The 57,671-nt window shown below is 72.3% G+C and carries 44 protein-coding genes, 1 tRNA gene and 1 riboswitch (2 of these 46 cut by a window edge); of the genes, 23 read left to right on the top strand and 22 right to left on the bottom strand.

The window, feature by feature from the left end; genetic code table 11:
* The 14 genes from dxs to ACFU9E_RS27695 form a co-directional block, all read right to left on the bottom strand.
* Positions 1-58: the beginning of a 1-deoxy-D-xylulose-5-phosphate synthase gene (dxs, locus tag ACFU9E_RS27760; protein WP_380687070.1), read on the bottom strand. It extends 1,880 nt beyond the left edge of the window; only the first 58 of its 1,938 coding nucleotides appear in the window; the start codon lies at positions 56-58; its stop codon lies beyond the left edge, outside the window.
* A gap of 136 nt (positions 59-194) precedes the next feature.
* On the bottom strand, positions 195-1,220 hold the full coding sequence (gene hpnH, locus ACFU9E_RS27755) for an adenosyl-hopene transferase HpnH (RefSeq protein WP_355373792.1): 1,026 nt from the start codon (positions 1,218-1,220) through the stop codon (positions 195-197).
* Positions 1,221-1,222: 2 nt separating this feature from the next.
* Positions 1,223-1,918, bottom strand: coding sequence for a 1-hydroxy-2-methyl-2-butenyl 4-diphosphate reductase (locus ACFU9E_RS27750; RefSeq protein WP_380686102.1), 696 nt, complete (start codon positions 1,916-1,918; stop codon positions 1,223-1,225).
* Positions 1,915-4,008 carry a squalene--hopene cyclase gene (gene shc / locus ACFU9E_RS27745; protein ID WP_380686104.1) on the bottom strand — a complete coding sequence of 698 codons (2,094 nt, stop codon included), beginning with the start codon at positions 4,006-4,008 and terminating at the stop codon, positions 1,915-1,917. The genes ACFU9E_RS27750 and shc overlap by 4 nt, the downstream gene beginning before the upstream one ends.
* Positions 4,009-4,015: 7 nt before the next feature.
* Positions 4,016-5,104 (bottom strand): polyprenyl synthetase family protein, encoded by a 1,089-nt coding sequence (locus ACFU9E_RS27740; RefSeq protein WP_380686106.1) that lies wholly within the window; start codon positions 5,102-5,104, stop codon positions 4,016-4,018.
* Positions 5,105-5,274: 170 nt separating this feature from the next.
* Positions 5,275-6,711, bottom strand: a complete 1,437-nt coding sequence (gene hpnE, locus ACFU9E_RS27735; protein ID WP_380686108.1) for a hydroxysqualene dehydroxylase HpnE — start codon at positions 6,709-6,711, stop codon at positions 5,275-5,277.
* Positions 6,712-6,877: 166 nt separating this feature from the next.
* Positions 6,878-7,735 carry a presqualene diphosphate synthase HpnD gene (gene hpnD / locus ACFU9E_RS27730; protein WP_355373810.1) on the bottom strand — a complete coding sequence of 286 codons (858 nt, stop codon included), beginning with the start codon at positions 7,733-7,735 and terminating at the stop codon, positions 6,878-6,880.
* A gap of 41 nt (positions 7,736-7,776) precedes the next feature.
* The gene (gene hpnC, locus ACFU9E_RS27725; protein WP_380686110.1) at positions 7,777-8,784 is read right to left on the bottom strand and encodes a squalene synthase HpnC; all 1,008 of its coding nucleotides are present in this window, start codon (positions 8,782-8,784) and stop codon (positions 7,777-7,779) included.
* A gap of 286 nt (positions 8,785-9,070) precedes the next feature.
* The gene (locus ACFU9E_RS27720) at positions 9,071-9,847 is read right to left on the bottom strand and encodes an ABC transporter ATP-binding protein (protein WP_380680913.1); all 777 of its coding nucleotides are present in this window, start codon (positions 9,845-9,847) and stop codon (positions 9,071-9,073) included.
* A 64-nt stretch (positions 9,848-9,911) separates the two neighbouring features.
* Complete coding sequence (locus tag ACFU9E_RS27715; protein ID WP_380680848.1) at positions 9,912-10,847, bottom strand: ABC transporter permease; 936 nt, start codon at positions 10,845-10,847, stop codon at positions 9,912-9,914.
* A 152-nt stretch (positions 10,848-10,999) separates the two neighbouring features.
* On the bottom strand, positions 11,000-11,845 hold the full coding sequence (locus tag ACFU9E_RS27710) for a glycosyltransferase family 2 protein (protein WP_380680916.1): 846 nt from the start codon (positions 11,843-11,845) through the stop codon (positions 11,000-11,002).
* 122 nt (positions 11,846-11,967) lie between these two features.
* Positions 11,968-12,705 (bottom strand): CDP-alcohol phosphatidyltransferase family protein, encoded by a 738-nt coding sequence (locus ACFU9E_RS27705; protein ID WP_380680919.1) that lies wholly within the window; start codon positions 12,703-12,705, stop codon positions 11,968-11,970.
* Positions 12,706-12,796: 91 nt separating this feature from the next.
* Positions 12,797-13,870 carry an iron-containing alcohol dehydrogenase family protein gene (locus ACFU9E_RS27700; protein ID WP_380680851.1) on the bottom strand — a complete coding sequence of 358 codons (1,074 nt, stop codon included), beginning with the start codon at positions 13,868-13,870 and terminating at the stop codon, positions 12,797-12,799.
* Positions 13,858-14,613, bottom strand: coding sequence for a sugar phosphate nucleotidyltransferase (locus ACFU9E_RS27695; protein WP_380680854.1), 756 nt, complete (start codon positions 14,611-14,613; stop codon positions 13,858-13,860). The genes ACFU9E_RS27700 and ACFU9E_RS27695 overlap by 13 nt, the downstream gene beginning before the upstream one ends.
* A 363-nt stretch (positions 14,614-14,976) precedes the next feature.
* Between ACFU9E_RS27695 and idi the strand changes: the two genes are divergently transcribed.
* On the top strand, positions 14,977-15,690 hold the full coding sequence (gene idi / locus ACFU9E_RS27690; protein ID WP_380680857.1) for an isopentenyl-diphosphate Delta-isomerase: 714 nt from the start codon (positions 14,977-14,979) through the stop codon (positions 15,688-15,690).
* A gap of 14 nt (positions 15,691-15,704) precedes the next feature.
* On the opposite strand, the gene ACFU9E_RS27685 is transcribed toward idi, so the two are convergent.
* Positions 15,705-16,217 (bottom strand): ATP-binding protein, encoded by a 513-nt coding sequence (locus ACFU9E_RS27685; RefSeq protein ID WP_380680860.1) that lies wholly within the window; start codon positions 16,215-16,217, stop codon positions 15,705-15,707.
* 281 nt (positions 16,218-16,498) lie between these two features.
* Here ACFU9E_RS27685 and ACFU9E_RS27680 point away from each other — a divergent pair.
* From ACFU9E_RS27680 to ACFU9E_RS27660, 5 genes are all read left to right on the top strand, one after another.
* Positions 16,499-16,586, top strand: a tRNA-Leu gene (locus ACFU9E_RS27680).
* Positions 16,587-16,832: 246 nt separating this feature from the next.
* Complete coding sequence (locus tag ACFU9E_RS27675; protein WP_380680863.1) at positions 16,833-18,494, top strand: APC family permease; 1,662 nt, start codon at positions 16,833-16,835, stop codon at positions 18,492-18,494.
* Between the two features lie 133 nt (positions 18,495-18,627).
* Positions 18,628-19,023: a very short patch repair endonuclease gene (locus ACFU9E_RS27670; RefSeq protein ID WP_380680922.1), complete on the top strand. Its 396-nt coding sequence runs from the start codon at positions 18,628-18,630 to the stop codon at positions 19,021-19,023.
* A gap of 82 nt (positions 19,024-19,105) precedes the next feature.
* Entirely contained in the window at positions 19,106-20,065 is a 960-nt protein-coding gene (locus tag ACFU9E_RS27665) for a DNA cytosine methyltransferase (protein ID WP_380680866.1), read from the top strand.
* Positions 20,066-20,075: 10 nt separating this feature from the next.
* On the top strand, positions 20,076-21,242 hold the full coding sequence (locus ACFU9E_RS27660) for a DNA cytosine methyltransferase (protein ID WP_380680869.1): 1,167 nt from the start codon (positions 20,076-20,078) through the stop codon (positions 21,240-21,242).
* A 56-nt stretch (positions 21,243-21,298) separates the two neighbouring features.
* Here ACFU9E_RS27660 and ACFU9E_RS27655 read toward each other — a convergent pair whose 3' ends face one another.
* The 3 genes from ACFU9E_RS27655 to ACFU9E_RS27645 are packed head-to-tail and all read right to left on the bottom strand — an operon-like array spanning position 21,299 to position 25,274.
* Positions 21,299-22,210 carry a DUF6339 family protein gene (locus ACFU9E_RS27655; RefSeq protein ID WP_380680872.1) on the bottom strand — a complete coding sequence of 304 codons (912 nt, stop codon included), beginning with the start codon at positions 22,208-22,210 and terminating at the stop codon, positions 21,299-21,301.
* Positions 22,207-23,184, bottom strand: a complete 978-nt coding sequence (locus ACFU9E_RS27650) for a hypothetical protein (protein WP_380680875.1) — start codon at positions 23,182-23,184, stop codon at positions 22,207-22,209. The genes ACFU9E_RS27655 and ACFU9E_RS27650 overlap by 4 nt, the downstream gene beginning before the upstream one ends.
* Positions 23,181-25,274: a helix-turn-helix transcriptional regulator gene (locus ACFU9E_RS27645; RefSeq protein ID WP_380680878.1), complete on the bottom strand. Its 2,094-nt coding sequence runs from the start codon at positions 25,272-25,274 to the stop codon at positions 23,181-23,183. The genes ACFU9E_RS27650 and ACFU9E_RS27645 overlap by 4 nt, the downstream gene beginning before the upstream one ends.
* A 311-nt stretch (positions 25,275-25,585) precedes the next feature.
* Here ACFU9E_RS27645 and ACFU9E_RS27640 point away from each other — a divergent pair, with 311 nt between their 5' ends.
* The 10 genes from ACFU9E_RS27640 (at position 25,586) to ACFU9E_RS27595 (ending at position 43,293) form a co-directional block, all read left to right on the top strand.
* Positions 25,586-25,882, top strand: coding sequence for a hypothetical protein (locus ACFU9E_RS27640; RefSeq protein ID WP_380680881.1), 297 nt, complete (start codon positions 25,586-25,588; stop codon positions 25,880-25,882).
* Positions 25,883-25,997: 115 nt separating this feature from the next.
* Positions 25,998-30,788, top strand: coding sequence for a DEAD/DEAH box helicase family protein (locus tag ACFU9E_RS27635; protein ID WP_380680884.1), 4,791 nt, complete (start codon positions 25,998-26,000; stop codon positions 30,786-30,788).
* Positions 30,788-32,719: a UvrD-helicase domain-containing protein gene (locus ACFU9E_RS27630; protein WP_380680887.1), complete on the top strand. Its 1,932-nt coding sequence runs from the start codon at positions 30,788-30,790 to the stop codon at positions 32,717-32,719. Before ACFU9E_RS27635 ends, ACFU9E_RS27630 begins: the two co-directional genes overlap by 1 nt.
* Positions 32,716-35,946, top strand: coding sequence for a helicase-related protein (locus tag ACFU9E_RS27625; protein WP_380680890.1), 3,231 nt, complete (start codon positions 32,716-32,718; stop codon positions 35,944-35,946). Before ACFU9E_RS27630 ends, ACFU9E_RS27625 begins: the two co-directional genes overlap by 4 nt.
* Positions 35,947-35,950: 4 nt before the next feature.
* On the top strand, positions 35,951-37,807 hold the full coding sequence (drmB, locus tag ACFU9E_RS27620; protein WP_380680892.1) for a DrmB family protein: 1,857 nt from the start codon (positions 35,951-35,953) through the stop codon (positions 37,805-37,807).
* A gap of 177 nt (positions 37,808-37,984) precedes the next feature.
* Entirely contained in the window at positions 37,985-38,881 is an 897-nt protein-coding gene (locus tag ACFU9E_RS27615; protein ID WP_380680895.1) for an ABC transporter substrate-binding protein, read from the top strand.
* Positions 38,878-39,870 carry an amino acid ABC transporter permease gene (locus ACFU9E_RS27610; RefSeq protein WP_380680898.1) on the top strand — a complete coding sequence of 331 codons (993 nt, stop codon included), beginning with the start codon at positions 38,878-38,880 and terminating at the stop codon, positions 39,868-39,870. The genes ACFU9E_RS27615 and ACFU9E_RS27610 overlap by 4 nt, the downstream gene beginning before the upstream one ends.
* A 20-nt stretch (positions 39,871-39,890) precedes the next feature.
* Positions 39,891-40,649: an amino acid ABC transporter ATP-binding protein gene (locus ACFU9E_RS27605; RefSeq protein ID WP_380680925.1), complete on the top strand. Its 759-nt coding sequence runs from the start codon at positions 39,891-39,893 to the stop codon at positions 40,647-40,649.
* Positions 40,649-42,337: an amidohydrolase family protein gene (locus ACFU9E_RS27600; RefSeq protein ID WP_380680901.1), complete on the top strand. Its 1,689-nt coding sequence runs from the start codon at positions 40,649-40,651 to the stop codon at positions 42,335-42,337. The genes ACFU9E_RS27605 and ACFU9E_RS27600 overlap by 1 nt, the downstream gene beginning before the upstream one ends.
* The gene (locus ACFU9E_RS27595) at positions 42,334-43,293 is read left to right on the top strand and encodes a serine hydrolase (protein WP_380680904.1); all 960 of its coding nucleotides are present in this window, start codon (positions 42,334-42,336) and stop codon (positions 43,291-43,293) included. Before ACFU9E_RS27600 ends, ACFU9E_RS27595 begins: the two co-directional genes overlap by 4 nt.
* A 39-nt stretch (positions 43,294-43,332) precedes the next feature.
* On the opposite strand, the gene ACFU9E_RS27590 is transcribed toward ACFU9E_RS27595, so the two are convergent.
* The 3 genes from ACFU9E_RS27590 to ACFU9E_RS27580 form a co-directional block, all read right to left on the bottom strand.
* On the bottom strand, positions 43,333-44,268 hold the full coding sequence (locus tag ACFU9E_RS27590) for a LysR family transcriptional regulator (protein WP_380680907.1): 936 nt from the start codon (positions 44,266-44,268) through the stop codon (positions 43,333-43,335).
* A 134-nt stretch (positions 44,269-44,402) separates the two neighbouring features.
* On the bottom strand, positions 44,403-45,815 hold the full coding sequence (gene lysA / locus ACFU9E_RS27585; protein ID WP_380680910.1) for a diaminopimelate decarboxylase: 1,413 nt from the start codon (positions 45,813-45,815) through the stop codon (positions 44,403-44,405).
* A 216-nt stretch (positions 45,816-46,031) separates the two neighbouring features.
* Positions 46,032-47,030: a class I SAM-dependent methyltransferase gene (locus ACFU9E_RS27580; RefSeq protein ID WP_380715436.1), complete on the bottom strand. Its 999-nt coding sequence runs from the start codon at positions 47,028-47,030 to the stop codon at positions 46,032-46,034.
* 408 nt (positions 47,031-47,438) lie between these two features.
* Here ACFU9E_RS27580 and ACFU9E_RS27575 point away from each other — a divergent pair, with 408 nt between their 5' ends.
* The 5 genes from ACFU9E_RS27575 (at position 47,439) to ACFU9E_RS27555 (ending at position 53,370) form a co-directional block, all read left to right on the top strand.
* Positions 47,439-48,887 carry an aldehyde dehydrogenase family protein gene (locus ACFU9E_RS27575; RefSeq protein ID WP_380689731.1) on the top strand — a complete coding sequence of 483 codons (1,449 nt, stop codon included), beginning with the start codon at positions 47,439-47,441 and terminating at the stop codon, positions 48,885-48,887.
* A gap of 148 nt (positions 48,888-49,035) precedes the next feature.
* On the top strand, positions 49,036-49,560 hold the full coding sequence (locus ACFU9E_RS27570; RefSeq protein WP_380715434.1) for a Pycsar system effector family protein: 525 nt from the start codon (positions 49,036-49,038) through the stop codon (positions 49,558-49,560).
* 106 nt (positions 49,561-49,666) lie between these two features.
* Positions 49,667-50,320: a Crp/Fnr family transcriptional regulator gene (locus tag ACFU9E_RS27565; RefSeq protein WP_380685986.1), complete on the top strand. Its 654-nt coding sequence runs from the start codon at positions 49,667-49,669 to the stop codon at positions 50,318-50,320.
* Between the two features lie 147 nt (positions 50,321-50,467).
* Complete coding sequence (locus ACFU9E_RS27560) at positions 50,468-51,232, top strand: hypothetical protein (RefSeq protein ID WP_380685988.1); 765 nt, start codon at positions 50,468-50,470, stop codon at positions 51,230-51,232.
* Positions 51,229-53,370, top strand: a complete 2,142-nt coding sequence (locus ACFU9E_RS27555) for a hypothetical protein (protein WP_380685989.1) — start codon at positions 51,229-51,231, stop codon at positions 53,368-53,370. Before ACFU9E_RS27560 ends, ACFU9E_RS27555 begins: the two co-directional genes overlap by 4 nt.
* A gap of 40 nt (positions 53,371-53,410) precedes the next feature.
* On the opposite strand, the gene ACFU9E_RS27550 is transcribed toward ACFU9E_RS27555, so the two are convergent.
* Positions 53,411-54,868, bottom strand: coding sequence for a glycine hydroxymethyltransferase (locus tag ACFU9E_RS27550; protein WP_380685991.1), 1,458 nt, complete (start codon positions 54,866-54,868; stop codon positions 53,411-53,413).
* A gap of 21 nt (positions 54,869-54,889) precedes the next feature.
* Positions 54,890-54,986: riboswitch (ZMP/ZTP riboswitch) on the bottom strand.
* A gap of 318 nt (positions 54,987-55,304) precedes the next feature.
* Here ACFU9E_RS27550 and ACFU9E_RS27545 point away from each other — a divergent pair.
* Both ACFU9E_RS27545 and ACFU9E_RS27540 read left to right on the top strand, forming a co-directional pair.
* Positions 55,305-56,285, top strand: coding sequence for an ABC transporter permease (locus ACFU9E_RS27545; protein WP_380685993.1), 981 nt, complete (start codon positions 55,305-55,307; stop codon positions 56,283-56,285).
* A gap of 89 nt (positions 56,286-56,374) precedes the next feature.
* On the top strand, positions 56,375-57,671 hold the 5' portion of the coding sequence (locus ACFU9E_RS27540; RefSeq protein ID WP_380685995.1) for an ABC transporter substrate-binding protein. The gene runs 455 nt beyond the window's last position; only the first 1,297 of its 1,752 coding nucleotides appear in the window; its start codon is at positions 56,375-56,377; its stop codon lies beyond the right edge, outside the window.

The raw sequence follows: 57,671 nt of genomic DNA, 5'->3' as shown, positions 1-57,671 counted from the left end.
CGGCGGCCGGGAGGGTTCGCAGGTCCGCCGGGGACGTGACGCCGGAGAGCAGTGACATGGCTTTCACCTCACGACTCGATAGCGGTGCGCTGGTGCCCCGCCGTGGCCGTGCCGCGCGGGGTGGCCCGGCCCGGGTCGGCGGCCCGGGCCGGACGGGGCGGCCGGCGGGGTGCGCCGGCCGCCGACGGGTGCGCTCAGCGGCTCCGGGTGGAGCCGACGGTCTCGGTGATCGCCCGCAGGGACTCCTTGAGGGAGCCCATGGTGGCGAGGACGGCGGTCGGCTCGTAGCCGCAGTGCGCCATGCAGTTGGCGCAGCGGGCGTCCTTGCCGCGGCCGTACTTGTCCCAGTCGGTCTTCTCGATCAGCTCGCGGTAGGTCGGCACGTAGCCGTCGGCCATCAGGTAGCAGGGCCGCTGCCAGCCGAACAGCGAGTAGTTGGGGATGCCCCAGGCGGTGCACTCGAAGTCGACCCGGCCCTCCAGGAAGTCCAGGAAGAGCGGGCTGTGGTTGAGCCGCCAGCGCCGCCGCCGGCCGCCGGCGAAGGTCTTGCGGAACAGCTCGCGGGTCTGCTCGACGCCGAGGAAGTGTTCCTGGTCGGGCGCCTTCTCGTAGGCGAACGCCGGGGAGATCATCATCTCGTCGACCTTGAGCTCGTCGTTGAGGTAGTCGAGCACGTCGATGATGGTCTGCGGGGTGTCGGTGTTGAAGAAGGTGGAGTTGGTGGTCACCCGGAAGCCGCGCCGCTTGGCCTCCTTGATCGCCGCCACCGCCTCGTCGAAGGTGCCCTCCTTGGCCACCGAGGCGTCGTGCCGCTCGCGCAGCCCGTCGATGTGCACGGTGAAGGTGAAGTAGGGCGAGGGCTTGAACTTGTCGAGCTTCTTGCGCAGCAGCAGCGCGTTGGTGCAGAGGAACACGTACTTGCGGCGCTCGACCAGCTGCCGGACGATCTCGTCGATCTGCGGGTGCATCAGCGGCTCGCCGCCGGCGATCGAGACCATCGGGGCGCCGGACTCCAGGACCGCCCCGACCGCCTGGGCGACCGGCATCCGCTGCTTCAGCACCCCGGCCGGGTGCTGGATCTTGCCGCACCCCTCGCAGGCCAGGTTGCAGGCGAAGAGCGGTTCCAGTTCGACGATCAGCGGGAATTTGTCGCGCCGCTTGAGCTTCTGCTGCATGAGGTAGGTGCCGACCCGCACGGTCTGGCGCAGCGGCATGGCCATGGCTAGCTCGCCTCCTGGGGGAGCGTCGAGGATGTGGGGTGGTTCAGGGCGGCGGGCGCGGGGCGGCCGCGCGGCGGCCGGTCGTCGCGCAGGTGCCAGTCGACCAGGGCGGGCACCGTGGAGCGCAGGGTGCGCCAGGCGCGGACCCCGGCCGGCAGGGTTCCCGGGCGCAGCAACTCGCGCTCGGGCGTGTCGACGACCACCCGCAGCACGGCCGCGGGCAGGCCGGGGCGCATTTCGCGCAGGGCCGCCAGTACGGCGGCGGCCTCCATGTCGACGGCGAGCGCCCCCTGCAGGTGCAGGGCGCGCCGCTCCAGGCCGCGCACCACGTGGTCGGCGGTGTGGTGCACGCCGGTGTGCGCGGTCAGGCCGCGCACGGTCAGGGCCCGGGTGAGCGCCGGGCCGGAATCGACGGCGAAGTGGTTCCCCTCGGCATCGCGCACCCCGTCGGCAACGATCACCTCGCCGGGCGCTATTCCCGGCGCGACGGCGGCGCCGAAGCCGGCCACCACGATGGCGCCGTAGCCGCCCGGGGCGGCGGTGAGCAGCCTTCTGACGGTGAGTGAGGCCCGGCGGCGGCCGACCCCGGTCCGCACCACGACGGGCGGGCCGCCCGCCGCACCGCGCCAGTCCCCGCCGCGCAGGGCCCACACCTCGGGGCCGAGCGCGCACAGGACCAGCAGCGGGGAAGCGGTCACCGGGACGCCCCGATCCCGGCGGGGCCCCCGGCCGGGCGGCCGACCGCGGGGTTGCCGTGCAGGTAGCGGCCGAGCGCGGTGACCGGGAACACCAGCCGGTACAGGTGGTAGTTGATGGAGAAGTCCCACGGGAAGCCGGTACCGGTGAACTGGGGCTCGTCCCAGGTGCCTTCGGGCAGCTGGGTGCGCACCAGCCAGTCGACGCCGCGCTCCACCGCCGCGTTGGCCCGGCCGTCCGGTCCCTCGCCGGCCGCGAGCAGCGCCATCAGCGCCCACGCGGTCTGCGAGGCGGTGGACTCGCCCCGCCCGGCCCAGCGCGCCGGGTCGTCGTAGGAGCGCATGTCCTCGCCCCAGCCGCCGTCGGCGTTCTGGCGGTCCTCCAGCCAGCGCACCGCCCGGCGGATCGCCGGGTGCTCGGCGGGGACGCCGGTCGCGACCAGGGCGGGCAGCACCGAGCCGGTGCCGTAGATGTAGTTGGTGCCCCAGCGGCCGAACCAGGAGCCGTCCGCCTCCTGGTTGCGCAGCAGCCACTCGACGCCGCGCCGGGTGCGCGGGTCGTGCGCCCGGCCGACCGCGGCGAGCATCTCCACGACGTGGGCGGTGACGTCCGCGGACGGCGGGTCGACGACCTCGCCGAAGTCGCAGAACGGCAGCTTGTTCGGCAGCGTGCTGGTGTTGTCGACGTCGAAGGCGCCCCAGGCGCCGTTCTTGGACTGCATGCCGAGGTTCCACCGCACGCCCCGGTCGACGGAGGCGGCGACCTTGGCGGGGTCGGGGTGGGCGACCCGGCGCAGCGCGAGCACCACCTCGGCGGTGTCGTCGATGTCCGGGTAGGTGTCGTTCTCGAACTCGAAGGCCCAGCCGCCGGGGGCGAGCGAGGGCCGCTGGACGGACCAGTCGCCGGCCTTGGTGATCTCCTCACCGAGCATCCAGTCGACGGCGGAGACCAGCGCCGGGTGGTCGGCCGGTACGCCGGCGTCGACCAGGGCGACGGTGGCCAGGCAGGTGTCCCAGACCGGGGACTGGCAGGCCTCCAGCCAGCGGCGGCCGTCGGGGGTGTGCACGGTGAAGCGGTCGAAGGAGGCGAGGCCGGCCCGCATCACCGGGTGGTCGAGCTCGTAGCCCTCCAGGTGCAGGGCGATCAGCGAGTAGACGGCGGGCGGCTGGATGCCTCCCCAGCAGCCGTCGGCCTCCTGGCGCTCGACGATCCAGCGGCAGGCCTGGGAGAGCGCGAGCCTGCGCAGCGGGCGCAGCGCGCGCCGGTGGTAGGCGTGCAGGACCTTGTCGAGGCGTTCGAACAGGCCGTCCCAGCTGGTGGCCGGGGCCATCGGCCGGGCGGGGTAGGGGTCGTCCGGGTCGGTGTGCAGCTCGGTGAGCGGGAAGGGCGCCGGGCGCACCGGGCGGTGGGCGGAGACGATGGTCAGCGGGACGATGGTCTGCCGGGCCCAGCAGCCGAAGGCGTAGATGTTCAGCGGGAGCCACTTGGGCAGGAACATGATCTCCGGCGGCATCTCGGGCAGCCGTTCCCAGGGCCACCAGCCGAAGAGCGCGAGCCAGATCCGGGTGAACACGCGGGCCGCGGCGATGCCTCCGGCGGAGCGGATCCAGCGGGCGGCGGCCAGCATGTGCGGGGCGTTCGGGTCGTCGCCGGCGAGCTTCAGGGCGACGTACGCCTCGACGGTGGTGGAGAGCTCGGCCGGGCCGCCGTGGAAGGTGGACCAGGTGCCGTCCTCGCGCTGCTGGGAACGGATCCACTCGGCGGTGGCCTTGGTCTGCTCCTCGGTGAGGATCCCGAGGAACTGCCGGAGCAGTAAGTCCTCGGCGTCCATGGTGACGTTGGTCTCCAGATCGCCCTTCCACCACCCCTCGGAGCTCTGCAGGGAGAGCAGGTGGGTGGTGGCACGGGCCAGTGCCTCCTCGGCGGAGGCGGCCCCGTCCTGCTGCTGATCGGTCCGGCCGGCCGGGGCGTCCGGGGCGGATCCCTCGGGCTGCCACCGCCCGGCGCTCAGCAGCGCCGGGGGGAGGCCGCCCACCGCGACCGGCTCGGAATCGTACTCAGGGTCGAGCCGGCCGTCCGCGGTTGCTGTCAACGTAACGTCACCTCTCTCGTACCACCACGAATTCGGCGAGTGCGACGAAGTGCTCGCGCACCACATCGGGCATGGGCACCTCGTCCAGCGCGGCGAGGGCAGTCGTGTGCTGGCGGCGGGCCTCCTCCTGGGTCCAGGCGCGACCGCCGGCCTTCTCGATCAGCAGCGCGCGGGCGGCCAGCTCGGTCTCGCTCTCCTCGCCGCGCCCCTTGGGGTCGGCGAGCTGTTCGGCCAGTTCGCGGGAGGCCTCGCCGCCCTCGGCGAGGGCGGCGGCGACCGGCAGGGACTTCTTGCGCTGGCGCAGGTCGCCCCAGTGCGGCTTGCCGGTGACCTCGGTGGCCCCCCAGATGCCGAGCAGGTCGTCGACCGCCTGGAAGGCCAGGCCCAGGTGCTCGCCGAAGCGCTGGAGGGAGTCCGAGACCCGGTCGTCGGCGCCGGCCAGGACGGCGCCCAGCGCCGAGGCGGCGGAGAGCAGGGCGGCGGTCTTGCCGCCCTCCATCTCCAGGCACTCGGCGACCGTGACGGTGTCCCGCTGCTCGAAGGCGACGTCCATCGCCTGGCCGTCGATCAGCCGGCGGCTGGCGGTGTTGAGCAGCCGGACGGCGCGCGCGGCATCGGTGGGGCTCGCGCCACCCGTGGTCGCGGCGTCGAGCAGCACCTCCGTACCGAGCGTCGCCAGGGCGTCACCGACCAGGATCGCCTGGGACGGGCCGAAGACCGTCCAGGCGGTGGCCCGGTGGCGCCGGGTCTCGTCACCGTCCATCAGATCATCATGGAGCAGGGAGAAGTTGTGCACCAGTTCAACAGCGACCCCGCCGGGCACACCGGCCTCCGCCGGGGCGCCGGCGGCCTGGGCCGAGAGCAGGGCCAGGGCCGGGCGGACGGCCTTGCCGCCGTCCCCCGCGACCGGCGTGCCGTCCCGGTCGATCCAGCCGAAGTGGTACGCCGCGACGGTGTTCATGGGTTCCGCCAGACGGGCGACGGCGGCCCTCAGCGGCGGGGTGCAGAGCGCGCGGGTGCGGTTGAGCAGCTCCGGCACCGAGACCGGTTCGGCATGTGCCGTGCCTCCGACGGCCGTGCCGATGCGTGACTCCACGTACGTTCCCTCTCCCTGGTGGTGCCTGGCCGCGTGGGACGGCCGGACGCTGGCGGTGGTGGTGCGGCCGTTGGGGCCACGGCCGGCACGGGGGGTCGCGCCCCCGGGACCCGAGCGGTGGGCGCCGGCTCTGGCGGGCTCGCCGCGGTCCCCGGTGCGCTGGGCGCCGGTCACCGCGGCCACCTCCCGTCGCCGCGGTCCGAGGGCCGGCGCCGGCCCTCGGCGGCGAGGGCCGCGTCGGCGGCGGCGTGGCCGCTGCGCACCGCCCCCTCCATCGTGGCGGGCCAGCCGGTGGCCGTCCACGCGCCGGCCAGCAGCAGGCCGGGGACGGCGGTGCGCGGGCCGGGCCGCAGCGCCGCCGTGCCCGGGGCCGGGTCGAAGGTGGCGGTGCGCTCCCTGGTGACGAAGAAGTCCAGCACCTCGGCGCCGCCGGCGGCGGGCAGCAGCCGGGCCAGCTCCGGCAGGTAGCGTCGGCGCAGCTCGGCGACCGGCAGGTCGATCTCGTCCTGCACCGCGGACTGCGACAGCGCCAGGTACTGGGCGTCCGGGTGGGCCGCGCCGAGCCCGGTGCCGGCCAGGCCGGAGTGCCGGGTGCGGTCGAAGACCCACTGGACGGGCGAGCCGAGCGCGGCGAAGAACGGCCTGCGCAGGACGCGCCGGTCGTAGATCACGTGCACGTTCAGGATCGGCGCGGTGCCGAAGTCGGCCAGCCGCTCCTGCCCGGGGACCGCGTCCGGCGGCAGCAGGGCCGCCGCGGTGTCCTGGGCGCCGGCCAGCACCACGGTGTCGGCGGCGAGCGGCTCGTCGACGCCCTCCAGCCGGACGGCGTGCTGCGGGACGGCCGGCTTGAGCTCGCTCACCCGGGCGCGCAGCAGCACCTTCACACCGGCGCGTTCCAGCTCGGCGAGCGCCCGGTCGTGGTGGATCACGCCGAGCGGGACGCTGGGCGTGCCGATGTCGGAGGCCCCGGGGTCGGACAGCAGCCCGGTCTTGAACACCATGGCGGCCAGCGCCAGCGACACCTGGTCGGCGCGGGCGTTCAGGGTCGCCACGCCCACGAGGTCCCACAGCGCGGCCAGGGTGCGATCGTTCTGGCCGTGGGACCGCAGCCAGTCGGCGAAGGAGACCTCGTCCAGCGCCGGGTCGGCGAGGTCGAGGCGGCGCAGGGCCAGGGCGCCGCGCACCACCCGGGCCCGGTCGGCCGGGCTCAGGTGCGGGTAGCCGGCCAGGCTGCCGGCCAGGTGCAGCGGCACCGGCAGTGCGGCGCGCTCCAGCTTGCCCAAGGTGCGCACCGGTGCGCCGGCGGGCCCGGAGACGCCCAGCACGGGCACCTGGAGGCGGTCCTGGAGGTGCACCAGTCGGCCCGCGCCCAGCCGCTCCAGCAGGCCGCGGTAGGCGGTGCAGCAGCGCAGGTAGACGTGCTGGCCGTTGTCGACGGTCAGCTCGCCGCGCCGGAACGAGAAGGCCAGGCCGCCCAGCCGGGGACGGCCCTCGGCGAGGGTGACCCGGTGGCCGGCCTCGGCCAGCCGCAGAGCGGCGGTGATGCCCGCGAGGCCGCCGCCGACCACGACGGCGGCCGGGCGCGCGGAGTCGGCTCGCCCGGTCATCGGACCTCCCCCTCGCGTCCCGCGCCCGGTCCGGTCACGGCCGGAGCGCCCGTGGTCAATGCGGTCGGACCCGGGACCGGTGCGGTCGGATCCGGCACAGCCGTCAACAGGGCTCTACCCAAAAGTGATTCCCCGCTGACACAGCGTGACAGAACTGTGGCAAGAATCAAGAACGCCCCCCGGCGAGCCCGGAAAGCGCGACGTACGCCTTCTCCCAGCCCGGCAGCGACACCCGGCCGCGCAGCACCGACTCCGGGTCGGCGGCGATCCGGCCGAGCAGCCGGTGGTAGATGCCCGCCATCGCGGCGGTGCAGGCCCGGCTGCGGCGGTCGAGCATCGGCAGCAGCCGCAGGCCCTCCTCGAAGGCCGCCTGGGCGCGGGCCGCCTCGAAGGCGATCAGGCCGGTGAAGTCCGCGCCGACCGGCGGCCGGGACTGCGCGAAGCCCTCCTGGCAGCCGAACCGGACGAGGTCCTCGGTCGGCAGGTAGGTGCGACCGTTCAGGGCGTCCTCGCGCAGGTCGCGCAGGATGTTGGTGAGCTGGAGCGCCAGGCCGAGGGTGTCGGCGTACCGGGCGCCGCGCTCGGGGTCGTCGCAGCCGTACACGCCGAGCGAGAGCCGCCCGATCGCCCCGGCCACGCACCGGCAGTAGACCTTGAGCTCCTCGTACGTCTGGTACTCGGCGCCCTTGAGGTCCATCTCGACCCCGTCGATCAGCTCGTCGAAGCCGCCGAGCGGGATCGGGAACCGCCGGGCCGCGTCCGCCAGCGCGACCTTGATCGGGTCGGTGTCGTCCTCCGCGACCGAGCCGGCCCGGATCTCGTCGAGCAGCTCGCGGGTGCGCAGCAGGGCCTCGGCCTTGCGGTCGTCCGGGAGGTCGCCGTCGCCGATGTCGTCCACCCGGCGGGCGAGCGCGTACAGGGCCGACATGGCCAGCCGCTTCGGCTCCGGCAGCAACCTGATGCCGTAGCTGAAGTTGCGGGCCTGCAGCCCGGTCACTGCCTCGCAGTACCGGTACGCCGCCATGACCGGCGCCGACGCCAGTGGTGATGCCGCCACTCGGGCGTTCACCTTCCCTTCGCGAAGATGGCCGCCGCCTTCGCTGCGAGGCGGCGCTTGTCCGGCTTCGCCTGCTGGGCGAGCACGTCGTACCCGGCGTCCTCGACGGCCGCCAGGGCCGCGTAGCCACCTGCGGTGAATCCCGCCAGGAGCAGTCGAAGCCTCCCCCGAACCGTACCTACCAATGGCGCACCGCGGTCGAGCAGGGTGCGGGCCCGGTCCACCTGGAAGGAGATCAGCCGCCGCACGGCGGGGCTCGCGCCCGGCGCGGCGAGGTCCTCCTCGGTGACCCCGAACCGTTCCAGGTCCTCGGCGGGCAGGTAGATCCGGCCGCGGGCGAGGTCCTCGGCGACGTCCTGGAGGTGCTCGACGATCTGCAGGGCGGTGCAGACGGCGTCGGACATCGCCACCCGCTCGGGGGTGGAGACGCCGGCGATGGCGAGCACCAGGCGGCCGACCGGGTCGGCGGAGAGCGTGCAGTACTCCAGGAGGTCGTCGTAGCGGGGGTAGCGGTCGGCGGTCTGGTCGACCCGGTTGGCCTGGATCAGCCGGCGGAACGGCTCCGGGGTGAGGCCGTGCCGGTCGACCAGCGGGACCAGCGGGCGCATCAGCGGGTGGCGGGGGGCCTCGGCGGCCGAGGACGGGGCGAGGGCCGTCTCGAAGACCCGGTCGAGGTCGCGCTCCAGGCCGTCCAGCAGGGCGAGCCGGAAGGCGGTCTCCTCGGGGCCGGGCCGGTGCGGGCCGGCGGCGGGCCCGGCCGCGGGGGCGGGCGCCGCGGGCGGGGCGGGCACGCCGAGCAGTGCGGCGGTGCCGGCCGGGTCGGCGAGGTCGCCGTCACCGGCGTCGTCGACCAGCCGGGCGAAGCCGTAGACCGTCATCAGGTCGTCGCGCCACGCGGCGGGCAGGAAGAACGGGGCGACCGGGAAGTTCTCCGCGCTCGCCTTGGCGAGGGTCGCCGCTCCCGCGGCACCCTCCGCGGGCGGGGAATCACTGTTGGGCTGGGCCGAAGCCGACACTGCTGTCACTCCCCCGTTCTACACCGCTCCGGTGACCGGCCCGAGTCGGACACGCGTCCGATCACGGGAGTCACGTCCGGCACACCACCCCCGCGCCTACAGCCTGACACCAACGGCCGCGCCGGAGAAGGGCGCCTCGCCCGGCGCACGGGGCGCTCACCCGGGCGGCGGCGGGCCACCCGGGGCACGACGGGGCGGGACGGGGCGCACGAACGACGGCGGGGCCGGTCCCGGATCTCCTCCGGGACCGGCCCCTGCGCGGGGTCCTGCGCGGTCCGGTCCGCCGTCAGGGGCGCTCGCCGCGCTCGTAGCGGCGGACGACCTCCTCGGTCGGCCCGTCCATGATGAGCTCGCCGGCCTCGATCCAGATGGTCCGCTCGCAGGTCTCGCGGATCGACGCGTTGTCGTGGCTGACCAGGAAGACCGTACCGGCCTGCTCGCGCAGCTCCTCGATCCGCTTCTTGCTGCGGGCCTGGAAGGCCTGGTCACCGGTGGCCAGCGCCTCGTCGATGAGCAGCACGTCGTGGGTCTTGGCCGCGGCGATGGCGAAGCGCAGGCGGGCGCCCATGCCGGAGGAGTAGGTGCGCATCGGCAGCGAGATGAAGTCGCCCTTCTCGTTGATGCCCGAGAAGTCGACGATCTCCTGGTAGCGGCGCTTCACGTCGGCCGGCGACATGCCCATGGCGAGGCAGCCGAGGACGACGTTGCGCTCACCGGTCAGCTCGTTCATCAGCGCGGCGTTGACGCCGAGCAGCGAGGGCTGGCCGTTGGTGTAGATGCCGCCCTTCTCGGTCGGCAGCAGGCCGGCGATGGCCGCCAGCATGGTGGACTTGCCGGAGCCGTTGGAGCCGATCAGGCCGATCGCCTCACCCTTGTACGCGGTGAAGCTGACGCCCTTGACCGCGTGCACCTCGCGCACGCCGGAGCCGCGCTTGCGGCTGATGATCCGGCTCAGCGCCGAGGTGGCGCTGCCCTTGCCGGAGCCGGCGCCGTGCACCCGGTAGACGATGTGCACGTCGTCGACGACGACGGTGGGGTCGCGGGCCACGTCGGCGTCGAACACCTTGCGGCGCGGACGGGCGTCCTTGAGGTCCTTGCGCAGGTCGTCGGTCCCGCGCACGTCGGTGTCAGCCACGGCCGTACTCCTCCTCAGCCTTCCAGAAGAAGACGTATCCGATGACCAGCATGCCCACACCCCAGGCGATCCCGTACTTCCACTGGTGCGCCGGGAACTCCAGGAAGACCTTCTCGTGCTTGTTGTAGATGATCGGCGCGAGCGCGTGGCGGACCAGGTCGATGTAGACCGAGGCCGGGTTGAGCTCCATCACCTTCTGCCAGAACGGCGGCCACTCCTTGATCTTGTCCGAGATGCTGTACATGACACCGGACAGGAACAGCCAGGCGCGCATCGCGAACGGGATCAGCTGGGAGATGTCGCTGGTCTTGGCGCCTATCCGGGCGAAGATCAGGGCGACGCCGGTGTTGAACATCGACTGCAGCACCAGCGCGGGCACGACCAGGATCCAGGTGCGGCCGGGTTCGATGCCGTTCATCAGGACCACGGCGAACAGCACGACCATCGAGATCAGCAGCTGCTGGAGCTGGATCACGGTGAACGCGACCGGCAGCGAGGCGCGCGGGAAGTGCAGCGCCCGGATCAGCCCGAGGTTGTCCGAGATCGCCCGGGTGCCGGACTGCACGGCGTTCTGGGTGAACTGGAAGATGAAGACGCCGATGCAGAGCCAGGCGACGTAGTACGGGTTGTCGTCCTTGTTCTTCAGGATCTCGCCGAAGACCAGGTAGAACACCGCGCAGTTCAGCAGCGGCGTCACGACCTGCCAGATCTGGCCGAGCTTGGCGTCGGTGTACTGGGCCACCAGGCGCGCGGTGGCGAAGGCCCAGATGAAGTGACGGCGGGCCCAGAGCTGCTTGGTGTAGGCGAACAGGCCGGGCCGTCTGCCGCTCACCGTCAGACCGTACTTGTCCGCAAGCTGCTTGGGGGTCAGGCCCGCGTCCGCCCCCCTCGGGGCGGAGAGGCTGACGGGTTCACTCACTGTCGACACATTCGTCCTTCGCGCGGGATCGTCGGGGCGGGCCGGTCGGCGGGGGTCCGCCGGCCTGCCCCGAGGAGGATCCACTCGGATATCGGGGGGAGTGCGGCCGGTCTGTGGTCACCGGCCATGACGACCGTCCTACCGTACGGTCGTCGGACGGATCAGATGACCGGCGGCCGGCCCAGCCGGGTCAGGCGCCACACGGTACGCCATCGCATGGGCCGCCGCGCACCGCAGGGTTCGCGCCAGCCCGCCTTGAACCCGCCCAGCCAGGCCTTGAGGGCCTCCGGGGAGGGCCGACGGGCCAGCGTGAGCAGGAACCAGGTTCCCAGGTATAGAGGCACCAACAGGCCCGGAAGGTTCCGCCTCGCGAGCCAGACCCTGTTCCGGGCCACGTTGTGGAAGTACGTGGCGTGCCGGGCGGGCGAGGTGGTGGGGTGGTGCAGCACCACGTCGGCGCGGTAGTCGATGGCCCAGCCGGCGTCCAGCGCGCGCCAGGCGAGGTCGGTCTCCTCGTGCGCGTAGAAGAACTCGCCGGGCAGCTGGCCGGCGTTCTCGAAGACGGCGCACCGCACCGCGCTCGCGCCGCCCAGGAAGGTGGTCACCCGGGAGGAGCGCAGCGGGTCGCTGGCGCGCAGCCGGGGCACGTGCCGGCGCTGGGTGACACCGGTGTCCGGGTCGGCGATCCGGAAGCTCACGATGCCGAGCTCCGGGTCGGCGGTGAAGGCCTCGCGCAGCAGGCGGGCCGCGTCGGTGCCGGGCAGCCGGCCGTCGTCGTCCAGGAACAGCACCGCGTCGACCTCACGGCCGTTGCGGCCGAACAGCTCGATGCCGACGTTGCGCCCGCCCGGGATGCCGAGGTTCTCGGGCAGCTCGACGGCGCGCACGCCCTCCGGGAGCGGGGGCATCGGGGCGCCGTTGGCGACCACGGCCAGCTCGACGGCCGGGCCCTGCTGGGCGCGGACGGAATCGATCAGGGCGATCAGCTCGTCCGGGCGGTTGCCCATGGTGATGATCACCGCGCCGAGCCGGAAGGCGTCGGCGCCGGCCGTGCCGCCCGGCGCGGTGCTCCCGGTCGTTCCGGTGGCCGTCACGTCGCTCCCCTTCACGTCGTTCCCCTTCACGTCGGTCACCGGAGCCTGCTCGACAGGACGATGCTCAGCAGGTGCAGCACGGTCTGCAGCATGGCGATCGCGGCCAGCACGACCACCGCGACCCGGGTGAAGAACAGGCCTCCGTGGAGGACGTCGGCGACGCCCGCGGCCAGGATGAACAGCGAGGCCTCGACCGCGCCGACCAGCCGGTGGAACTTGAGGAACGAGGCGGCCCGGCGGGCCCGGGCGACGCCGGCCGAGCGCGGCACCGAGGCGCTGTCCTCGACCGCGGTCAGGCCGCTGCGGGCGCGGGCGACGTCGACCAGGTCGGTCTCCGACTTGATCAGGATCGCGCCGAGCGCGGCCAGGGTGCCGAGGAAGGCCCACTCCCAGTGCGCGGCGGCGCCCTCGCGGTGCAGCAGGTCGGTGCCGCGCAGGCCGAGGCCGGTCAGCAGCGCCGCCTCGGACATGTAGTGGCCGACCCGGTCCAGGTAGACGCCGGTGAGCGAGGTCTGCCGGCGCCAGCGGGCCACCTCGCCGTCCACGCAGTCCAGCAGCAGGTACACCTGGATCAGCAGGGCCGCCAGCACCGCGCCGGCGATGCCCGGGACGACCAGCGCGGCGCCCGCCAGGATGCCGGTGACCATCATCAGGTACGTCAGGCCGTTGGGCGTGATCGCCGTCACGGTGGACAGCACCCGGGTGATCCGCAGCGAGATCCGCCGCATGTAGAGCCGTCCGGCCCAGTGCTCGGCGCTCCGGCGCTGGAGCATGCCCTCCGGGTGGATCACCGCGCGCAGCTCCTCGATCGAGGGCCGGCGGGTCAGGTCCACCGGCGGTGGCGCGGCCCCCGCGGCGGAGCGGTCAGCTGTTGACGGCTTGGACATAGTCGGCGTACGCGTCCCTGATTGCGGAGGGGGAGAGGTCGAGGTGCTCAAGAATGGTGAAGCGGCCCGGCCGGGTGTTCGGAGCGTAGTGCACCGCCTCGGTGAACTCCGCCTCGGTGAAGCCGATCTGAGCGGCGGTCACCGGCAGTCCGTGGTGCGCCAGGCGCTCCACGATCAGGCCGGTCAGCTCGCGCTCGCCCCGCAGGAAGCTGGCGAAGGCGGCCCCGAGGCCGACCTGCTCGCCGTGCTGGGCGGACCGCTTGGGGTACAGCACGTCCAGGGCATGCGAGATCTCGTGGCAGGCGCCCGACGAGGGCCGGGTGCTGCCGGCGATGTTCATCGCGATGCCGGAGAGTACCAGTGCCTCCGCGAGGGCCGTCAGGAAGCCCCGGTCCTGGAGGTTGCCCGGGTGCCGCAGCAGGTTCTCGCCCGCCGAGCGGGCCATCGCGACGGCCAGTCCGTCCACCGGTTCGCCGGTCTCGGCGTGCGACAGCTCCCAGTCGGCGCAGGCCGAGATGTTGGAGACGATGTCGCCGATGCCGGCCGCGACGAAGCGCGGCGGGGCGCCCAGGATCACGTCCAGGTCGATCACGATGCCGATCGGGCTGGGCACCCCGTAGGAGCCGCGTCCGCCCACGTTGTCCAGGGTGGAGACCGGCGAGCAGATGCCGTCGTGGGCCAGGTTGGTCGGGACGGAGACCAGCGGCAGGCCGATCCGCGCGGCGGCGTACTTGGCGACGTCGATGATCTTGCCGCCGCCCAGGGCGACGACGGTGTCGTAGTGGCCGCCGTGCACGCCGCCGCGGATCTCGTCCGCCAGCCGGACCGCGCTGTCGAGGCTGCCGTCCTCGACGCTGTACCAGTCGGCGCCGGGCAGCGCCGGCTCCAGCCGGGCGCGCAGCACCGAGCCCGAGCCGTTGCTGATCGCCACCGCGATCCGGCCCGAGGCGGACAGCCGCTGGTCGGCGAGGATGCCGCCGAGCGCGTCCAGGGCGCCCGGGCGGATCTCGACGAAGACCGGCGACGGCACCAGCCGGGTCAGTACTGGCACGCGATCTCCCGCGCCTTCGCCAGGTCGTCGTGGTTGTCGACCTCGACCCAGGAGACCTCGCCGATCGGCTGGACGTCGATCCGCAGGCCGCGGTCGACCATCTCCTGGTAGCCGTCCTCGTAGTACAGCTGCGGGTCGCGCTCGTAGGTGGCGCGCAGCGCGTCGGCGAGGTCGGCGGCGGCGGACGGGTTGATCACGGTGACGCCGATGTACTCGCCGGTGGCCTCGGCCGGGTCCATCAGCTTGGTGATGCGGCGCATGCCGGCGGTCGGGTGGACGACCACCTTCATCTCCTCGTCGGCGAGCCGCTTCACCGTGTCGAGGGCGAGCAGGATGCCGGCCTCGCGCCCCTCGGCGGCCAGCCGGGCGTTGCCCTCCAGCATGGTGCGCTGGACGGAGACCGGGTGGACGGTGTCGCCGTTGGCGAGCAGCAGGCCCTCGGTGAAGAGGTCGCGGGCACACCAGAGCGAGTAGGCGTTGTTCCACTCCTCGGCCTTGTCGTTCTCGACCAGGGTGAGCTTGACGCCGTACTTCCGCTCCAGGGCGTCCTTGCGCTCCTCCACCGCCTCCTTGCGGTAGCCGACGACGATCGCCGCCTCACGCAGGCCGACCTCGGCGAAGTTGCCGAGGGTGAGGTCCAGAACGGTCCGCTCCCCGTCGACCGGCACCAGCGCCTTGGGCAGCGTGTCGGTGTACGGGCGCAGTCGGCGGCCGGCGCCGGCTGCCAGAACGAGGCCGATCATGCGAGGTCTCCTGATCCGTCGTGCGGTGCGCGGCCGCGCGCGGCTACCGGGAGTCTCCGGGTGACCGGCGATGGCGCGCCGCGGCCGCCGAGATGCGGCCGCGGTGTCCTATGTGATGGTAGGCGACCACGGCGACCAGCCCGAACGCGGCCGGAGCGTCGAACACAGATCGAACACATTCCGAACAACTCTGCTATTGCGGCGCCACTCCCCGGCCACCGGGCGCCCCCTTCCCGCCCGGTTGTGCGTCGGACCTCGGCGCGGTGCCACCCGTACGGCAGACTGGGGCGCGACGCCACCGGTGCGAGCCGTGGTTGCTCCCCGTGCTCCCGAAGTGCTCCCGAAGCTGCCGAAAGAGGCCTCATGCCCCAGAGCCTGCCGACCGACCGCCCGACCCACCTCGACCCGCGGACCGGCCCCGGCTCCGACGCCGACACCGACGCCGGGGGGTCGCTCGACTCCGGCGTGGACACCGGCCTCGACACCGGTCTCGACGTCGAGACGGACGTGGACAGCGGCGCGCGGCCCTCCGGCGCCCAGCAGGAGATCCTGCTGGAGCTGGTCGACGACGAGGGCGTGACGATCGGCACCGCGGAGAAGCTCTGGGCCCACCAGCAGCCCGGCCGGCTGCACCGGGCCTTCTCGGTGTTCCTCTTCGACCGGCAGGGCCGGATGCTGCTCCAGCGCCGGGCGCTCGGCAAGTACCACTCCCCCGGCGTCTGGTCGAACACCTGCTGCGGCCACCCCTACCCCGACGAGCAGCCCTTCGTGGCCGCCGCCCGGCGGACCGCGGAGGAGCTGGGCGTCGCCCCGGCGCTGCTGTGCGAGGCGGGCACGGTCCGCTACGACCTGCCGGACGAGGCGTCCGGGCTGATCGAGCGGGAGTGGAACCACCTGTTCGTGGGCCTGGTCACCGGGCCGGTGCGGCCGGCGCCCGAGGAGGTGGACGACTACGCCTTCGTGACCGCCGAGGAGCTGCGCGCACTGGAGGCGGAGCGGCCGTTCTCGGTATGGTTCCGGACCGTGTTCGAGGCCGCCCTGCCGGGGATCCGCGAGATCGCCGGGAACGCCTGGTAGACCTGCTCCGACCGTCAGCTCCGGGGGAGCGGCAGCGAGGCCCAGATGACCTTGCCGCCCTCCCCCGCCTTCTCCACGTCGCAGACCCCGCCGGCCTGCAGCGTGACGCTCTTCACCAGCAGCAGCCCCCGCCCGCCGGTGCGCCCGGTGTCGGCCGCCAGGGCCTTCGGCCGGTACGGGTCGCCGTCCTCGACGGAGACCCGTACCCAGCCGTCGCGCACCGCCAGCTCGGTGGTCACCTCCGGCGACAGCTCGGCGGCGTGCGTCACCGCGTTGCCGACCAGCTCCGAGACGATCAGCAGCAGGTCGTCCACCAGCTCCTGGTAGCGGATCTCCGCCAGGCCCTGGGCCAGCAGCCGGTCGCGCACCGCGTGCCGGGTGCGCGGCACCGAGGCCTGCTCGGCGGGCACGGTGAACCGCCACACCCCCTCGGCGGGCCCGCCCCGCGCCGCCGCCTCTTCCTCGCTGATCCGCTCCACGTCCAGCCGTCCTTCGTCCGCGACCCGGGAATCAGGCGTTCCGCTCATGGCGCCCTCGGTCCACAGAGGCTAGGAGAGCCGCCCCGGCGGCCGGGGCACCGTCGACAAGTTGCCCGTGTCGGACCACCCCTGCCCGTTCCCGACCGTTCACCGTCCGCAACTCGACCGTTTACCGCCGACGAACCACCGCTTCGCGCACACCTGCGACCCATCCCACGGCCCCCCACCATCCCGACCGGGGAAACGCAGGTGAGAAGCACTCCGAAACCCTGGTAATGTTCTCTCTGTCGCCGAGGGGGCGAGCAGAAATCCCCCGAAGCACACACCCCGTCCGGGTGGCGGAATGGCAGACGCGCTAGCTTGAGGTGCTAGTGCCCTTTATCGGGCGTGGGGGTTCAAGTCCCCCCTCGGACACCATGGATTCCCCGTGGGAACTCGAAAGAGATCCCACGGGGATTTTATTTTTTCACCCTTTCGGACCGCCTGTCGCCGGCCCTTCCGCGGCCCGCCTCCACGGCACGATGGTTCGGACACGAGATGACAACGATCGGGTGTTTTGTGTCGCATTTGAGGATTGTCTGAGGTTTCGCCCGATTTGGCCGCTTAGGCTGTCTCCGTTTGTCCGGAAAACCGAATGACATGATGAGACAGAGGACCGATACGGTGAGTGACCCCGAGTCGACAACGGCATCCCATCAGCACTACCGCCGTTCGCTCGGCACCATCAGCCTCACCGCCGTGGGCCTGGGGTCGATCATCGGATCCGGCTGGCTCTTCGGGGCCGAGCGGGCGGCGCGGCTGGCCGGGCCGGCGTCGATCGTCGCCTGGGTGATCGGGGCGGCCGTCGCCCTGACCATCGCGCTCACCTACAGCGAGCTGGGGTCGATGTTCCCCAAGGCCGGCGGCATGGTCCGGTACGGGCAGTACTCGCACGGCTCGCTGGCCGGGTACCTGGCCGCCTGGGCCAACTGGATCGCCATCGTCTCGGTCATCCCCGGTGAGGCGACCGCCTCGGTGCAGTACATGAGCTCCTGGGACTTCGGCTGGGCCAAGGGCCTGTACGACGGGCAGGAGCTGTCGGTCAGCGGTGTGGCGCTGGCGAGCGTGCTGCTGCTGGTGTACTTCGCGCTGAACTGGTTCGCGATCACGCTGTTCGCCAAGACCAACACCGCGATCACGGTGTTCAAGATCGTCGTCCCGACGGTCACCGCCGGCGCGCTGCTGCTCGCGCACTTCGACACCAAGCACTTCACCGACCACGGCGGCTTCGCCCCGAACGGCTGGAGCGCGGTGTTCACCGCGGTGGCCGTGTCCGGCATCGTCTGGGCGTTCAACGGCTTCCAGTCCCCGCTCAACCTGGCCGGCGAGGCCCGCAACCCCGGCAAGTCGCTGCCCAAGGCGGTGATCGGCTCGATCCTGATCGCCCTGGTGATCTACGTCGCGCTGCAGATCGCCTTCCTCGGCGCCGTGCCGACCGCCGACCTGAGCAACGGCTGGAGCGGCCTCGGCTACACCTCGCCGCTCGCCGACCTGGCCGTCGCCTGGGGCCTGAACTGGCTCGCGCTGCTGCTGTACGCGGACGCCTTCGTCTCCCCCAGCGGCACCGGCATGATCTACGCCGCCACCACCTCCCGGATGATCCACGGCGTCCAGGAGAACGGCCACCTGCCGTCCGTCTTCGGCAGGGTCGACCGCCGGACCGGCATCCCGCGCCCGGCGCTGGTGCTCAACCTGGTCGTCGCCTTCGGCTTCCTCGCGGTCTTCCGCGGCTGGGGCTCGCTCGCCGAGATCGTCTCGGTGGCCACCGTGATCTCGTACATCACCGGCCCGGTCGCCGTGATGGCGCTGCGCCGCCTGGCGCCCGAGCTGCCGCGCCCGGTCCGGCTGCGCGCGATGCCGGTGATCGCCCCGGTCGCCATGATCTTCGGCTCGCTGGTGCTCTACTGGGCCCGCTGGCCGCTCACCGGCAAGGTCATCCTGCTGATGGCCGCCGGCCTGCCGATCTGGGCCTGGTACGAGCTGCGCAAGCCGTTCGCCGAGCTCAAGCCGCACCTCAAGGCGGGCGCCTGGATGATCGCCTACCTGTTCGTGATGGCCGGCGTCTCCTGGGCCGGCTCCGCCGACTTCGGCGGCCACGGCTACCTGCCGGAGGGCTGGGACCTCCTGGTCGTCGCCGCCATCGCCCTGGTCTTCTACGCCTGGGGCGTGCGCAGCGCCTGGGCCAACCCCTCGCTGGCCGCCGTCAAGCGCGAGCTGACGGAAACCGAAGGCGCCGCCGACCAGGCACCCCGCGCCCCGGAAACCGGCACGGCCTCCCGGGTCTGAGGCCCGCCGCAGTCGTCCGCAGGGGTGTCGTTCCGGGATCTTCCGGGACGACACCCCTGCGGCGTTGTCAGGGCCGTACGGAATACTGGATCACATGTCGCCCGCTGCGTCCTCCCCTTCCGTCGCGGCCCGTATGAGCCGGCAGGCCTCCCGTGACACCGCTCAGGAAGTGGCCGTCCGACAGCTCCTCTTCCGATGGGGGCTCCGTTACCGCGTGAACGCCAAGGTCCCGGGAATGCCCCGTCGGACCGCCGACATCCTGTTCCTCGGGCCGAAGGTCGCGGTGTTCCTCGACGGCTGCTTCTGGCACGGCTGCCCCGAGCACGCGACCAGCCCCAAGGCCAACGCCGAGTGGTGGCGCACCAAGCTGGACCGGAACGTCGCCCGCGACCGGGAGACCACGCAGCACCTCGTCGACACCGGCTGGACCGTCCTGCGCTTCTGGGAGCACGAAGCCGCCGGCGAGATAGCCAGAACGGTCTACGCCCGTCTGCGGCCGGACGGCCCCGCCCCGGTCGACAACCCCTGACCCACCCACCCGATCGGGCCGCCGGCCCCGCTGTCGGCACCGACATCTAGTCTTGGGCCGAACGGCTCACGGAGGTGGTGTGTTGAGGTCCCACAGGTTCACGTCGCTGGAGATCTGCTCCGGGGTCGGCGCGCAGGCTCTCGGACTGGAGCGGGCGGGATTCGACCCCGTGATGCTGATCGACAACGAGGACAACGCGTGCAGGACGGTCCGGCTGAACCGGCCGCTCTGGGACGTGCGGTGCGAGGACGTCGTCGACTTCGATCCGGCCGACCACACCCAGACCTACGACGTGGACCTCCTCAGCGGCGGCCTGCCTCGGGTCAGGTCGGCCGCGGCCGTCCGACGAACGGGGAACGACGCCGAGCGCAGGATTCTGCGTGCGGCGGTGTTGCTGACGACCGCCGTCCGACCGAAGGCGCTGATGCTGGAGAATCTCCCGGATCTCGTCGAGAAGGACACCTTCGCCGAGGACCGGAGCTGGATCGAGGAGGAACTCGCCCACGCCGGCTACCGGTGGCACTGGGAGGTCCTGAACGCCGTGCACTTCGGTGTTCCCCAGAAACGCAGGAGCGGCTTTCTCGTCGCGTTCGCCGAACGGGGCGGGGCCGACTTCGTCTGGCCCAGGCGGACCGACGGTCCGCCGCCCACCGTAGGACAGGCTCTCCGTGCCTCGATGGCGGCCGGCGGCTGGGCCGGCGCGGAGCGGTGGGCCCAACGCGCCGACAGCCCGGCACCGGCCCTCGTCGGCGGGTCCGGAAACCACGGCGGCCCGGACCTCGGTCCGACCGGCACCAAGCGGGCCTGGGCATCGCTGGGCGTCGAAGGGAAGAGTCTCAGCGACGGCCCCCCGAACGCCGACTTTCCCCTCGACGGCATTCCGAGGATCAGCCTCCGTCAGGCGGCGACGATCCAGGCCATCCCGGAGGACTGGGTCGTCCACGGTCCCAAGACGCCCGCGTACCGCCAGATCGGGCACGCCATGCCTCCCCCGCTGGCCGAGGCCGTCGGCCGTTCGATCGCCACGGTGCTGGCGGGCTAGGATCGACACCATGTCTTCGCCCGAAACCACCCCTGAATTCAAGATCGTTGATCTCTTCGCCGGTCCCGGCGGCCTGGACATGGCCGCGCACGTACTGGGTGTTCCGGCAACGGGTGTGGAGTGGGACGACAACGCGTGCCGAACCCGTGCCGCGGCCGGCCTGGCCACAGTGCAGGGCGATGTCCGTGCGCTGGATCCCGGCCACTTCGACGCCAACGTGCTCGCCGGTGGCCCCCCGTGCCAGACCTTCACGGTCGCGGGCAAGGGCGCGGGCCGGCAGGCACTGGACCAGGTGCTCGACTTCGCCCGGCGGATGGCCAAGGGCGAGGACGTGCGGGGCGAGCTCGACGCCCTCGAGGACGAACGGACCGGCCTCGTCCTGGAACCGCTGCGGTGGGCGCTCGACGCGCTCGACAACGACCGGGGCTACACCACGATCGTGCTGGAGCAGGTGCCGGCCGTGCTTCCGGTCTGGCAGGAGTACAAGCGCATCCTGGAGGCGCGCGGCTACAGCGCCGAATGCGACGTCCTGCACACCGAGGAGTTCGGTGTACCCCAGACCCGGCGACGCGCCATCCTGATCGCGCGCAAGCGTCCGGAGGATTCGGTCCTGGGCGACGTGGTGGAGTTCCCGCGGCCCACTCATCGACGATTCCACAAGAGCACGGCGAAGAAGGCTCACGGCACCGGCCTGCAGCGCTGGGTCACCATGGGGGAAACGCTCAAGAACGTCCCGACGCCCTACGAGGTGGTGTCGAACTACGGCACCGGCGGCGACCCTGCGGCCCGCGGTCGCCGCAGTCACGATGAACCGGCCTTCACCGTCACCGGCAAGGTCTCCCGGAACTGGCTGGAGCGCCCCGGCGTTCCGGTCCCCGTCCCGAAGGAGCGCGAGCGCTTCACGCTGCCCGAGTCCGGCGCCCTCCAGACCTTTCCGGCGAACTATCCGTGGTCCGGCAAGGACCAGGCTCAGCAGATCGGCAACGCCATTCCGCCCCGCCTCGGTGTCCACGTCCTGGCCGCGGCCCTCCGTCGCGGGCCGGAGGACATCCAGATGGCGCTGAAGAAGCTCGACGTCTGGGGACCTTCGACCGATGGGCCCGCGATGTACTCCGTGGACGAGTGGAAGCAGAAGGTCGCTTCCGAGCAGCAGGAAGCAGCGGCCGTCCTGGTCTGAGTCGGTGCTCCGGGGTGGGGCGGTTCCTTCGCGGAAGGAGCCGCCCCACCCGTCGGTCACGGTGTCGCCTCGGCCTCGTGCTTGCGCCCGCGGTCCCGCAGTGGCGCATGCTCGGAGAACTGCTGGAACATCCGGGCCAGGTGGTCCACCGCGTCGCGCCGCACCGATTCCTCGGGCGGACCGTCGGGGAGCCGGTCCCACGGAACCGCAGGGTCCGTGTCCGCATCGTCGATCCAGCCGGCCAGGGCGTCCGGATCGGGCAGGTCGTCGTGGGCGATCACGTCGTACATCAACGTGCTTCCGGCCGCGTTCACCGCGGTGCAGAGGGCGTTGACCCGGTCGCCGAGCCGATTGGCGCCCGACTCGGCAAGCCCCTTCAGGACCCGGACCATGGCCAGGGCGGTGGGACGGTGGTCGATCGCGTCCAGACGCATCGCGGTGTTGAGCATGTCCTGGTTGCGGCAGGCGATCTCGACCGGACGGTAGTCGCCGCCGTCACGGAACAACTCCGCCGCCCACCACAGGCGGGCGAAGGCCTGCGTGTAGTGGATGCCGGTGAATCGAGGAGCGCTGACCGTTCGTGGCTCACCGTCCTTCGACTCCCCTCGCGGGAGGTGACGCCACAGGACGTAATCGGGTGCGACGACCAGGGCGAGGAAGTTCCACAGGCCCGGCCCGGCCGCCTCGGCCCGCGTCATGCGGAGCGTCGCGTGCAGCCGGGGAGCCAGCCAGGCGTCGGCATCGGTGGACGAGTCGTCGAAACGGCGGACCGCCTCGTCGAGCAACTCCCGGACCGGGGCCGTGTCCCAGCGGCCGGAGCCGTCGTCGATCGCCTCGCTCGCGCGCATCAGCGCGACCTGGGGCAGCTGCTCCCGACCGGCCCGGACCCCGATCGTCAGGTACTTGGCGGCGACGGTCGGGGACAACAGGGCGAGCCGCTCGGGCGTGTGACTTCCGGGGCGGTTCAACGGCTTGCACCTTCCTGGTTGCGCGTGACGGTGCGGACGGCCGTGGTCAGCTGTTTGGGGACCTGGGCCCGGCGGGCGGCCGCGAACTGGATCCGGGACTGGAGCTCGGCCCAGCCGTGCCCCTCACACCGCCGCGTGTGCGCCTCGGCCAGGGCCTCGGCGGGAGGTCGACCTGGGAGGACGTCCGGCAGCATGGCGCGCAGCGCGGCCTCCCGCCAGCCGTCGGGGAATCGCGGGACACCGTCCTCGTCCGACTCGACGTCACCGAGCGCGGCATGGAACATGGCCGTCCACGCCTCCCCCGCGACCTGGGCCGCCACCAGGCCGGCGGTGGCCTTCTCCAGCGGGCCGCGTGGGGTGTTGAGCAGTTCGGTCAGACCCTCGAAGGACGTGTTGAGGAACACCACCGGCAGGTCGCCCGTGGTCTCGACCAACCACGGAGCGTCCCTGTACTGATGGAGCCACTCGTGCGGGCCGTCCCGGAAGTCCTCCTGACGGATCTCGATCTCGCGGCGACGGAGCGGGGTCCGGGCGAGGAGGTCGACGTACCACGGCTCGTCGGCGGTCCCGATGACCCGGCCGTCGATGCCGTCGTAGCTGCCGACCAGGCTGACCTGCAGGGTCGCACGCGCCACGTGCGAGCTCCGGCGGACCACCACTTCGCCGCGCCACCGGCGGTCGGTGCGGCTGCGTTCGAGTCGTGTGACGCTTCGGGCGTTGGTGGCCCCCTCGGTCAGGACGGCGACACAGGTCACCGCCGCCCACGGCCCGTCGGCCAGCTCGTCGCCGGGCGCGGCGACCTCGAGTTCGAGCACCCCCTCGCGCCAGTCGTTCCGGTCCACCTGGTGCAGGGCGACGACGTGCTCACGTTCGGAGACGTAGGAGAAGGGCAGTTCCCTGCCGTCGATGCTCGCCCGACGGATCGAGACGTCGATCCTGCCGAGCAGGGTCGGGTAGGGGTAGACGGTGCTCACTGGGTGACCTCCCGGGCCTGCTGAACCTCCACGATCACACCGGCGAGGGCCGCGGCGACCGGATGACTGCCGATGGCGGTGATGCCCGCGAACCTGGCCGTGCGGGCCTCCGGATCCACGAGGATCCGGCCGTCGACGATCCGGCAGTTCTCGACGGCCGACAGTTCCGCCCACTTGAGCGACGGACGCCCACCGGACCGGACGTCGAACTTGGCGACCGGCGTCAACTGCCACGGGTCCTCCCGCGGCGGGAGTTTCAGCACCACGTCCAGCGTCCAGGCGCCGGAGGCGTCGACCCGCCCGCGGGTCCGCTCCACCACGGGGTGCCCCTCCACCCGGCGCGCGGCGGCGGCCGGCAGGTCGAGGCGCAGCAGGTTGCGGAGCACCTCCGGTCCGGCGGACTCCTGTCGGTCCACCCGGCGGCCCACGATCGAACGCAGGGCCGCGTCCATCGCCGTGTTGAAGTCGGTGAGCTTCCTCGGCGCGTTGGCATAGGTGGCCGTCAGGTCCTCGGTCGTACCCCAACGGTCGTGCTCGGGCGGTTCCGCCGCACGCAGGAAGGCCTCGCCGGCGTGCACCGCCGCGTCGTCCTCCCCCGTGGCGTAGCCCGCCAGAAGCACGGCCTGGAACGGGTCCGCCCCCAGACCGAGGTTGCGCGGCCGTCGGGAGGTGACGGTCATCCGGGTACCGCGCATGCACACGATCCGGCTGTGTTCCTCGTCGGAGTCGTCGGCCGGGGTGACGAGGAGGACCGCCTCGTGGGTGAACCCCTTGGCCCGGCGCCCGTCGGATCGCAGTGCCGGGACGTCCAGGGCCACCCGCACCGCGGCGACCTGGTCGGCGGCGGTGAGCTCCTCCACCGTGTCGCCGTCGAGGTAGGCCCGTAGGGCATGGGTGAGCGCGGGTCGGTGCTCACGGGGGTCGACCGATCGTTCCGGCAGGACGGCCTCCCCGTTGTGGAGGACCCGGACCGAGGCCTCCAGGAGGGCGGGGGTCGAGCGGCCCGCCGTCATGGCAGCCCAGAAGTTGTCGGCGAGGGCGGTGACCAGCGCGGTCTGCATCTCCTGCAACGTGGTGCAGTTACCTGCGGCGTCGTGCGCCCCGACGATGAGGAAGGATGTCCCGGGGTCCTCCCCGTCGCGATCGAGGTGGAGGTCGGCCACGGTCCTCTCGTCCGCCCACCAGGACCGTGAGACCCCCTCGTGCTCCTTCTCCGTATCGGGTTCGCCGAGCCATGCGGGCCCCGCGTACGCGACATCGTCGACAGTCCGCCACGGCAGGTCGAGCCTGCCGACCACGCGCCGGGCGGTGCGCCCCTCGTGCGCTGCCGACAGGGTGCTGTTGATCAGCACCAGCCCCAACCGGCTCGCCGCCCACAGCGTGGCCTTGCCGAGACCGTACGACCCGCCCGCCCGGTCGCTGCTCTTGTGGCTGTCGAGCTGGCGGCGGACCACGGCGGCGAATCGCCCGTCGCCGTACTCGGGGCCGGTCAGCCCGGACGCGTTGTAGTCGTCGATCCGCAGCAGGAGCAGCGACGGTTCCTCGTCACCGAGGCCGCGAAGGCCGCGCAGCCCCTCGGCCACCACCCGGCCGACCTTCTGGCGGGACCGCGCGGCCGCGTCGTAGTGCGGCTCGATGGCGTCCCAGTGCAGCGCCCGGAGGAAGGAGTGGAGGTGCTCTCCGGTCAGCTCGTGCAGGGTGAACCGGATCCTGACCGGCCGGGTCGCGTCGAGCCGCTCGTCGAGACTGTTCTGGGTCGCCTCGCGCGCCAGGACTGCGAGGTTGGCGTCGAAGGCGAACGCGGCGGCGTTGCCGTACTCCCGACCGCCGTCCTGGTGGGCGAGGCGGTGGTGCCACCGGACCGGCCCGGTCGTTCCCGCGTCGGTGTCCCGAGTGACCAGGGTGGCGACGTCCGTGCCCAGCAGCTCGGCGATCCTGGGCATGAGGTCGGGCCGGGGCCGTGCCCGCCCGGTGACCCATGCCGACACCGCTGCCCTGGTGAGTCCCAGCTGTTCGGCGAACTCGGCCTGCGACATCCCGGCGCGGCGGAGCTGGCGCCCCAGCCACGCACCGAAGTGTTCGTCCTCCATCGACCCCTCTCCCGACCGCATTCGGTGGCCGTCCGCCCCGTGCGGGCGGATCTTGAGCCATCAGAGTATCACTTCGATTGACAGTGACGAGCTTGTCAAATGCGCTTTGACACTGCATGATCGTCGCAGCGCCAGCAGTCGCCGGTCGAGAAGTTTTGGATCTCGCCGGAAGGGGCTCGACAGCGCGACCGTCGACCGAGTAGGTTCATCGGCCACGGGGGTTTCAACTTCCCCTTCAGCCACAGCTGTTCAGGGGTGAAGTGTGTCTCGCGGGAGGGGCTCCCGCATCATCGTCGGAGGGGAAAACCGTCATGTCGTCGTACAACCGCTGGATCGCCCGTCGCATCGAGGAGCACGATGCGCTCACCACTGCCCACGAGCAGGCGGCCTTCCTCGCCCGGCGCGGCCTGACCGCCGCCGAGCTGGAGTACTGGCGGCAGTGTCTCCTCATGCCTCGCGCCTCGGCCGAGGATCCCTCCGCCGTACACGCGTATCTCATGCCTCACCCGGTCGAGCGGGACACCCGGGTGCAGGTCCGCATGCGCCGTTCGCCCGACCGGCGCTCCCGCACCGTCCGCATGACCATCACGATCCACTTCCGGGGCTGATCAACCCCGTCCCTCCGTCGTACCACCGCACCACTCGCACCACCCGGGGTGCCGGCCACTGCCGGCACCCCCGCCCATCGTGATCGTTCGGACATACCCCCGGAACAGGTGCTCCATGAGTGACCGGCAGTTCGCCGACCCCTCCTCCCCCGTCATCGCCACCGTGCTTCGGCAGTCGTCCGTGGTGCTCCAGACCTACAAGGTCGACCCCGGTCTCGTGCAGGAGCACGCGAACAGCGAGTTGCGCATCACCCAGGGCGGCTACGGCGACCGCCAGCTGTTCGAACTCGTGCAGAACGGGGCCGACGAGATCGCGGCGGCACCCGGCGGCAAATTGCACGTCGTCCTGACGGACACTCACCTCTACTGTGCCAACGAGGGAAATCCGGTCACGCCCGAGGGGGCCGAGACGATCCTCCGGATGAGCGTCTCGCGCAAGCGGGGCGGCCAGATCGGCCGCTTCGGTGTCGGTGTCAAGTCGGTGCTCTCCGTCAGCGACACGCCCCAGTTCTTCAGCACCAGCGGCTGCTTCGGCTTCGACCGGGACTGGTCCGCCGGGGAGATCGCGGCCGCGCTCGGGAAGTCGGGCCCGCTCGACATGGACACACCGGTGCTGCGCATGGCCCGGCCGCTCGACATCGACCGGGAGAAGGGCGACGACACCGTCCTCGAGAGCCTCGTCAAGTGGGCAAGCACGGTCGTCCGACTTCCCCTCCTGGAGGGCGCCGCCGAACGCCTGGGCCACGACATCAACGGCCACAAGTACCCCGACGGACGGAGGACCGAGCCGTTCCCCGCCCGGTTCCAGTTGTTCTCGCCGCACGTCGGCCAGGTGCTGCTGGTCGACCACCGCACCATGCCCCCCGTCCGGCGGGAGATCTCGGTCGAGAACAACGGCGTCCGCCGCAGGCTCAGGGAGGTCGCCCGAGGGACGAAGCCGACCGTCGAGGACTGGAAGGTCTTCTCCGTGGCGCACTCGCCCACGGAGAACGTCCGCGACAGCGCGGGCGAGCTCCAGTACCGGCCGGTCCTCGACATCTCCTGGGCCGTACCCGAGTACACCGTGAAGAACGGCCTCCACACCGTCCCGACCGGAAAGGGCGAGTTCTGGGCCTTCTTCCCGACCAAGTACGAGGTCTCGCTCAGCGGCATTCTCAACGCCCCGTGGAAGACCAACGAGGACCGCCAGCATCTCCTGGACGGCAACGCGTTCAACCTCGAACTGCTCCGGGCCGCAGCCGAGTTGGTCGTTGGCACGATCCCCTCCCTGGTCCCCGCGGAGGATCCTGCCGCCTACCTCCCGCTGCTCCCCGGCCGTACCAAGGAGTCCTTGAACTGGGCCGACGACTACCTGCTGCGGCAGGTCTGGGCGCTGGCGGCCCGGATGCCCTCGTTGCCCGATCAGGACGGGAAGCTGCGGGTCCCGGCCGAGCTGCACATCACGCCGGCGAACCTCGAGAAGGACTGGGTGCGGATCTGGTCCGAGTACCCCGGCCGTCCCAAGGACTGGATCCACTCCTCGGTCGACGCCGCCGACAACGCACTGCGCCGCGGCAAGATGAACCACATCCTGGAGGAGACGGGGCGCAAGCCCGAGAGCGTCACGACCTGGTTGGAAGCCCTGGTCGCCGACGGGACCGCAGAGGCGTCCTGCCATGCCATCGAGATCCTCTCCTCGATGGTGCTCACCGACCAGTCCCGTCGGCTGCGTGGCGACTCCGACATCACCGCGGCGGCACGCAAGGCCCGGATCGTGCTCACCGAGGAGCACGGCATGGTCGCCCCGGTGGCCGGTGAGATCTTCCACCGGACCTCGGAGGACGCCCTGCGCGACGACATGGTCTACGTCGATCCGCGGATCTCGGGCCGCAACGACATGGCCCGTCACCTGCACAACATCGGCATCCGGGTCGCCGACGCCCAGGGCCGGTTCGAGGGCGTCCTCGACCAAGGCTTCGACCACTACGACGCCCAGGGCTGGAGCAACTTCTGGGTGCTGCTGCGCAGCGCCGGCGGCAACGCGCAGGTCGATCGCATCCGGGCGAAGGTGGCGAAGCCGCTGGAGACCCTGCAGGTACGGACCGTCGACGGTCGGTTCCGCCCCATGCGCGACTGCCTCCTGCCCGGTCCGGTGGTGCCGGCCGACGGCAGCCGGGACCGGTCGATCGCCGTCGACCTCGACTTCCACGGCAGCGACCGGCCGATCTTCCGCGACCTCGGGCTCTCCGACCGGCCCACCCCGAGTCACCGGCCGGACCACGAGCCGTGGTTCGAGAGGTACCGGGAGGTCGTGCACGAGCACCATCTGCGGGCCCTGCCCGCGAACGCCCCCCGGCCGAGCCTCTCCCGGTTGACCCTCGAAGGCGCACCGACGGCAGGACCGCTGCACCTTCTGGAGACGCTCTCGGAGAAGGGACGCGCCGGGTTCGTGGCAACCCTTCCGGAGATGGGCATCGTGCGGCAGTGGACCAGCCAGTACGGCGCCCAGACGTCGACCCGCAAGGCCGTGCTCTCTCCGCTGCGCTGGATGATCAACAAGTACGGGCGGGTCGAGACATCGATGGGCCTGACCCGGGTCTCCGAGGCCGTCGGCCCGCAGCTCAAGGAGTACGCCGGGGTGCTGCCGGTCGCCGTCGTCGGAGCGGAGATCGCCCAGCGGCTCGAGATGCCCACCACCGCCGAAGCCGTGCCCCCCGGCCGGTGGGGCAAGCTGCTCGATCGCGTGCTGAAAAGCGAGGACGACGCCTTCATCGGCCGCGCCTACGCCCTCCTGCTGCGGGTCGGCTTCGACTTCCCCGAGGGCGTGCTGACGCGCTGCCGGATCGGGAACACGTGGGACACCCGCGCCGACGGCAAGATCGCCGTGGCGACCACCGAGAGCGACTTCAAGGAGCTGGTCCGCGAACAGCTGCCCGCCGTCCTGGTGGCCGACCGGTCCGACGCGGCCACCGCCAGGGCGATGGTCGAGGAATGGGGCATGCTCAAGGTCTCGGACGTCATCACCAAGGAGCTCCGGGTCGTCAAGAGCGGGCCCGCGGTCTCCCTGCTCGACGAGTACACCACCGTGCGCGCCCGGATCGGCAACGCCGGGAACAACCTGAAGATCCAGCGTTGCTCCGAGCTCGAGCAGGTCGTCCGCACCGAGAAGGGCGCCGAGCCCACACCGCTCAGGTCCGCGCGCAAGGGCAGCACCCTGCTGGTACTGGACGCCCTCGACCGGCTGCAGGTCCTGGAGGCGGCCGACACCGAGTTCAAGTGGGGGTTCGGCACGGACGGCTGCCGGCAGGCCCTCGAACTCCAGGACCGCCAGGAGCAGGACCAGCAGCTCCAGGCCCGCCTGCGCGCCGTGCGGGAGGCCGAGAGCATCATCGACAAGATCGCGCTGCTGATCGGCGCCGAGGCACTCGCCCGGGGCCTGCCACCCGGCCTGATGGAGAGCGAGCTCGAGGAGCGCGGTGAGGAGCCGGACGCGCGCCGCGTCGCGGAGATGGCGTTCAACTCGCACGGCGAGTCGATCCTCGCCGAACACGTCCGCGACCTCTCCCTGGAGTTCCCGACCCGGGCCCCGAGCTCCTTCACCGGGAACGACAAGGCACACCGGTTCGTCGCCGATCTCGGTTTCCCGGACTCCTTCGCGGGTGCCCGGGTGCCTTCGCTCGACGCACGGCTGGAGGTCGACGGACCGTCGGAGTTCCCGGCACTGCACGCGTACCAGGAGCAGCTGGCCCAGGCGCTGTTCCGGCTCCTGGAGAGCCCCACACCGCAGCGCGGCATGCTGAGTCTGCCCACCGGTGCCGGCAAGACCCGTGTGACGGCCGAGGGAGTGATCCGCTGGATCCGGGACGTCGAGTCCCGGCCCGGACCCGTGCTCTGGATCGCGCAGACCGAGGAGCTGTGCGAGCAGGCCGTACAGAGCTGGCGGTTCGTCTGGTCGAAGGTCGGGCCCGAGCAGCCACTGGTGATCAACCGCCTGTGGTCCTCCAACTCGGCCACCCCGGTCGACGGACGCATCCACCTGGTCGTGGCCACCGACGCCAAGCTCGCCGAGTGTCTGGACACCGACGACTACGCCTGGCTGCGCGACAATGCCTCGCTCGTCGTGGTCGACGAGGCCCACACCGCGATCTCACCCCGCTACACCCGGCTGCTGGAACTGCTCGATCTCACCCAGTACCGCACCGGCCGGCATCTGGTCGGGCTCACCGCCACGCCCTACCGGAACAACGAGGAGCTGACCCGGCGTCTGGTCCAGCGGTTCGGCGAGCGCCTCGACACCGGGGTGTTCGACGGCGACCTCGCCGATGCGATCAAGCAGCTGCAGCACATCGGGGTCCTGGCCGAGGTCCGTCACCGGGAACTGGCCGGTGGGACGATCTCCCTCAACCCCGACGAGCTGAAGCGCTCCGCGACGTTCGCGACCCTGCCCAAGGGTGCCGAGCAGCGGCTGGCCGACGACCACGAGCGCAACCAGCGCATCATCGACGAGATCGCCGACATGCCCTCCGACTGGCCGATCCTGGTCTTCGCCACCTCCGTGGCGCATGCCAAGTTCCTCGCCGCGAAGCTCGGTGACCGGGGGATCACCGCCACCGCCATCGACTCGACCACGTCGGTCGGAGAGCGGCGCAAGCGGATCGACGCCTTCCGGCAGGGGAGGATCCAGGTGATCACCAACTACGGAGTGCTCACCCAGGGCTTCGACGCGCCCGCCACGCGGGCCGTGGTCGTGGCCCGTCCGACCTACAGCCAGCACGTCTACCAACAGATGATCGGCCGCGGGTTGCGCGGGCCCAAGAACGGCGGCAAGGACACCTGCCTGATCCTCAACGTCCGCGACAACGTCACCAACTTCGGTGAACGGCTCGCCTTCACCGACTTCGAGTACCTCTGGGGGACGGAGAAGTGATGCCGCCGATCCTCGAGGACCACCCGCTCACCGCGGAGCAGCGGGCCGTCGTCGATCAGCCGTGGGACGCACGTGTCCTGGTGACCGCGGGCGCCGGCGCGGGCAAGACCCACACCCTCGTCCGCCGTCTCGACGCCCTCGTGGAGCGCGAGGAACTGGAGGCCTCGGAGATCCTGGTGCTCAGCTTCTCCCGGGCCGCGGTCCGCGAGCTCGCCGAGCGGATCGGACGCCATGCCTCGGCCGCGCGACGGGTACGGGCTCAGACCTTCGACGCCTGGGCCGCGGGCCTGTTGAACCGGGCCTACCCGGACACCGATTGGAACGGCCTTCCGTTCGACCGTCGGATCGAGGCGGCGACCGAGGCCATCGACCGCGGTGCCGTCGAGGTCGGCGATCACGGCGTACCCGCGCATGTCGTCGTCGACGAGGTGCAGGACCTCGTCGGCGTCCGGCGGGAAATGGTGGAGGCACTGCTCGACCGGTTCCACGACAACTGCGGCTTCACCGTGGTCGGCGACTCCGCCCAGGCGGTGTACGGCTTCCAGGTCTCCGATCCGGACCTGCGTGCCGAGGAGACCGGCCGCTTCCTGGACTGGGTCCGGGCGAGTTTCGGCGAGGACCTGGTCGAGCTCTCCCTGGGCGACAACTTCCGGGCGCGCACCGAGGAGGTCCGGGTGGCCCTGCCGTTCGGCCCGCAGCTCCAGCGGCTGCCACGCGATCCCGCGTCCGCCTCCGCCGAGGCCGAACGGATCCACGGCGATCTGCGTGCCGGGCTGCTCATGGCACCGAATTTCGGCAGCCTCGACTCGGAGTTCGTCCGGGCCGCGCTCCGCGACTACCCCGGGACCACGGCGATCCTCTGCCGTGACAACGGCGAGGCCCTGACGATCTCCGGGTGCCTGGGGAACGCCGGGGTACCGCACGCCGTCCAGCGCTCCGCCCGGGAGCGCTCGGCCCCGGCGTGGATCACCGGGCTGCTGGCCTCGACCGGCGCGTCCACGCTGCCGCAGGGCCGGTTCACGGAGCTGCTCGAGAGCCTCGAACTCCCGCCCGGCAGCAGCCCCTCGATGCTGTGGCAGTCCGTGCGCAAGGTGGCGAGGGGTGCCCGGGGCATGCTCGACGTCGCAGCACTCCACCGTGCACTCGCCGAGCGGCGGCTCCCGGACGAGCTCACCGCCCCGGTGCCGTCACCGCTGGTCGTCTCGACCGTGCACCGCGCGAAGGGCCTGGAGTTCGACCGGGTGCTGGTGGTCGAACCACGCGTGCTGAAGGAACCGCGGCGCGTCGCCAAGAAGAAGTACGACTACGATCCCGCGGCCGAGGCCCGGCTCCTCTATGTCGCGATGACCCGGGCCAGGGACAACCTCTACGTCCTGGACGCTCCCCCCACGTGGCAGGTCCGCAAGGACGGGCGGCTCGACCGCTGGTACCTGGGCGGCCGCAGCACCTGGGCGCGCAACGGCATCGAACTCCTCGGCGACGACGTGTCCCACGAACTGCCGCCCGGCGCGGAGGAGCTGAACGACGATCCGGGCGGGCTGTTCGAGCACCTGCGGAGCCGGGTTTCCCCGGGAGACCCCGCCGAGTTGGTGCTGCTGCACGGCATCCCGGTCGCCGCGGACCAGTCGCCGCCGTACGCGGTGACCGTGGGCGGGCGTCGCATCGCCGTGGTGTCGCGACGGTTCCGGAGCGACCTGCGACAGATGCTCCGGCGCAACTCTCACTCCGAGGCCGAGAACTGGCCGCCACTGATCACCGGCCTGCGGGTCGACTGCGTCGAGAGCGTCGCCGGCGACGGCACCGCGAGCGAGCGGGCGGGCCTCGACAACCGGGGAGTGTGGTTGGCCCCCCGTCTCTGCGGCATGGGGCGGTTCCACTGGTACGACGAACAGAGCCCGACGAACGACGACACCGAGGGACGATCGGCATGAGCGACTCGTACGAGGCCCATTACGAGATGTGCGACTCCCTGCTCGACGCGCTGCGCTCCGACCTGCTCGGGCCGGCGGGCGGCGAGGAGGAGATCCTCACGGACGACGCGCCGATCACCATGTACCCGATCGGCGTGCTCTTCCCCCGCACGCGGCCCGACGAGGTCCGTCCCGAGATCTCCGAGCTGGAGGCCTCGCGCGACGGACTGGACAGCGCACCGCTCCAGGCCCGGCGCGACGTCGAGGACGCGGCCGCGAACCTGGAGGTGGCGCTCGCCAATGTGCGGATGCCCTCCTCGATCGGCCTCACCTTCGCCGTCGACCCGAATGTCGCACCCCGGATCCGCTTCACCGTCCGGGCCGGCGTGTACGTCCCGCAGGACTCGGAGGGCAGGCCGGTGCCGGCCCGACGTACCGAGGCACGGACGACGGAGGCCCAGCAGGAGAACTGGCGCCGTGTCCCGTTGAGTCCGGAGGCGGTGGAGGTCGACGTCACCCGTCCCGGGAGCCTGCCTGCGGTGGCCCTGCACAAGGGGCTCGAGCTCCGTGTCCTGGTCCGCCCGGCCGCCGAGCCGGACGGCACCGTGACAGTGACCGCGACGGTGGTGAACAGTCTGAGGATCGGCCAGTACGACCTGCGTGACGCGCACTGCTTCTACCAACCCGTACTGGAGGTCACCGGTGTGCGGGAGGGATCCCTCCCGTTCGTCGAGCGACCGGCCGCGCTCGGGGCGGTCGACCCCGAGCAGGCCCTCGGCCGACTGCTCCACCGCCATGCGCCGAGCTTCGCCACCGGCCACGGTTGCGCCGCCGATTGGCACTGGTCGCCCCCATCGGTCGGGGCCCCGTCCGCGGGCCGCGCGACCGTCGGGGCGGTGCGGACCGAGTTCGTGCCCTCCCACCAGGTGCTGCTGACGGAGTCGAATCCGCGGATCGACACCGAGGCACTCACCATGCACGGTCTTGGCACCGCCGGCGCCGACTCCGTGGTCGAGGCGCTGCACCGCGTGGTCGACGGCTACGAGCGGTGGGTGGACGGCCAGGAGGCGCTGGCGCGGTCCGCGGCTCTCGCGGAGCACCACGCGCCCGCCATCGAGCAGATCGACCGTTGCCGGCAGGCCCTGCGACGCATGCGTGGCGGAGTCGCCCTGCTGGCCGACCCCGAACGGCCCGAGGTCCTCCGGGCCTTCCGCCTGGCGAACCTCGCCATGGCCGAACAGCGGGCACGGACCGATTGGGTCAAGAAGGGCCGGCAGGGCACTCCGGACACCCGGAGCGGCCGATGGCGACCGTTCCAGATCTCCTTCGTCCTGCTGTGCCTGGCCGGCATCGTCGACCCCGAGCACGAGGACCGGGGCGTCGCCGATCTGCTGTGGTTCCCCACCGGTGGTGGCAAGACCGAGGCATACCTCGGGCTGATCGCCTTCACGACCTTCCTCCGCCGACTCCGGGACGGCGAGGACGGCGCGGGTGTCACGGTGCTGATGCGGTACACCCTGCGACTGCTGACCCTGCAACAGTTCGAGCGGGCGGCAGCACTGATCTGCGCCATGGAGCGTCTGCGAGCGGCCGACCAGGAGGCCCTGGGCGGTCAGGAGATCTCCATCGGCATGTGGGTCGGCCGGTCCGCCACGCCCAATACGCTGGCGGTCGCCTCGGAGAGGCTCGCCGAGCTGGTCGCCAACCCCCTCCGATCGGTGCAGACCGAGAACCCCGTGCAGCTGCGGAACTGCCCCTGGTGCGGTGAATCGCTGTCCGCCGGCGACTACGCCGTGGACGAGGAGAGGGAACGGATGAACATCCACTGTCCCTCGGCGACCTGCGACTTCCGGTCCGGATTGCCGGTACACCTGGTGGACCAGGCGGTCTACCGCAACCGGCCGACCCTGGTGATCGCGACCGTCGACAAGTTCGCCTCCATGCCCTGGCGGGAAGGGTCGGCGGCACTGTTCAACCGGGACCGCCCCGGCCGCACCCGGCCCCCCGAGCTCATCGTCCAGGACGAGCTGCACCTGATCTCCGGGCCGCTCGGCACTCTGACCGGTTTGTACGAGACCGCTGTCGACGCCTTGGCGGACCGTCCGAAGATCATCGCCTCGACCGCCACGATCCGGCGGGCGGACGAGCAGGGGGCGCGTCTGTTCGCCCGCCGGGTGGAGCAGTTCCCGCCGTCCGGCCTGGACGCCCGTGACTCCTGGTTCGCCGTGGAGACTCCGGCCGACCGGAAGGCCGCCCGTCGCTACGTCGGGCTGCTGACCTCCAGCACCAGTCAGTCCACGCTGTTGATCCGTGCCTACGCCGCGCTGCTGCACCGCGCCGCGGCGCACGACGCACCCCCGGAGGTGAAGGACGCGTACTGGACGCTCGTCGGCTACTTCAACAGCCTCCGGCTGCTTTCCGCCGCCGAACTGCAGGTCCTGGACGACGTGCAGGACCGACTGGAGTACGTCGCCGCACGCGAGGGTGCGAAGCCCCGCACCGTCAACAGCATCACCGAGCTGAGCAGTCGGGCGAACGCGAGCGACATCTCCGGGCGACTGAAGGAGGTCGAACGGGCGCTCCCCCGGAACGACGTGCTGGACGTGCTGCTCGCCACCAACATGATCTCGGTGGGCGTGGACGTCGACCGCCTGGGGCTGATGGCCGTCATGGGACAGCCACAGACCACCGCCGAGTACATCCAGGCCACCAGCCGGGTCGGCCGCCGTCACCCGGGATTCGTCACCGTGATGCTCAACTCGGCGCGTTCCAGGGACCGTTCGCACTACGAGAACTTCCGCCACTTCCACTCCGCGCTGTACCGGGAGGTGGAGTCCAGCAGCGTCACGCCGTTCTCCGCCCGGGCGCGCGACCGCGGTCTGCACGCGGTCGTCGTGGCGCTGACCCGGTTGATGCTGCCCGCCGCGCGGGCCAACGACCGGGCCGCCCGGATCGAGGAGTTCCTCCCCGAACTGCAAGAACTCGTCCGCCCTGCCGTACTCGACCGCGTCGCCGAGGTCGATCCGCAGGAGCTCGAGGCCACGACCCTCGCCTTCGACCACTTCGTCGAATGGTGGCGCGACGAGGCCCACATCAGGCCGACCCTTGTCTACGAGGCACCGCGCGGCACGCGGACACCGGCCCTGCTGAGCGGCTTCGACGACGAGAGCCCACGGGCGACCGGTTGGCCCACGCTGTGGAGCCTGCGCGACGTCGACGCCTCGTCCCCCTTCTTCGAGGAGCGCTGAACCGATGAGCCCCCTGCCGCCCCGTACCCGTCGTCGCGGGCCCCTGTCGGCACCCGTACGCGCCGCCCGCCGCCTGGGCGAGATCCGCCGGGCACAACTCGTCACCACCTACGGTGTGGGCGCCATGATCGCGGTCGAGAACGAGTCCTTCCTGGTCCGCGGCACCGACTCCTGGGACATGTCCGAGGCAGTGACCGTGTGGGAACCGCGCCTCGCCCGGCAGTTGGGCGTGAACTCGTTCCGGCTGCCACCGGCCCCCGATGCCGAGCGGGCCAAGGACGGTGTGCGTGCCACGCGCTTCCCCCGGATGTACTCCTGTCCGGGGTGCGGCTCGCTGGCCCCTTTCCAGAAGTTCAACTCGCCCGCCGGCAAGGCGGAGTGCTCGCTCTGCCTGGAGGACCTCGTACCGTCCCGATTCGTCGTCGCCTGCGAGAACGGTCATCTGGACGACTTCCCCTATTGGCGCTGGGTCCATCGCGGCGCCGGACGGACGATCGGGCCCTGCGGGGGCACCTTGTCCCTGCGGGCGCAGGGGTCCACCGCCTCGCTCCGCGGCGTGGTCGTCAGCTGCAGCTGCGGCGTCGCCCCCGTGTCCATGGAGGGCGCCTTCCGCCGGAAGACCATCGAGGAGCTGGGGCTCCGCTGCACCGGCCGACTCCCCTGGTTGAAGGACGCGCCCGACGAGACCTGCGGCCTGTGGCCGCGCACCCTCCAGCGCGGTTCGTCGTCCGTCTGGTTCCCCGTGATGCACTCGGCGCTGTCGATCCCGCCGTGGAGCGAGGGACTTGCCAAGCTCGTGTCCCGCTACTACGACGAGCTCAAGAACCTCCCCCGGGAGGACATCCCCGGCTTCCTCCTGGGCGCGAAGGTTCTGAACAAGCACCCGGAGTTCTCACCCGACGAGGTCGTCGAGCTGGTCGACCAGTGGAGCCGGGCCGAGGAGGCGGCCGAGGACGCCGAGAAGGATCCGCCGCAGACTCTGCGGGCGAAGATCTACCGCGACGAGTACGACACGCTCCGTCGCACGTATCCGGAGCGGGCCGACGCCGAACACCAGGACTTCGTCTGCGAGCCGCCCACCTCGTCCGTCCTCCCGCTCACACGCTCGTACGGCATCGAACAGATCATGCTCGTGGAGCGGCTGCGCGAAGTACGGGCGCTGGAGTCGTTCACCCGGGTGGAAGAGCCCGGCGCGGTGGAGACCACTGCGCGGCGGGCGCGGATCTCACGTACACCGCAGAACTGGCTTCCCGCCATGGAGGTCTCCGGCGAGGGCGTGTTCGTCCGGCTCGACGAGGACCGGCTGCGGGAGTGGGAGCAGCGCGCCGAGCCGGCCGCCCGCGCCCGAAGGCTGCGCGAGAACCATCAGCGCCTCCTCGCTGAACGCACCTCGAGCGCCGCGGGGCCCGTGCCCGGTTCCCCCGCGACTCCGCGGTTCCTGTTGCTCCACTCGCTGGCCCACGTCCTGATCAACGAGTGGAGCCTGGACGGCGGCTACCCGGCGGCCGCCCTGCGCGAGCGGCTCTACGTCGACAAGGACATGGCGGGAATCCTGATCTACACGGCCACCAGTGACTCGGCGGGGAGCCTCGGCGGCATCGTCTCCCAGGGCGAGCCCGACCGGCTCGCCGGCGGATTGCGTGCCGCCCTGCACCGCGCGAATTGGTGCTCGAACGACCCGCTGTGCATGGAGGCCGAGGCAAGCGGTGCCGACGGCCTCAACCTGGCCGCCTGCCACGCCTGTCTCCTGCTGCCGGAGACGAGTTGCGAGAACAACAACATCCTGCTGGACCGTGCGGCCCTGGTGGGGACGCCCGACGGACTCGCGAGCGGGTTCTTCGGGCTTCCGGCGGAACTCTGAGGAAGGCGGCCCGAAAGCGCCGACCGGGCGGTGTCCGGTCGGCGCTTTCGCAGGTTCGGGGCAGGGGGGGCAGGCGTACGTATTTCGTTGGTCAGGGGGCAATAGTTTCATCATCTTCCATTCAGTTGGGGGCGGCTGCCAGCATCGGCGGACCGTCACCGCCCGAGGGAGATGCCGATGAACCGCCCCCGTCCCCTGCGTTGTCTGGCCGCGCTGGCGCTGGTGGCCCTGGCCGCCACCGCCTGCGGGCGTTCCGATCAGGGTTCCGCCGCCGCGCCCGGTGCGGGCGGCGGGGCCGCCGACACCGCCGGGAAGAGCTCCGCCGAGCTGCTGCCCGGCAAGTTCAAGCAGGCCGGCGTGCTCAGAGTGGCGACCGCCGTGGGCTACCCGCCGATGGAGATGTACAAGCCGGGCACCACCGAGCTGACCGGGGTCGACCCGGACCTCGCCGCGGCGCTCGCGGCGAAGCTCGGGCTGAAGCTGGAGATGACCAACGCCTCGTTCGACGGGCTGATCCCGGGCCTCCAGGCCGGCCGGTTCGACCTGGTGATGTCCTCGATGACCGACAGCGAGCAGCGCCGCCAGGCCGTCGACTTCGTCGACTACTTCCGCACCGGCGGGGTGGTCATGACCGCCAAGGACAACCCCCAGGGCATCAAGTCCCTGGAGGACCTCTGCGGCAAGCAGGTGGTGCTGGCCAAGGGCAGCTCCAACCTGGAGATCGGCGAGCAGCAGAACACCAAGTGCGCGCAGAAGATGACCATCTCGCAGAGCGAGGACGCGCCCACCGGGCTGCTGCAGCTGGACAGCGGGCGGGCCGTCGCCACCATCGTGGACTACCCGGTCGCGCAGATGTTCGCGCAGAAGAACACCGCCTACCAGGTGCTGCCCGAGCAGTACGGGACGGCGCCCTGGGGCATCGCGGTGGCGAAGAAGGAGAGCGGGCTGCGCGACGCGGTGCAGCGGGCGCTCCAGGAGCTGATCGACTCCGGTGAGTACCGCACGGTGCTCGACAAGTACGAGGTCGGCGGCAGCGCCGTCACCAAGGCCACCCTCAACACGGTCGGGCAGTGAGTGCGGTGACGGGCGAGGGCACAAGAGGCGCCACGGCGACCGCCCCGGCGGCGAAGGCGATCGAGGACGACGACCTGGAGCTGCGGGTCACCGGGCGGCCCAGGCCCGGGCGGTGGGTGGCCGTGCTGGCGGCGGCGTTCGCCGCGGTCTGGCTGGCGTACACGATCATCGTCAATCCCAACCTGCACTGGGACGTCATCGCGAAGTACCAGTTCGACGGGGTGATCCTGGACGGCCTGTGGGTCACCGTCCAGCTGACCCTCATCTCGCAGGTGGCCGGCATCGTGATCGGTGTGCTGGCGGCGGTGATGCAGCTCTCGGACAGCCCGGTGCTGCGGACCACGGCCGGCGCGTACACCTGGTTCTTCCGCGGGACGCCGCTGCTGGTGCAGCTGATCTTCTGGTTCAACCTCGCGCTGCTGTTCCCGGAGATCAGCATCGGGATCCCGTTCGACGGGCCGAAGCTGGTCAGCTGGCAGACGAACGCGCTGATCACCGGGTTCGTCGCGGCGCTGCTGGGCCTGTCGATCAACGAGGGCGCCTACATGTCGGAGATCGTCCGGGCCGGCATCCAGAGCGTCGACCCCGGGCAGCGGGAGGCCGCGGCGGCGCTGGGCATGTCCAACCGGCAGATCCTGGTCCGGGTGGTGCTGCCGCAGGCCATGCGGGTGATCATCCCGCCGTTCGGGAACCAGTTCATCTCGATGCTGAAGACCACGTCGCTGGTCTCGGTCATCGCGGGAGCCGACCTGATGACGGTCTCCCAGCACCTGTACCTGGCGAACTTCGAGGTCATCGCGCTGCTGGTGGTGGCGTCGATCTGGTACCTGGTGCTGACCACCATCGCGAGCGTCGCGCAGCACGCCGTGGAGCGGAAGTTCAGTCCCGGCGCGCAGACGGCGCGCCCGGGGCTGGGGCAGCGGGTGCTGCGCAATCTGCGGCCCGGTGCGAGGAAGACCGACGTCAAGAAGAAGGGGGCGGCGAAGTGACGGTGGCGACGGACGAGGTGATCCTCTCGGCGCGCGGGGTGCGCAAGCGGTTCGGCGAGCTGGAGGTGCTGCGCGGGATCGACCTGGAGGTGCGGTCCGGGGAGGTGCTCTGCGTGATCGGGCCCTCCGGCTCCGGCAAGTCCACCCTGCTGCGCTGCTTCAACCACCTGGAGAAGATCGACGCCGGGCGGATCGCCGTCAACGGCGAGCTGATCGGCTACGAGCCGGCCGGCTCCGGCGGCGTCCTGCGCGAGCGGCGGCCCAAGGACATCCAGCGCCAGCGCGAGCGGATCGGCATGGTGTTCCAGCGCTTCCACCTCTTCCCGCACCGCACGGCGGTGCAGAACGTGATGGAGGGACCGGTCGCCGTCCAGGGACGCGGCCGGGCCGAGGCCGAGCGGCAGGCCCGTGAGCTGCTGCGCCGGGTCGGCCTCGACGACCGCGCCGACCACTACCCCGGCCAGCTCTCCGGCGGCCAGCAGCAGCGGGTCGCCATCGCCCGGGCGCTGGCCATGGAGCCGACCCTGATGCTCTTCGACGAGCCGACCTCCGCGCTCGACCCCGAACTCGTCGGGGAGGTGCTGGGCGTGATGCGCGATCTGGCCCGCAGCGGCATGACGATGATCGTCGTCACGCATGAGATGGGGTTCGCCCGCGAGGTCGCCGACCGGGTCGTCTTCATGGACCAGGGCGCGGTCGTCGAGGCCGGGCACCCCGCCGAGGTGTTCACCGCCCCGCGCCACGAGCGCACCCGGGCCTTCCTGGCGACGGTGCTGTGATGGCGGCCGTGGAACTGCTGGTGCGCGGCGGACTGCTGGTGGACGGCACCGGGGCACCCGCGCGGCCGGCCGACCTCGCAGTGGCGGGCGGGCGGGTCACCGTGCTGGCGCCCGGGGCGGACGCGGGCGCGGCGGGTGACACCGGCGGCCGTCCGGTGCCGGTCGTCGACGCCACCGGGCGGGTCGTCACCCCCGGGTTCATCGACGTGCACACCCACTCCGACGCGCTGGCCGCCGTCGGCGGGCCGGGCGTGGACGCGGGGACGGGGACGCACGGCGCGCGGGCGGACGGCGCGGACACCGCGTGGGACGCGCTGGAGGAGCTGCGGCTCGCCCCGCTGCTCCAGGGCGTGACCACCGAGATCAGCGGCAACTGCGGCAGCAGCCTGTTCCCCTGCCTGCCCGAGCGGCTGCCGGAGCTGGCCGAGCACCTGCGGGTCACCTTCGGCCTCGGCCCGGTCCGCCCCGCCGAGGACTTCGCCGCCTTCGCCGCCGCCCAGCGGCCCGACCTGCGCCGCAACCACCTCGCCTCGCTGGTCGGCCACGGCACCCTGCGGGCCGGGGTGATGGGCTTCACCGACCGGCCGCCCCGGCCGGAGGAGCTGGCCGCGATGTGCGAACTGCTCGACCGCGCCCTCACCCAGGGCGCGGCCGGGCTCTCCACCGGCCTGATCTACCCGCCCGGCACCTACGCCGACACGGCGGAGATCGTCGCGCTCGCCCGTGTCGCGGCCCGCCACGGCAAGCCGTACGTCACCCATCTGCGGGACGAGATGTCGCAGGTGGAGAAGGCCCTGGAGGAGGCGCTGGAGATCGCCGAGCGCTCCGGCGCGCCGCTCCAGGTCTCCCACCACAAAACCGCCGGCCGGCACGCCTGGGGCGCCACCCTGCGCACCCTCCCCCGGCTCGAACAGGCCCGCGCCGACGGCCTCGACGTCCTGCTCGACGTGTACCCCTACACCGCCGGCAGCACGGTGCTGCACGCGATGCTGCCGCCGTGGGCCAGCGAGGGCGGGATCGGCGCGCTGCTGGAGCGGCTGCGCCGTCCCGAGGTGCGCGAGCGGATCCGGGCGGACATCGCGGGCGGCGTGGACGGCTGGGAGAACACCGTCGGCAACGGCGGCTGGGACCTCATCGCGGTCGCCGCCGCCCCGGCCCGCCGCGCGGCGGAGGGCCACCGGATCGCCGACCTGGCGGCGGCGAGCGGCGTCGACCCGGTCGACTACGTCTGCGACCTGCTGCTCGACTCGCGGGGAGAGGTGACCATCATCAGCCACTCGATGCGCGAGGACGACGTCCGCCGGGTGCTGGCCAGCCCGCTGTCGATGATCGGCTCGGACGGCGTGCCCAAGCCCGGGCGGCCCCACCCACGCTGGGCGGGAAGCTTCGCCCGGGTCCTCGGCCACTACGGCCGGGAGGAGGGGCTGCTGTCGCTGGAGAGCGCGGTGCACAAGATGACCGGGCTGCCGGCGGCACGGTTCCGGCTCGCCGGGCGCGGGGTGGTCCGCGACGGCGCGGTGGCCGACCTGGTGGTGCTCGACCCGGACGCCGTCCGGGACGCGGCCACCTTCGAGCAGCCGCTGCTGGCGCCGGAGGGCGTGGCGGCCGTGGTGGTCGCCGGGCAGGTCGCGGTGCGCGACGGGCGGGCGACGGACGCCCGGGCCGGAGAGGTGGTACGGGTCCGATGATCCTGGCGCAGGTGGCGGCCGCCGCACGGTCGGCGGCCGCACTGCCGTTGACCCTGGCGGTCGCGGCGGTGGACGTGGATGCGGATGCGGAGCTGACGGCCGGGACCGGCGACAGCGCGGTCGGGGTGGACGACACGGTGGTGCTGCCGGTCGCCAGCGCGTCCAAGCTGCTGCTGCTCGCGGAGGTGGCACGCCGGCTGGACTCCGGGGAGCTGCGGGCGGACGCGGTGGTGCCGATCGGGGACGAGGACGTGGCCGGGGGCACCGGGCTGCTCCGGCGGCTCGCGCGCGGGCCTGCGAGCGGGCCAGCGAGCGGGCGTGGAAGCGCGGGCGCGGGCGCGGGCGCGTGCGGCTGGACGGTGGAGGACCTGGCCTGGCTGACCGCCTCGGTCAGCGACAACACGGCCACCAACGCGCTGCTGCGCACGGTCGGCCTGCCCGCCACCGAGCGGCTGGCCCGGGATCTCGGGCTGGAGCGGCTCACCCTGCACGACCGGGTCCGGGACGTCCGCGGGCCCGGTGTGCCGCCGGTGTTCGCCACCGGGACGGCCCGGGACCTCGCGCGGCTGGTCGCGCTGGCCGTCCGGGGCGAGCTGGTCACGCCCGGCGCGTCGGCGCGGCTGCTGGAGTGGATGCGCTCCAACACCGACCACGGGCTGGTGCCGGCGCTCGTCCAGCACGACCCCTACGCGGAGTGCTTCCCCGACCCGCTGCCCGGCGGGCTGCTGGTGGCCAACAAGACCGGGACCGACACCGGGGTACGGGCCGACGCGGGGGTGCTGATCGGCACCCGACGGGTCGCCTACGCGGTGATCGCGCACTGGGACGTGGCGCTCGGGCCGAGCACGGAGCGGGCGGCGGTGCACGCCATCCGCGAGGTCGGGCGGGCGCTCGCGGCGGGCGCCCAGCGCGGCGAGCCGGCGAACTGCGCGCTGCTGCGGCAGCCGGGCGGCTGAGCCCCCGGGATCTCCGACGGTGAGCGGCCGCCGGGGTGGTCAGGACCACTGCAGTTCGAGCAGTGACCGGACCTCCCCGGCGGCCGCGCGCAGTTCGCCGAGGAAGGCGCGGACGGCGGGGTTGCGGTTGGTGGCCCGGGTGGCCACGCCGATCCGGCGGTGCAGCTGCGGGTGGTCCAGCCGGCAGACGTGCACACCGGCGCTGTCGGCCAGGCCGAGGGCCGGGATCAGCGCGACGCCCATACCGGCCCGGGCCAGGCTGATCGTCACCTGGTAGTGGTCGCTGCGGCAGCGCACCCGGGGGCGGAACCCCTCGGCGGCGCAGGCGCGTTCCAGCACCGGCTCGCCGGTCGAGCCGCCGTGGGTGCCGATCCAGCTCTCGCCGTCGAGCTCGGCGAGCCGGACCAGGCTCCGCCGGCCGAGCCGGTGGCGCAGCGGCACGATCACCAACTGCGGCTCGTCGAAGAAGAGTTCGACCTCGGCGACGCCCTGGCGGCCGGCCTGCCGGATCCACGGGTCGAGCGGGTGCTCGAAGACCACGGCGGCGTCCAGGCGACCGGCCTCCAGGTCGGGGAGCAGCTCGTGCGGCTGGCCCATGATGAGTTCGAGTTCGACCTGCGGGTGGCGGGCCGAGAACGCGGTGAGCGCGCGGGGCAGCAGGTCCAGGCCGGCGGAGGCGAAGAAACCGAGGCGCAGCACGCCCGCCGTGCCCTCGGAGTGGGCGCGCAGGTCGTCCTGGGCGACGGCCATGAGGTCGGCGATCGCCTGGGCGTGCTCGGCCAGCCGGACGCCCGCCGGGGTCAGCCGCAGGGACTGCGGCTGACGCTCGACCAGGGCGACGCCCAGCTCCTGTTCGAGCCGGGCGAGCTGGTGGGAGACGGCGGACGGGCTCAGGTGGAGCGCCTGCGCCGCGGCCACGATGGTGCCCCGGCGGGCGATCTCCAGCAGGACGAGCAGGCGGGCGCTGTTCAGCATCGGGCCAGGGTAGGTCATCGTGGCTGGTCAGGGGCGGAGGGCGGGGCGGACGGCCGGGCCGTGCGTGCCGGGGAAGGAGCGGACCGGTCCCCCCGTTCCGGGGGACCGGTCCACGTGTGCGGCCGGGTCCGCGCTCAGGCGCCGGCGGTCCGGGCCGAAGCGGCGGGGGCCGTGCCGAGACCCTCGGCGAGACACTCGGCCGGGCCGTCGGCGTCGAGGCGCAGCAGGTCCTCCTCGGTCTCCCAGCGCACCACCACCCGGGCCTCGCCGTCCCGGACGAAGACCACCGCCGGGCGCGGCAGCTTGTTGTAGTTGGACGCCATCGCGTACCCGTACGCGCCGGTGACCGGGGTGGCGAGCACGTCGCCGATCCGCAGCCCGGCCGGAAGGGCGGCGTCGTCGATGATGACGTCCCCGCTCTCGCAGTGCTTGCCGACCAGGCGGGCGCGCAGCGGCCGGGGCTCCTGCGGGCAGCGCGGCAGGAACGCCTCGTAGCGCGCGCCGTAGAGCGCCGGGCGCAGGTTGTCGCTCATCCCGCCGTCGACGCTCACATACGTCCGGACGCCGGCGATCCGCTTGATCGTGCCCACCCGGTAGAGGGTGAGCCCGGCCCGGGCGGTGATCGAGCGCCCCGGCTCGACCCCGAACTCCCCGGTCCAGCCCGCCCCGCGGACGGCCGCCCGGACCCGGTCCGCCCACACCGCGAAGGACGGCGCGCTCTGGCCCGCCAGGTAGGCCACGCCGAGTCCGCCGCCCACCGTCAGCCGGGCCACCCCGGAATCCACCGCGAACCGGGCCACGGCGGCGGCGCCGTCGGCGAGTTCGGCCGGGTCCAGGACCTGCGAGCCGACGTGCGCGTGGACGCCCTCCAGCCGGACGGCCGGCGAGGCGGCGGCCCGGTGGACGGCGGCCTCGGCGGCCCCGTCGGCCAGGCCGAAGCCGAACTTGGAGTCGTGCCCGCCGGTGCGGATCGCCTCGTGGGCGCCCGCCGCGACGCCGGGCGCCACCCGCAGCTGGACCCGGGCCGGCGGCAGGCCCTCCTCGTCGACCAGGCGCTCGATCCGGTCCAGTTCGTCGAAGCTGTCGACGACGACGTGCCGCAGGCCGACGGTGAGGGCGGTGCGCAGTTCGGCCTCGCTCTTGTTGTTGCCGTGCAGCACGATCCGCTCCGGGGAGACCCCGGCGTGCAGGGCGGTGCGCAGTTCGCCGCCCGAGGCGACGTCGAGCAGCAGGCCCTCCTCGGCGGCGAGCCGGGCCATCGCGGTGCAGAGGAAGGCCTTCGAGGCGTAGGCGACGTTGCCCGGGCCGAAGGCGGCGACGGCCTCCCGGCAGCGGCGGCGCAGGTGCTCCTCGTCGTAGACGAAGAGCGGGGTGCCGAACCGGCGGGCGAGTTCCGTCAGCGCCACCCCGCCGACGGCGAGCCCGGCGGGGCCCGTCGCGGCGGTGAGCGGCAGCAGTCCGGCGTCGACCGGCGGCCCGGCGGCGGGGCGGCCGTCGGCGGGCGACGGAACGGCGGAGGGCGGGGCGGCGGGCGAGATGGACGACACGGATTCCTCCCGGCGGGCTGGTTCGCCTGCCATCCTCGGTCGGGTGGGAGGAGTCGGAAAAGCGCTTTCTTCCGACCCTGAGCAGTACCGTCTTCGATGCTCGTCCTCGATGCTCCCGCCCGGTGGCACGGCACGGGCGGAACGCGCGTCGGCCGCGCTCCCCCGCAGCGGGGAGACGCGGCCGACGGACGGCAGGCGGAAGCCGGCGGGGCGCGGTCAGCCGCGCCGGGCCCGGCGGATCGCGGAGGCGACCACCGGCGGGAGGAGGTCGCCCACCGCCCGCTTGGCGACGTTGGCCGGACGGCGGCGCTCGGCGGCGCGGGCCCGGCGCTCGGCGAGGTCGCGCACGGCCTCGTCACGCTCGCGCTCGGCCGTGCGCAGGGCGTCCTCGGTGGCCCGGGCGATCTCCCGGCGCGCGGCCTCGGAGGCCAGCCGGGCGTGGTGGCGGGAGACCCGGAACGGCGCGGCCCCGGCGTCGCTGCCACCGATCCGGACCACCCGCTGCCCGGCGAGCGTCTCGTTGGTGACGTCGGACTGCGGCAGGGTGCCGCGGCGGGCCAGCAGGTCGAGCTGGGCGGGCTCCGGGTCGCCCCAGGTGCCGTAGAACTTGGAGTCGGTGAGCACGATCGGCCGCAGACCGTTGTTGAACACCGCCTCCCAGGTGGCGGCGGCGACGCCCGGGGTGTGCGCGGAGCGGTAGTCGTCCAGCACCACGACGCCCTCCGGGGCGAGCGCGTTCCTGGCCACCTGGAGGTCGCCGGCCACGTGCTCGTAGAGGTGCGAGGCGTCGATGTGGATGAACCGGAAGGCACCGGGCGGGACGCGGTCGCCGGCCAGCGTCGCGGTGGTGGCCTGGATGATCTCCGGCAGCCGGTCGTGGAAGGAGAGGTAGTTGGCCTCGAAGGCGGTGCGGGTGAGCGTCCTGCGGTAGGACATGTCCATCTCGGCGGCGTTCTCGTCGTCCGGCGCGTCCGAGTCGAAGAGGTCGCAGACCGTGAAGGTCTCGCCCGCCTGGAGGTGCGCCCCGATGACGATCGCACTGCGGCCGAGGTAGGCGCCCATCTCCAGGAGGTCCCCGGAGACGCCCGCCTTCTCCTGGCGCCCGAGGAACCAGTCGAAGAGGTGACGGTCGTGGTCCCAGAACCATCCGGGGACGTCGTCGAGCACCGCCGGCTCCACCGGCTGCTGATCGGCACTGCGTGCGGCGTCGTTCACGAGGCGGCTCCTAGGACAGTACGAACGACCACGGGCTGGATCTCCGGGCACGGGGACAGGACCCGGAGGGCCGTCCGGCCCCGGTCCGGCGCGCCCGAGTGGGCTGCAATCTACCCGCCACCGGGCCGACTTGGGAGAACTCGCGGGAAAGAGCCCCGGTCACCCGGCCATTTGTGGGCGTACTTGACCACCCGGCACAAAACACCGGCCCGGTTCGTCCATACTCCGCCGGGTCACCCCGTTTGTCACCAGCACCGGAAACGATCTTCACCGCACCGGAGTAGGCGTGGGAGGGCCGGTCCTTGCGCCTGCCGGGGCGCGCACCGTTGACTGGTCCGGGACCCGGTCGGCCGTTCGGCGGACCGGCGGGGCCCGGGAACGATCTGAACCGGCACGAAGGGGCAGCACATGGCGGACGAGACGCAGCGGGCCGCAGGGTACGCCGAGTACACCGATCAGTACGTCGACGGCGCCTGGCGGCCCGCCCTGGACCAGGGGTCGATCCCGGTGCTCGACCCGGCGACCGAACGCCTGCTCGCCACCGTCCCGGCCGGCGGGGCTGCGGACGTGGACGCGGCCGTCGCGGCGGCCCGCCGGGCGGCCCGCGCCTGGGGCGCGACCACCGCCGCCGAGCGGCTGGTGCCGCTGACCCGGCTGCGGGACGGCCTGGCCGCGCACCAGGAGGAGATCGCCGCCACCCTGACGGCCGAGCTGGGCGCGCCGATCGGCTTCGCCACCACCGTGCAGGCCACGCTGCCGCTGACGGTCACCGAGACCTACCTGGAGCTGCTGGCCGGGTACCCGTTCGAGGAGCGGATCGGCAACTCGGTGGTGCACGCCGAGCCCGCCGGGGTGGTCGCGGCGATCACGCCGTGGAACTACCCGCTGCACCAGATCGCCGCCAAGGTGGTGCCCGCGCTGGCGGCCGGCTGCCCGGTGGTCCTCAAGCCGGCCGAGGACACCCCGCTGGTGGCCCGGCTGTTCGCCCGGCTGGTCGACGCGGCGGGCTTCCCCGCCGGGGTGTTCAACCTGGTGACCGGCACCGGCGCGGTGGCGGGCGCGGCGCTGGCCGCCCACCCGGACGTGGACGTGGTGTCCTTCACCGGCTCGACGGCGGTCGGCCGGACGGTCGCCGAGACGGCCGGGCGCGGCATCAAGCGGGTGTCCCTGGAGCTGGGCGGCAAGTCCGCCAACGTGGTGCTGCCCGGCGCCGACCTGGCCCGCGCGGTGAACGTCAACATCGCCAACGTCTTCGCCAACTCCGGCCAGACCTGCAGCGCGTGGACCAGGCTGCTGGTCCACCGCGACCAGTACGACGAGGCGGTGGCGCTCGCCGCGAAAGCCGCCGCCAAGTACGTCCCGGGCGACCCGACGGACCCGCGGACCCGGGTCGGGCCGGTGGTCAACGCCCGCCAGCGCGAGCGGGTGCGCGGCTACATCACCGGCGCCCTCGCCGAGGGCGCGCGCCTGGTCTCCGGCGGCGCCGAGGCCCCGGACGGCCTCGCCACCGGCTACTACGTCCGCCCGACCGTGCTCGCCGACGTCACCGCCGACATGACGGTGGCCCGGGAGGAGGTGTTCGGACCGGTGCTGGCGATCCTGGCCTTCGACGACGAGGACCACGCCGCCGACCTGGCCAACGCCACCGAGTACGGCCTGGCCGGCGGGGTCTGGGCGGCCGACACCGACACCGCCGCCCGCTTCGCCCGCCGCCTGGACGCCGGCCAGCTCCACCTCAACGGCGGCCCCTTCAACCCGCGCGCCCCGTTCGGCGGTTACAAGAACTCCGGCCTCGGCCGCGAACTGGGCCGGCACGGCCTGGAGGAGTTCCTGCAGTACAAGTCGCTGCAGTACTGACGCCGCCGTTCCGACGCCGCCTTCCGACCCCGCGGCAGTGACCCACGTCTCCCCCGGCCAGCACCACGCTGGGCAGCCTCCGCGGTCGCGCGCCCACAGAATGGGGCTCCCGCCGCGCCCGCGGAGGACTCGGCAGAAGGGGACGAACATGCAGACGGTCACACCCGCCGAGCCGGGCCACCGACCGGTGGCCCGGCTCACCGCCCCACTGACCTCGTCCACCACCGAAGTCATCGGTGAGCTGCAGCGCACCGATGCCAAGGCCGCCGGAATCGGGGCGACTTCGGCGGCCGGTCTCACCACCGCCGCCGCCCTCTGCGGGACGCTGCCGCCACTGACCCGGACCACCACCGCGGTCATCGCCGTCGCGATCACCGCCCTGGCCGGCGCGCTCGGTCTGGCCCTGATCGCCGTCCGGCCGCACCTCAAGCACGGGCGGCACCTCGCCGTCTCCTACCTCGACTTCGCCCGTCTCACGCCCGACCAGCTGCTCGAAGCGGTCGCCACGCGCCACGACGCCGACGCGCTGGCCGCTTCGCACGCGCAGAGGCTGGTGGCGCTGTCCCGCCTCGCCCGCCGCAAGTACCGGCTGCTTCGCGTCTCGGTGGACCTCCTCTGCGGCGGGCTGGCCCTCGGAGCGGTCGCCATCGCCCTCTCCGGGCTGGGACACTGACGGCCGATCAACCGCGTACCATCGTTCCGCGCCCCCTCGGCTGTCCGTGGACAGCAGAACCAGCCCGGCCTTGGCGCGGGTCCGGCCCGCATCACCGGAGGCCACGATGCCGACGTCCCATCGAGAGGCCCTCGGCGAGCACCACTGGGAGGCGCTCCGGGAGCTCACACCGGTCCGTTTCCGCGCCGCGCAGAGCGAGCTCCTGCGGCAGGACCGGGCCGGCACCTGCGTGATGCTCCTGGAGAGCGGAAGAGTGATGGTGACCGCGACCGGGCCGCTCGGCCGGGAGCAACTGATCGCCGTCCGGGGAAGCGGCGAAATCCTGGGCGAGATGGCCGTGCTGACGGGCATCAGGCGCAGCGCGACCGTACGGACCCTCACCTCCTGCCAGGTCCACGTCGTCCCCGCCGAGGAGTTTCGCGTCTTCGTGGCCGAGCACGGGCTCCTCCAGCCGCTGCTCCAGCACTCCTACGGCCGGATCCGCGAGTCCGAGCAGAGCAGGCTGGAGCTGGCCACCGGTTCGGTCGCGGTCCGGCTCGCCTGCCTCCTGACGAGGCTGGCGGGGACGGCCTCCGCCGACGCCCCGGCCCGGATCGGCCTGAGCCAGGAGGCCCTCGCCCAGTTGATCGGCGCCTCGCGCAACGCGGTCGGCAACGCGTTGAAGGAATGGCGCGACCGCGGCTGGCTCACCACGACGCCCAGTGGCGGAATCACCGTCACCGACATCACCGCGCTCTACGACCACGCGACCACGCCGTAGCGCGGGACCGCCGTACCGGTCCCGACCGCGTGGCACAGCTCACCCGCCGCCTGCCCAGCATTGGGCAGCGCGGCCGCCCGGTCAGCGGTGATGATCGAGTCGTGGTCACCGAGTGACCTGGATCGCCGACCCGAACGGAACACCACCATGGCCCAGCAGACCGCCGCGAACCCGCACGATCTCCCGCCCGACGTCGCGCTCTTCGTGGTCGACATCGTCGGCTACAGCAGGATCCACGAGACCGAGATGCCGAAGCTGCGGTCCGCGCTCGACGACGCGCTCGCGGAGTCGTTCGACCGGAGCGGCCTCTGCGACGAGTGGGCGGACCGGGCCACCGCCCGCGACACGGGCGACGGGTGGATCAAGATCGTGCCGGCCGCCCGCCTGGCACGGCTCGTGGACCCGGGCATCGCGCTGCTGGAAGAGGCGCTGCACCGGCACCACTGGCAGCGTCGCGCCTCGGCTCCCACGCTTCGCACCCGGGTGAGCGTCCACCTGGGGCCGCTGTCCGTCGACCACCGGGGCGACGCGATCAACGACGCCTGCCGGCTGGTCGACAGCGACGCCGTCCGGGCCGCCGCCGAAGTCGCGGCGGCGCACGAGTCGTTCACGGCGGCGATCCTCTCGGACGAGGTGTACCGCCGGGTCGTCGCGGCCCACCGCACCGTCCATCTGTCCGAGCGGGACTTCCTCGAAGTGTCCGCCACGGTGCGGCAGAAGCAGTTCAGCCGCACGGCGTGGGTGCACGTCCCCCGGCTCTCCCCCGCCCTGCTCACGGCCGGGGAGCCGGAGCCCGAGCCCGTCTCTCCCGCTCCGCCTTCCACGGGAGGCACGTTCCACATCGCCGGGAACGTCGGCACGGTCGCGAACTCGATCGGGACCATGACTGTCGGAGACATCAACTTCGCATGACAGAGGACGACCTGGAACGCCTCTTGGCCTTCCTGCCGGCGCCGAAGAGGGGCGAGCCGCGCAACCCCGAACCACCGATGATCGGCCATCAGGAGGTCGTTTCGGCTGCCACCGCGTCAACCGTGCCTGCTTCCGGTCCGACGTTGAACGTCGGCAACGCCGGTATCGCTGCCTTGCACATCGGCACCCTGGTCCAGAAGGTCCGGGGGGATCTGCTGCCGGCCAGGGAGCTCATCCGGGAGGAGATCCTCGGCTCCCCCACCTTCACAGACCCGGCCGCCTGGAACGACGCGCGAAATCAAGGCTGGGCTGCCCTCGCCGACCCCGACATCCGGGTCGTCATCATCGTGTCGCCGCGGGGCTTCGGTTCGACCACCTTCGCCCACCGGTTGTTGGCCACCCGGACCCCACAGTCGATGACACTCGTCCAGCTCGAACCGGAGTGGCAGGACCCGAAGGTCGAGAAGCTCCGCCTCGATTCCTCTCACGCCTATCAGCTCGATCTCAAGGACCCGGAGAAAGGCAGCCCTTCCCGGGATTTCCTGTCGGATCTGGCGAAGAAGGTCGAGAAGCTGAAGGCAGCCGGGTCGATCTGGGTTCTCACCGTTGCCACCGAACTGTGGGCGAGCCATTGGGCCTGGTCGGCACCGGGCGTTCAGGTCATCGCGCTCCGGTCGCCACCGGAGCCCCAGGCCGTCGTGGAGAAGGCACTCGCCGCGGCCGGGCATCCCTGGCTCATCGAGTACGTCCGGACACCGACCGCCCATACGCAGTTGTCAGCGGTCCGCGACGCCGTCCAGGCCGTCCAGGCCGCTTCCTCGGTCATCGACCAGTGGCGCGAGTACCAGTACGAACGGCCGCTCCAGGCCCGCGTCGTTGCGGCCGGTGCCGGCCGGCCACCGGGCGGCGGTCTCGACGCCGAGCTTCGGCAGCGGATCGAGAACGCTCTCGGAGACTGGCGCGCCGAGTTGGACGAGACCTTTGCCGGAGGCGGCGCCGGAAAGACGCTCTCGCTGGAGGACCGGTGCCTCCTGCTCTCGCTCGCGGTGCATCGCCGTGCGCCCGCAGCGGTGATCTCCAAGGACGCGCGGCTGCTGGAGAAGCTGATCGCCGAGGCCGACCGCACGACGACGCCGACCAACCTCGGCCAAGCCTTCGCGGGCCGGGGGCTCCGCCAGAGACTCACCGGCCTCCGGGCCGAGGTGAACTCCCAGGACGTCGTCGACTTCCACCGCCCCGGATTCGACCGCGCCGTCCTGGGCTACGTCTGGGACAACTACGAGGACATGCGTCCGGTGCTGCTGCGCTGGCTCGTGAAAATCACTCCGCCGAGCAATCGCCCCTCCGACCTGGGGGTGGCCTCCCTCACGGCTCTGGCCGTCCGGCACCAGAGTCCGGCAGTGCTGACGGACATCCGCGAAACCGCTGTACGCCTCGGCCGGACAGACGTCTGCGTGGCAGTCATGTGCCGTGCGCTGCTGACCGAGCAGATGGAGTGGGCCGTCTGGGCCCGGCTCTACGACTGGGCGGACCACCGCGCTGACACACAATTCCTGGTCGTGGCCGTAGCCGACCGCGTGCTGGCCGACCCCAAGAGCACACCGACCGCCCGAGGCAAGGCCCTCACCCGACTTCGCCGTGTCGCATCGAACGCACAGAACGCCTCGGTGCTTCGCGAGGTCCTCACAACGTACCGACAACTGGCCGCCAACGAGGCCGGACGGGACCAGCTGCTGGACGAGGTGCTCTGGAAGCCTGAAGGCAAGCCTTCCCCACCCGGCAAGATCGCACTGTTGGCACTGGCCACCAGCCAGGAGGCGGCGGACCCTCCGCTGCCCTGGTTGCTCCGCATCGACGACGGCCAGAGGCGCGCCGCCGTGGACGACGGACTGCGTGAGCTGCTGTCGGACGCGGCCTTCGAAGCCGAGGCGGTGGAGGCGATCGCCCGGTGGCTGCAGGCCGCCGCCGGCGACATTCCGGCCTACCGGGTGGTCCTCGACCGCGCGGTGCCCCTGTTGCGAGGCCGTCCGTCACGCACCGCGGGTGTCCATCTGATGCGCAGTATCGAGGGACTGGTCCTGCCCGACGGCAGCAGCGTCGGGGACGACGTGTGGGACGCGCTCTCGGCCACGGCCTAACGGTGTGACGGCCCGCGGGCCGTCACACCGCGGGCCGGGGTCAGGACAGGTCGACGCCCGGGTAGAGGGGGAAGTCGGCGAGGAGGTCGGCGGCGCGCTTGGCGACGGCCCCGGCGACGGCGGGGTCCAGGGCGTACTGGGCCTTGGACGGGGCGCCGGCGGCGGTGGTGGCCGGGGTGGTGGCGCGCAGGACGGTGTCGATGAGGTCCGCGATCTCGTCCATCTCGGCGGTGCCGAGGCCGCGGGTGGTGAGCGCCGGGGAGCCGAGCCGCACACCGGAGGTGTACCAGGCGCCGTTCGGGTCCTGCGGGACGGAGTTGCGGTTGGTGACGACGCCGGAGTCGAGCAGCGCGGCCTCGGCCTGGCGGCCGGTCAGGCCGTGGCCGGAGACGTCGGCGAGCACCAGGTGGTTGTCGGTGCCGCCGGTGACGAGCGTGCCGCCGCGGCGCAGCAGGCCCTCGGCGAGGGCCTGGGCGTTGTCGACGACCTGGCGGGCGTAGGCGCGGAACTCGGGGCGGCGGGCCTCCGCGAAGGCGACCGCCTTGGCGGCCATGACGTGCGAGAGCGGGCCGCCGAGCACCAGCGGGCAGCCGCGGTCGACGTGCTCGGCGAGTTCGGTGGTGCAGAGCACCGCGCCGCCGCGCGGGCCGCGCAGCGACTTGTGGGTGGTCGTGGTGACGATGTCGGCGTACGGCACCGGGTCGAAGTCGCCGGTGAGCACCTTGCCCGCGACCAGGCCGGCGAAGTGCGCCATGTCGACCATCAGGGTGGCGCCGACCTCGTCGGCGATCTCGCGCATCTTCCGGAAGTTCACCAGCCGCGGGTAGGCGGAGTAGCCGGCCACCAGGATCAGCGGGCGGAACTCGCGGGCGGTGGCCCGCAGCGCGTCGTAGTCGATCAGGCCGGTGGCCGGGTCGGTGCCGTAGCTGCGCTGGTCGAACATCTTGCCGGAGATGTTGGGGCGGAAGCCGTGGGTGAGGTGGCCGCCGGTGTCCAGGGACATGCCGAGCATGCGCTGGTTGCCGAGCTCCCGGCGCAGCTCGGCCCAGTCCTGCTCGGTGAGGTCGTTGACGTTGCGGACCCTGGCGCGCTCCAGGGCGGGGCTCTCGACGCGCTGGGAGAGCACGGCCCAGAAGGCGGTGAGGTTGGCGTCGATGCCGGAGTGCGGCTGGACGTAGGCGTGGTCGGCGCCGAACAGGGCGCGGGCGTGCTCGGCGGCGACGGTCTCGACGGTGTCGACGTTGCGGCAGCCGGCGTAGAAGCGGCGGCCGGCGGTGCCCTCGGCGTACTTGTCGCTGAGCCAGTTGCCCATGGCGAGCAGGACGGCCGGGGAGGCGTAGTTCTCGCTGGCGATGAGCTTGAGCGAGGCGCGCTGGTCGTCGATCTCCCGGCCGATGGCGTCGGCGATCCGCGGTTCGACCTCGCGGACCACGTCGAGGGCGGAGCGGAAGGCGGTGTCGGCGGCGGGGGTGGCGGCCGTGTGCGGCTGCGGGGCCATGGCGGTCTCCTGGTGGGGAGGTCGGGAGGCCCAGGCGCTCGGCAACTGCGTCGTGTTCGGCACGGGGCCGCTTCCCGATGGTCGATTCCATCCGTGCGCGCCAGTCGCGGCCCGCCGGAATCGTACCAATGCCGGGCGGTCTGTGGCGGAGATCTCACCATACGGGACGGTGGCGGACATGACATGCCCTTTGTCCCGTTATGCCCGGTCCAGTGCTACGGCAGTATTGCGGCGGAATGAAGCCGAAACAATTCCCGAAACAAAGTACTCGAATCACCTCGGCGACGCCTTCGGAATGATTTGCGGAAACTCCCCGCGATCCGATCTGATGACGCTCGTCGGCCTTCCGGGAAACCCCCGGAGCGGCCGGCCTGAAATGCACGTCGGCGCACCCTCGACAGCGGGGGCGGCGCAGAATTCGGGGAGTACGCCTCTCATGGCCGTGGTCGAACAAGTCGCAGCACCGGACGCCCCGGCGCCGTCCCCGGCGCCCGTCCCGACGAGCCTGCTGCGCCGCGTCTGCCGCGACCGCACCGGGGCCGTCGCGCTCGGCGTCGTGGTGTTCTTCCTGCTGATCGCCCTGGCGGCCCCGCTGATCGCCGCGCTGTACGGCAAGAACCCCACCGAGCACTACGGCCAGAACCTTCCGGGCCTGCTCAGCGACGGCGGCCTGCCGATCGCGCCGAACGGCGGCATCTCCGGCGAGTACTGGTTCGGCCTGGAGCCCGGCCTCGGCCGCGACGTGTTCACCCAGCTGCTCTACGGCATCCGCACCTCGCTGCTGATCGCCTTCGCCTCGGCCGCCGTGACCACCACCCTCGGGGTGCTGGCCGGGGTCGCGGTGGGCTACCTCGGCGGGGTCACCGACCGGCTCTTCGGCTTCCTGTCGAACGTCCTGCTGGCCTTCCCGACGCTGCTCCTGCTGCTCGCGCTCAGCCCGGTGATCCAGTCCCGGCTGGTCGATCCGGGCACCGCGGAACCGGAGTGGATGCAGTTCCTGGTGCTCGTCCTGGTCTTCTCCGCGTTCGGCTGGATTCCGCTCGCGCTTTCCCTGCGGGCCGCCGTCCGGTCGCTCCGCGAAAGGGATTTCGTGCAGTCCGCCCGGGCGCTCGGCGCAAGCGGATTCCATATCGTCTTCCGGGAACTCCTGCCGAATGTCCGGGCGCAGCTGCTGGTGCACGCCACCATGGCGGTGCCGACCTTCGTCGCCTCCGAGGCGGTGCTGTCCTTCCTCGGCGTGGGTGTCAACGAGCCGGTCCCGGACTGGGGCCGGATGATCTCCCGCGGCTCCGAGGTCTTCCAGGCCGACCCGACCTACATGTTCTTCCCCGGCCTCGCGCTGCTGGCCTTCGTGCTCGCCTTCAACCTGCTCGGCGACGCCGTCCGGGACGCCCTGGACCCGCGCGCCGCGCGCTGAGGCCTCCTCCCGACGCCTCCCGCAACCTCCCTCGTTCACACCGTTCACCCGACCCGCCCCGGAGCTCCCGGGGCAAGGAGAGATTCGCCATGCGCTGGATCAGACCGTCCCTCGCCGTCGTCGCGACCGCCCTGCTGGCGACGTCCTGCTCGGCCGGCGCGGGCACCACCGGCGGCGGCCCGGGCGCCGCCGCCAAGGACAGCTCGCCGCTGACCGCCGCGCTCGGCACCGAGCAGGAGAGCGCCGGCCCGGCCCCCGCCGTCCCCGGCGCCCGCCCGGGCGGCACGGTGAACGTCTACAACGCCACCGACTTCCGCCACCTGGACCCGCAGAAGGTGTACGCGGGCGCCACCTACAACACCTCGCTGCTGTGGGGCCGCCAGCTGACCCAGTACCAGGTGGTCGACGGCAAGGCCAAGCTGGTCGGCGACCTCGCCACCGACACCGGCACCTCCACCGACGGCGGCCGCACCTGGACGTACAAGCTGAAGGAGGGCGTGGCCTGGGAGGACGGCCAGCCGATCACCTCCCAGCAGGTCAAGTACGGCATCGAGCGCTCCTTCGGCAAGGGCTACGAGGTCGGCCCGCCGTACTGGCCGCAGTGGCTCACCGGCGAGGCCAGCTACGACGACGCCCGCAAGAAGTACGGCGGCCCGCAGGACGGCGACCTCGCCGCGATCGAGACGCCGGACGAGCGCACCGTCGTCTTCCACTTCCCGCAGCCGCAGGCCGACGTGCCGTACATGGCCGCGCAGTCCTCCTCCTCGCCGGTGCGCAAGGACAAGGACACCGGCGTCGACTACGACCGCCAGCCGTTCGCCACCGGCCCGTACCGGATCGTCGAGCACGTCCAGAACACCCGGCTGGTGCTGGAGCGCAACCCGAACTGGAAGCCGGAGACCGACCCGATCCGCAACCAGTACCCGGAGAAGTTCGTCTTCAGCTTCGGCAAGGAGGCGCTCAACATCAACCAGGAGATCCTCTCCGGTCGCGACGGCGGCGCCGACGCCACCACGGTCTCCACCCCGCTCTCCCCCGAGCTGTACCAGACCGTGGACACCGACCCGAAGGCCAAGGAGCTGGTCACCTCCGGCCGGCGGGGCGCCTTCGTCACCTACCTCATGGTCAACAACGAGCGGGTGGCCGACGTCGAGGTCCGCCGGGCCCTCAACCTCGCCTACCCGCGCCAGCAGGCCCGCCAGGTCCAGGGCGGCAGCCGGGTCGGCGAGTTCGCCAGCACGCTCAGCTCGCCCGCCCTGGTCGACTGGCAGAAGTACGACCTGAACCCGGCGAAGCCGGAGGGCGACCCGGAGGCCGCCAAGGCCGCGCTGGCCAAGGCCAAGCAGCCGCCCGCGCCGCTCACCTACGCGTACGCCAACACGCCCG

Source organism: Kitasatospora sp. NPDC057595 (assembly GCF_042800875.1).
Classification (GTDB): Bacteria; Actinomycetota; Actinomycetes; order Streptomycetales; family Streptomycetaceae; genus Kitasatospora.
Note: the sequence above shows the minus strand (reverse complement) of the source record. Positions and strands in the feature narration are given on the sequence as shown.

Bases quoted from the DNA above. Each gene is read 5' to 3' on its own strand.
- hpnH (WP_355373792.1), bottom strand. From the start codon at position 1,220: ATGGCCATGCCGCTGCGCCAGACCGTGCGGGTCGGCACCTACCTCATG.
- hpnE (WP_380686108.1), bottom strand. From the start codon at position 6,711: ATGACCGGGCGAGCCGACTCCGCGCGCCCGGCCGCCGTCGTGGTCGGC.
- hpnD (WP_355373810.1), bottom strand. From the start codon at position 7,735: ATGGCGGCGTACCGGTACTGCGAGGCAGTGACCGGGCTGCAGGCCCGC.
- ACFU9E_RS27710 (WP_380680916.1), bottom strand. From the start codon at position 11,845: ATGGGCAACCGCCCGGACGAGCTGATCGCCCTGATCGATTCCGTCCGC.
- ACFU9E_RS27705 (WP_380680919.1), bottom strand. From the start codon at position 12,705: ATGCTCCAGCGCCGGAGCGCCGAGCACTGGGCCGGACGGCTCTACATG.
- ACFU9E_RS27695 (WP_380680854.1), bottom strand. From the start codon at position 14,613: ATGATCGGCCTCGTTCTGGCAGCCGGCGCCGGCCGCCGACTGCGCCCG.
- idi (WP_380680857.1), top strand. From the start codon at position 14,977: ATGCCCCAGAGCCTGCCGACCGACCGCCCGACCCACCTCGACCCGCGG.
- ACFU9E_RS27685 (WP_380680860.1), bottom strand. From the start codon at position 16,217: ATGAGCGGAACGCCTGATTCCCGGGTCGCGGACGAAGGACGGCTGGAC.
- ACFU9E_RS27670 (WP_380680922.1), top strand. From the start codon at position 18,628: ATGAGCCGGCAGGCCTCCCGTGACACCGCTCAGGAAGTGGCCGTCCGA.
- ACFU9E_RS27660 (WP_380680869.1), top strand. From the start codon at position 20,076: ATGTCTTCGCCCGAAACCACCCCTGAATTCAAGATCGTTGATCTCTTC.
- ACFU9E_RS27645 (WP_380680878.1), bottom strand. From the start codon at position 25,274: ATGGAGGACGAACACTTCGGTGCGTGGCTGGGGCGCCAGCTCCGCCGC.
- ACFU9E_RS27640 (WP_380680881.1), top strand. From the start codon at position 25,586: ATGTCGTCGTACAACCGCTGGATCGCCCGTCGCATCGAGGAGCACGAT.
- ACFU9E_RS27635 (WP_380680884.1), top strand. From the start codon at position 25,998: ATGAGTGACCGGCAGTTCGCCGACCCCTCCTCCCCCGTCATCGCCACC.
- ACFU9E_RS27630 (WP_380680887.1), top strand. From the start codon at position 30,788: ATGCCGCCGATCCTCGAGGACCACCCGCTCACCGCGGAGCAGCGGGCC.
- ACFU9E_RS27625 (WP_380680890.1), top strand. From the start codon at position 32,716: ATGAGCGACTCGTACGAGGCCCATTACGAGATGTGCGACTCCCTGCTC.
- drmB (WP_380680892.1), top strand. From the start codon at position 35,951: ATGAGCCCCCTGCCGCCCCGTACCCGTCGTCGCGGGCCCCTGTCGGCA.
- ACFU9E_RS27615 (WP_380680895.1), top strand. From the start codon at position 37,985: ATGAACCGCCCCCGTCCCCTGCGTTGTCTGGCCGCGCTGGCGCTGGTG.
- ACFU9E_RS27600 (WP_380680901.1), top strand. From the start codon at position 40,649: ATGGCGGCCGTGGAACTGCTGGTGCGCGGCGGACTGCTGGTGGACGGC.
- ACFU9E_RS27595 (WP_380680904.1), top strand. From the start codon at position 42,334: ATGATCCTGGCGCAGGTGGCGGCCGCCGCACGGTCGGCGGCCGCACTG.
- ACFU9E_RS27590 (WP_380680907.1), bottom strand. From the start codon at position 44,268: ATGCTGAACAGCGCCCGCCTGCTCGTCCTGCTGGAGATCGCCCGCCGG.
- ACFU9E_RS27575 (WP_380689731.1), top strand. From the start codon at position 47,439: ATGGCGGACGAGACGCAGCGGGCCGCAGGGTACGCCGAGTACACCGAT.
- ACFU9E_RS27570 (WP_380715434.1), top strand. From the start codon at position 49,036: ATGCAGACGGTCACACCCGCCGAGCCGGGCCACCGACCGGTGGCCCGG.
- ACFU9E_RS27565 (WP_380685986.1), top strand. From the start codon at position 49,667: ATGCCGACGTCCCATCGAGAGGCCCTCGGCGAGCACCACTGGGAGGCG.
- ACFU9E_RS27560 (WP_380685988.1), top strand. From the start codon at position 50,468: ATGGCCCAGCAGACCGCCGCGAACCCGCACGATCTCCCGCCCGACGTC.
- ACFU9E_RS27555 (WP_380685989.1), top strand. From the start codon at position 51,229: ATGACAGAGGACGACCTGGAACGCCTCTTGGCCTTCCTGCCGGCGCCG.
- ACFU9E_RS27550 (WP_380685991.1), bottom strand. From the start codon at position 54,868: ATGGCCCCGCAGCCGCACACGGCCGCCACCCCCGCCGCCGACACCGCC.
- ACFU9E_RS27545 (WP_380685993.1), top strand. From the start codon at position 55,305: ATGGCCGTGGTCGAACAAGTCGCAGCACCGGACGCCCCGGCGCCGTCC.